We start from the raw sequence: 43701 nt of genomic DNA, 5'->3' as shown, positions 1-43701 counted from the left end.
CCGGCCAAAAAAACGGGCTATCAGCCCGGCCCATTTATTGGGAACGTCGCGTGCGAATCTCATCACGGCCTGGCTGCAACAGCAGCCCACTTGCGAGAGGCCGAATACATTTGTGCGAGCTGATTCCGCCTGAAACTTGAGCCTTGCAACCGCGGGGCGGACCATACATTTTTGCGTTGATCTCTTTCAGGATCGCGTTGTCCAGCGTGGCCTCGGCCAGCAACTTCTTGAGCCGGCTGTTCTCCAGCTCCAGGGCTTTGAGCCGCTTGACGTCAGCGACCTCCAACTGGCCAAAGTGCTTGCGCCAGGCATAGATCGTGGGCTCGCTCACCTTGTGCTTCTTGGCGGCCTCTGCGACGGATGTTCGATCTGCCTCGCGCAGGATCGACACCATCTGCTCTTCCGTGAATCGACTCTTCCTCATGGGCTCCTCGTGAATTGGAGCCATCTTCTCTTGGAATCAGTGTCTCGGAGAAACCGGGCAGGTCAGTCCCAAGGATGGCGGTCAGGGGGGGGCGGGGCACAATCCGGACCGGTCGCCCGCGTGATGACAGCGCGTTCATTCCTCTCTGATTGAGGCGGCCTTTCAGTACTGCCATTGCGGCCGGTGCTTTCTTCTATGCAGGCCTCTGACCACGATTGGCCTGCCGCAGATCTGCGGACCAAAGCACAAGGCGATGAGGGCGCCTGCGCCTTCTGGCAATCCGAAGACTTGACACCCTCATAGAGGCCCCGCCACGCCAAGCTCTTTACGGAGCCATCGATGGCTTGCCTACGTGACTAGCGCGGCGCGGCGTGGCAGTTAAAGCGTGCTGGTGCCCGCGTCGGGATGCGCGCTCTAAACTTGCTTGTAAATAGCAATTTGTTGCATATGCAACTCCCCCCATTGGTGGTGGGCTATCGATGCAAATGCCTAATGACAATCAACATGCAAGGAATAGAAATGGAAGCCATGTATTCATGTCCAAAATGCGGTCAGGGAAAATTCCCGCTGTTTAAAGTAATTTCTGTGCGGCAGCCTGAAAAACTGAAATGCGAAGCCTGCGGGGCTGATCTGACGGTGTCTCAGCCGAGCGTAATGTGGGTTGCAATTCCTTTTTTTCTATTCGCCCTTGCATTCATTACTTCTCACTTGGGGTTTTGGGTGGATCTTGTGTTGCTTCTGATATTCATCATTTCTTCAGTGGTGATATTGGGGGTGAAAACTAAGATATCGGAAAAATAAATATGAACAAATTATTTATAAATATTGCGATGGCGCTTATAGGGGGCTTTGCTCTTCAGGCTTCTGAGGCCGCGGAGCGAGCGCCACGCGATGAGGACTTTAGCCCCCCCGCCATCGCTCAGATCTTTCGCAACTGTGGGGCCTTTAAGCAGCAGCCCGATGCGAAGGCGAAGGCAACCATTCGGCTCGATAGCCAAGGACGCGCGGCGGCGATTGTTTCCGAGAATGGATTCGAATACGTCATTCAATACTCGATGGAAAAAGGAAAACTGCCATCCGGCATTGTTGGGCCAGGTGTGAATGTGCAATTCAGCGACTCGCCTCCACCTTTGGCAGACATTGAGAAACATCTAGCGAATCGTCTGAAGTTCTATCGGATGGCAAAGGCAATTTGCACCGGTGGGGCCATAGGCTCAGGTGAGCTCACTCAGTCGTTGATCATCGGCTCACCATCAGGCGGCAGCTCTGAAGATGGGTACCCCGCGGAATACACGGAATCCTCCTTCTGGGAAGCGAGTTGGAGCCCTATGATTAATAACTATGGTATCCAGGCAGCGTCGAACTGGGCTGCCGATGCAGCTGCGCATCGCGCAAGTTGCATGAGCACGTGCAACGACGGCTGTGACTTTGGCGCGGATGCCGCCGCTACGGGGTGCACCTGGCTTGCGGTGGGTTTGGCGAGTACAGGAGTAGGCGCAGGTCCGTCACTGACGATCCTTGCGGCTTGCGGTACTGGCGTGTTCGCGGGGAAGTACTGGTGCAAATGGAAAACTTGCCCGGGCAACTGCGGTGGTGGCTGAGGGTAGCTTTAGAGAAGGGCAAGAGGTCCAGCTTGCCCGTGAGTCACGATCACTTTGAAGAGCAGGGGCAGGTCAAGACATCAAGCGCTTGCCCGGCGGCCCCAGACGAGCAGAGCTGCCCCTCCAATTTGTCCTTACCACATACCCAGACCAGGTATCGCGAGGGTGCCGAAATGCCATCGGACAGTCGGTCATAGCCGGCACAGGTGGTTAACGTTGCCGCTCCCGCAGGGCGCTCGCCGGCGCTTCTTGTCCTGTGCTGTCCCGCTGCCGCAGATCAACGGTGCAGGTCGACGGCGCGCAGCTGGGTGTATCGCATCAGCTGCTTCGGATCGCGATGCCCCGTCACCAGCATCATCTCGGGAATGCTGTACTTGCCCGATTCGGCCAGGCGGGAAATGGCTTCGTGCCGCAGGTCGTAGAGCTGCAGATCCTCGATTTCGAGCTTCTGGCATGCCCGGGGAAACACGCTGCTCCAGCTCTTCCCGTTCAAGGGGAAGATGAACTCGCCGTCCTGGGGCTGCCTGTCGATGATCTCCATGCACCTGCCCAACAGTGGTACTCGCTGGTGGTTGCCGATCTTCTTCTTCGGGTCCTTCCGGTCGCGGATGAGGATCGTGCGGTCCTCGCGGTTGAGGTCGGCCCAGCGCAGCCGGCAGATCTCGCTGGGAGGCCAGAAGCAGCTGTCCAGGATGAAGTCAAAGGCGTCCATGGTTAGGCTGCGCGAGTGGAGGCGGAACCATGCGCGCAAGGCGTCCAGCTCGGCTTGGGTGGGCCGTCGATTGCGCTCATTGCTTCGAGCCAGCATGCCCATATGCATGAGAGCATCGCGGGCATCATCGACCACGCCGCGAGGCGAGTGAATGCGCCAAACCGATCGTGCCACCTTCAGCACCGATCCAAGGTAGGTCAGGTCAATTGAGGCTGTCACGCCTTTCACGCGGCGGTCATCCACGATGTACTGGATGATTCGCTCCGCAGTGAGTGCGTTGACCGCCACGGCACCGAGGCCGGCTTTGCGCTCGGCCATCCGATTCAGGACCCACGCCTTGTTTTTGCCGAATGGCTTCGCCTTCGAGACCTCCTCGGTATAGCGCTTGATCAGGTCTCCCACCGTTGTCTTGGAGCTGGGCGACACGAGGCCGGCCAAGCCGGCCTCGACGTCGGTCTCAACCTGGCGGGCCCATGCCTCGGTCAGAGCCTTGGTTGCGAAGGTCTTGGTCTGTGTCGGGACGCCCTTGCGGCGCACCTGAGCGCGCCATTTGCCGTTCAGCGGGATAATTGACGCCATCGCCTGCAAGGCCTCCCTGAATGAATTTGCTACGAATCGCCGCTGGTGTTGCGGCCGTAGCACCAACGAAGCGCCGAGAAAGTGCATCCCAAGGGAAGTGCGTGCATTTCTGTGCTGCGGCGAAGCCAAGAAAATGACTGAAATCACAGATAGATCAACAGCTTGGAGTCCGTGGCGGCTGTCCGTTGCCCCCATGCTGGACTGGACCGACCGCCACTGTCGCTACTTCCACCGCCTCCTGACCCGCCAGACCCTTCTGTACACGGAGATGGTCACCACGGGCGCCTTGTTGCACGGTGACCAGCCGCGGCACCTGGATTTCAATGACGAAGAGCATCCGGTCGCCCTGCAGCTGGGCGGCAGCGAGCCGGCAGATCTGGCGGCCTGTGCCAGGCTGGCCGAGCGCTGGGGCTATGACGAGGTCAACCTCAACTGCGGCTGCCCCAGCGAGCGGGTGCAGCGCGGCGCCTTCGGGGCCTGCCTGATGGCCGAGCCCGAGCTGGTGGCCGACGGCGTCAAGGCCATGCGGGACGCCGTCAGCATCCCGGTGACGGTCAAGCACCGCATCGGCATCGACAAGATCGAGAGCTACGACTTCGTGCGAGATTTCGTGGGCCGCATCGCCGAGGCGGGCTGCGAGGTCTTCATCGTCCATGCGCGCAATGCCTGGCTGAAGGGCCTGTCGCCCAAAGAGAACCGCGAGGTGCCGCCGCTGCGCTATGCCCTGGTGCACCAGCTCAAGCGCGAGTTTCCCCACCTCACCATCGTGATCAACGGCGGCCTGAAGACGGACGACGAAATCGCCGAGCAGCTGCAGCACGTCGACGGCGTGATGGTGGGACGCCAGGCCTACCACGAGCCCTGGCAGATGGCCGGCTGGGACCAGCGCTTCTTCGGCACGCCGGGCCCGGCACAGAGCCGCGAGCAAGTCGAGCAGGCCTGGGTGCAGTACCTGGAGCGTGTGGTCGAGGCAGGCCGCCCCTGGCCGCAGGCCATGCGCCATGCCCTGGGCCTCTACAACGGCCTGGGCGGCGCGCGCCGCTGGCGCCAGATCTGGTCTGATCACAAGCTCAAGGGCCTGCGCCCCGGTGAGGTCGCGCTGCAGGCCAGCGAGGTGCGCTCGCAGCAGGCCGGCCTGCGACCGACGAACCTGCTGGTGGCCTGAGAACGGGCATGGGCTCCAGCATCGAAGGCGGGGAGGGCGCCGAAGCAGGCGGCCTGTCGCCCTTGCTCCAGTACCTCTGCTTCGACACGGCCATCGGCCTGTGCGGGCTGGCGTGGTCGGGGCAGGGCATCGTCGGCTCGCAGTTGCCGGAGGCCAGCCGGGGCGAGACGCGCGACCGCATGCGCCAGCGCTTTCCCACCGCCCGCAAGGCGCGCGAGGGCGACGCCGTCCCGGCCTTCGTGCAGGACGCCATGGCCTGCGTGAAGGCCCTGGCCAGCGCGCGGCCGGCGGTGGTGAGCCATGTGGTGCTGGACGAGCGCGAGCTGACGCCCTTCCAGCGCGCCCTGTTCACCTTGGCCCGCCAGATCCCCCAGGGCCAGACGCGCAGCTACGGCGAGCTGGCCGCCCAGCTGAAGATGCCGGGCGGGGCCCGTGCCGTCGGCCAGGCCATGGGGCTGAACCCCTTCGCGCCCATCGTGCCCTGTCACCGCGTGCTGCCGGCCGCTGGATCCCGGGCCGGCCTGGGCGGCTTTTCCGCGCATGGCGGAGCCGTGACCAAGGCCCGACTGCTGGCGCTGGAGGCGCGTGCCACCGGGCAGTGGGTGGGGCAGCAGGGCAGCCTGGACCTCGATCATTTCTGAGGGCCTGCGGACCGGCTGCTGTGGTCAGGGCCCCCAGCTAGGCGAGGGGGCGATAAGTGGCCGGGAAGTGGCCGGGAAGTGGGCGGCGCTCCCTTGGACGCGGAGTGGGAATGCATCGCCACGCGCACGCCCTTGATCTGGGTAAAGGTTTCGCAATTGCGAATTGTTATCATTGCGCTTGCTAATCCAAGTGCCAACCATGCCCCGCTACGCTCTGATGCGCCTTCAGCCTTCGTCGCTTCGCGCTGAAAACGCCCCGTCCCCGCAGAAGAACTCCTTGCTCACGATGGCTTCGGCGCTCCTGCTGAGCCTTGCCCTCGGTGCCTGCGGAGGCGGCAGTGGCGCGAGCGACGCTGGCGCACCGTCCGCGCCCATCGAGAGCAGCCTGAGCAGCCGCGCGCAGCTGGGCGAGAAGATCTTCAAGGACGTCAGTCTTTCGGGCTCCGGCCAGCAGGCCTGCATCAGCTGCCACACGCCGGACACGGGCCACGCCGGTGCCCTCAATGGCAAGGCCACCGAACCCGGCGGCGTGATGATGGAGCTGGAGGGGGGGCGCACTGCTCCGGGCCTGCGCTACCTGGCGTCCAACAAGCCGTTCAACTTCGACAAGGAAGGCACGCCCAACGGCGGCTTTTTCTGGGACGGCCGGGCCACCAGCCTGATGGACCAGGCCGGCAAGCCCTTCTTCAATCCCAAGGAGATGGCCAACGCCAGCGTCGAGGACCTGATCGCCCGCCTGGGCCGCGCCAGCTACGCCGCCGAGTTCAGGAAGGAATTCGGTGCCGACATTCTCAAGAACCCGGCGGAGGCCCTTCAGCGCATGCAGCTGGCCCTGCAGGCCTACCAGCTTGAAGACGGGGAGTTCCGCTCCTACAGCAGCAAGTACGACGAATTCCTGCGCGGCCGCACGGCCCTCAGTGAGCAGGAGCTGCGCGGCCTGGCCCTCTTCAATGCCAAGGACAAGGGCAACTGCGCCGCCTGCCACCCCTCCGCCAAGGGCGCGGACGGCAGCTTCCCGCTGTTCACGGACTTCAGCTACGACGCCCTGGGCGTGCCGCGCAACACCGCCCTGGCCCAGAACGCCGACCCGGCCTTCTTCGACCTGGGCCTGTGTGCCCGCGAGGGCGGTGACCTGCAGGCGCGCCAGGACCTCTGCGGCGCCTTCAAGGTGCCCTCGCTGCGCAATGTGGCCCAGCGCAAGGCCTACTTCCACAACGGCCGCTTCGGCAGCCTGCGGGAGGTCGTGAGCTTCTATGTGCAGCGCGACATCTTCCCCGAGAAGTGGTATCCGCGCCTGGCCGACGGCAGCCTCGACAAATTCAACGACCTGCCCCCGGCGCTGCGCGGCAACGTCAACACCAGCGAAGGCCCCTACAACCGCAAGCCCGGCAATGCGCCGGCGCTCAGCGAGTCCGAGATCGACGACGTGGTCGCCTTCCTGCGCACGCTCAGCGACGGCTACGCCCACTGAGCCCCTCATTCAAGACCTTTCGAAGTGCCCCACATGAACAAGAAGACCTTGCCCCTGCTCAGCACCCTGAGCCTTGCCCTGATGCTGGCCCTGCAACCCGCCCAGGCCCAGACCGCCACGGAGCAGGAGCTGCTGCGCCGCGTGGACCAGCTGGCAGCCGAGCTGAACAAGCTGCGCGCCGAGCTGGCCCAGGTCCAGCAGCAGCGTGCCGCCGAGGCGGCCAAGCCGGTGGCGCCGCCTTCGCTCCCGCCCGCCTTTGCCGAGGCCGAGCGCCCCGCCGCCGCGCCGGCCACCGTGCTCAGCGGCTATGCCGAGCTGAACTACAACCGCCCGACGAAGAACAGCAAGGACGCCCAGGCCGATCTGCGCCGCCTGGTGCTGGGCTATCAGCACCGCTTCGACGAGAAGACCAAGGTGGTGACGGAGATCGAGGTCGAGCATGCCGTGGCCTCGGCTGATGACGCCGGCGAGGTGGCCATCGAGCAGGCCTATGTCGAGCACCAGTTCCACCCGAACTGGGCCGTGCGCGGCGGCCTTTTCCTCGTGCCCATGGGCCTGATCAACGAGAACCACGAGCCCACCGCCTACTACGGCGTGGAGCGCAACTTCGTCGAGACCGCCATCATCCCCAGCACCTGGCGCGAGGGCGGCATCCAGCTGGTGGGCCAGCTGGACAGCGGCTGGACGCTGCAGGGCGGCATCTCCACCGGCTTTGACCTGAACAAATGGGATGCCGGCAGCAGCGAGGGCCGCGAATCGCCGCTGGGGGCCATCCACCAGGAAATGGCCCTGGCGCGCTCGCGCGACCTGTCCTTCTTCGGCGCGGCCAACTACCGCGGCATTCCGGGCCTGCTGCTGGGCGGCTCGATCTTCACCGGCCAGGCCACGCACAAGCAGCAGGCCAACGAGTCCCGCATCACCCTGTGGGACCTGCATGCGCGCTGGACCCCCGGCGCCTGGGACCTCTCGGCCCTCTACAGCCGCGGCACCATCTCCAACACCGCCGCCTTGAACCTGCCCCTGGTGGGCGGCGACAGCCTGATCCCCTCTCGCTTCGACGGGGCCTACGTGCAGGCTGCCTACAAGCTCTGGGAGCAGGGCAGCTATGTGCTCAAGCCCTTCGTGCGCTGGGAGCGCTTCAACACGGCCGCCGCCTATGCCGACCTGGGCGCCGGCCTGACGCCCGAGGTGCTGGCGGCCGAGCAGGTCTACACCCTGGGCGCCAACTTCGAGTTCGCGCCGGGCGTGGTGCTCAAGGCCGACGTGCAGCGCTTCAAGCAGAACAAGGACCAGAACCGCCTCAACCTCGGCCTGGGCTGGAGCTTCTGATGCGCCTGAGCCTGGCCGCCACCGCAGCATTGGCCCTGGTCCCTTCAGGCGCCTTTGCCGTGGACTACATGACGGCCGAGGCCGCGGCCAAGCTGATGTTCGCCGAGGCGGATCGTTTCGAGATCCGCGACTGGCAGCTGGACGCCGCACAGGCCCAGGCCATCGCCGCCCTGGGCGTCAAGCCGCGCAGCGCGCAGTGGAAGCTGCGCCTGGCCTACAAGGGCAGGGAGCTGCTGGGCGTGGTGGTGGCCGACGAGGTGCTGGGCAAGTTCGAGCTGATCAGCTATGCCGTGGGCATCGGCGCTGACGGCAGGGTGCGTGGGGTGGAGATCCTCTCCTACCGCGAGAGCCACGGCCATGAGGTGCGCACGCCCGCCTGGCGCAAGCAGTTCCTGGGCAAGGCCCAGGGCGCGCCGCTGAAGCTGGGCGAGGACATCGCCAACATCTCGGGCGCCACGCTGTCCTGCGGCCATGTGACGGAGGGCGTGAAGCGCATCGTCGCGGTGGTCGAACAGGCAAGGCGTAGCGGTGTGCTCGGCTGACTTCACCACGGCAGGCCTGCAGCGGCGCGCTCAGCCGGCGTTGGGGACCCTGGTCGAACTGGGTCTGCGTCATCCGGACCCGGCAAGGGGTGCGCAAGCCCTGGAGGAGGGCTTCGCCCTGCTGGCGCGCCTGGAAGGGCAGCTGAGCCGCTTCCAGCCCGCCAGCGACATCGCCCGCTTCAATGCCCTGCCCGGCGGCGCCCAGCTGGCCCTGTGGCCCGCTACGCAGCGTGTGATGGCAGCGGCAGACTGGCTGCGTCAGCGCAGCGCCGGCCGATTCGACCCCACGCTGGGCAGCGGCCCGCAAGGCTGGCAGCTGCGCGGGGGCGTCCTGCACAAGACGCAGGCGGGCGTGCAGCTGGACCTGGGCGGCATCGCCAAGGGCTTTGTCGTCGACCGCCTGGTGGCGCAGATGCGCCGCAGCGGCGCTGTCTGGGGCAGCGTCAATGCCGGGGGGGACCTGCGCGTGTTCGGCCCGGACCCGGTGCCCCTGCTGCTGCGGGACGATGAACGCGGCGGCCTGCGCGAGTTCGGCCAGTTGGCCGACGGCGCCTTTGCCAGCAGCCACTACGCGCCGGGCAGCCGCAGCCAGCTCCATGGCCTGGAACCGGACGACGCGGTGCAGGTGGCCGTCGCCGCGCCCTCCGCCCTGTGGGCCGACGCGCTGTGCAAGCTGGCCGGCCTGGGCGCACTGGCGGCTTCCGGTGCTGAGCGAGAATCCGCGCTGCTCACGCGACTGCAGGCCCGGGTCTGGATCTGGCGGCGCTGAGCGGCCCGATCCCTCCCGAGTCCCCATGCGCGCTCCTCTGCTCAAACTGCCCGGCTGGCACAAGCGCTGGCTCTACACCAGCTTCACCGTCCTGGCCGCCACCGGCCTGGCCTGGCTGCTGCTGCACTACGGGCGCGAGGCGGACACCCTGCCTCCACCGGCCGAGGCCTGGCTGCTGCGCCTGCACGGCCTGGCCAGCATGTTCGTGCTGATGGGCCTGGGCATGGTCGCCGGCAGCCATGTGCCCGCCGGCTGGCGGCTCAGCGGCCAGGCCGGCCGCCTGGGGCAGCGCCGCAGCGGGCTGTGGCTGAGCGCCGTGTTGACGGCCGTGGTGCTGACGGCCTATGGCCTGCTGTACCTCGTCCCCGAGGCCTGGCACGAGGCCACGGGCTGGGCGCACGCCGGGCTGGCGCTGAGCCTGGCCCTGCTGTGGGCCTGGCACCGCCCACGGCGCCATCGCCCGGGCGCCTGATCAGTCCCAGGGGGCGGGTTCTTCGGAGCCGGCCGCCGTGGTGGCCGTGGCGGGCAGGGCCGGCTCCTTCTTCAGCTGGAGGCTCACGCCCTGCAGCGCGGCCGCCGCGAAGTCGTGCTCGCCGCCCAGGCCGTAGATCAGGTCCGGCAGCAACTGCGAGAGCTCACCGGTGGCCAGGGCTGCGTCGGCGTCGAAGGCCTCGTCCTTGCTGGGCTTGTCACGGCCTTCGAAGACGATATCCAGGAAGGCGATCTTCTTGATGGACAGGGTGTCCGTCAGCAGGAAGGAGACGCGGTCGCGCCAGGTCAATGCCAGCTTGGTGGGGCGCTTGCCGGCGGCCAGGTGCTGGCGCACCTCCTCGATGTCCAGCGGGTGGCGGGCGTAGCGCACGACGGACTTCATTTCGTCCTCGCTCTTGAGCTCGCACTCGCGGTCCACGGTGAAGCCGGCCGGCGGCACGCCGTCCGAGAGCCAGGCGGCCATGCAGGCGGCAGGCGTCTCGGCGGTCTGCAGCAGCTGCACGACCAGGCTGGGCAGGCACTTGACGAGCAGGGTGATGAGCTCGTCCGCCTTGCTGACCGAGCCGGCATCCACCATCAGCAGGCGCTGCTTCACATCGATCCAGACGCGCGTGGCGCCCTGCTTGGTGAAGGCCTGGGGCAGCAGCTCCTGCGTGACCTGCTCCTTGAGCTCGTTCTTGACCTTCTTGCCGGGCTTGCGACCGGTTTCCTGCTCGATGCGCTCGCACAGCTCGTCGACCCGGCGCCGCACCACCGAGCCCGGCAGCACGCGCTGCTCGACCTGCAGTTTGAGCAGCCAGTGGCCACCGACGTCCTCGATCAGCGGCGCATGCGCGATGCCACGCGGCGAGACCCAGCCCGCCGAGAGCGGCTGCGTGGCGCCACAGGGCACGAAACGCTCGGGCTCCAGGGCCTCTTCGATCTCCTCGATCGTGGCCTGCCATTCAGGCGCGATGCGGTACAGCAGGAGATTCTTGAACACGGACGACCTCTCTCAAGCAAAAACGCCCCGGCGGGGCGTTCAACGATTCATTCCCAGGGCCGCGTGCCGCGGCCGACCGGAGGGCATTGTCGCTCAGCCGGACGGCGGCTCCGCCTGGGGGCGGCCCCCTTTACAAGCCGTGGCAAATGCAGGCGAGGCTCCGAGGGCGCGGCTGAGGGCCCAGCACCTGCAGGAGCTCAGGCGCCCGCGGCCTTGGCTTCCTCGGCAGCGATCTGGCGCAGGGCCTGGGCAAAGACCTCCGGCGGCTGGCCGCCCTGCAGCAGGTAGCGTTCGTTGATGACCAGGGCCGGCACCGAGCTGATGCCCTGCGCCTGCCAGAAGGACTCCTGCTCGCGCACGGCCTCGGCATGGGCATCGCTGTCCAGCACGGCCTCGGCGGCGGCGCGGTCCAGGCCGGCACTTTCGGCGGCGGCCAGCAGCACGTCGCGGGCACCCGGGTTGCGCCCCTCCGTGAAGTAGGCGGTGAACAAGGCCAGCTTGAGCGCCTTCTGCTTCGCCAGGTCGGTCTCGCCGGCCCAGTGCAGCAGGCGGTGGGCGTCAAAGGTGTTGTAGATGCGGTCCCGCGCGCCCTTGGTGAAGCTGAATCCCAGTGCGGCACCGCGCTGGCGGATCTGCTCGCGGGTCTGCTCCAGCTGGGCGGGGCTGGCGCCGTACTTGCGGGTCAGGTGGGCGTTGATCTCCTCGCCCTCGGCCGGCATCTGCGGGTTCAGCTCGAAGGGCTGAAAGCGGATCTCGGCCTGCACTTCGGGGACCTGGCTCAGGGCCTGATCCAGGGACTTGAGCCCGATGGCGCACCAGGGGCAGGAGACGTCGGAGACGAAATCGATCTTGAGCATGGCGCGATGGTAGTGCGCAGCGGCCTCGCCTACCGGCATGGGGTCTTGCCGGCCGCGACGGCGTCAGGACGCGTAGCCCAGGCTGCCCAGCCATTGCAGGGCGTCGGGCAGGTCGACGCAGTCTTTGCGGGCGACGCGCCTGGAGGTCTCGCGCCGCAGGCCCTCTGCCATGCTGGCGTGCAGGGTCGTGGGCATGGCCACCGCGTAGGCGCCCAGGCCATGGGCCACGGCGTCCAGGAAGAAGTCCAGCCAGGCCTTGAGCGCCTCGGGCGTCGCGCCTTCCCAGGCCTCGAACAGGCCCACCATGGCCCAGGGCGCCGGATGCCGCGCCCACAGCGCACTCGCGTCGCGGTGCAGGTGGCGCGCCGCGACCTCGTTCCAGACACCCTCGTAGCGGATCACGAGCACATCACCCCGCCACTGGAGGTGGAAGCTGCCGTGTTGATTCCAGTCCATGGCCTGTTCAGCGAGCTGTTCCTGCGGCGAGTGTAGAGGGCTGTGAAAGCGATGCCATGCCCTGGATCACACCGGACGCTCGCTGGCCCGGGCCCAGAACACCCATTCGGTGCCGACGGCGGCCTTCTCGTCCGGGAAGACCAGGCGGCCGTCGCCCGGCGCCCGCACGGCCTGCCCGTCGTGGCGCCAGCCGATGCATTCGCCGGCGCTGACCGCCTCGAAATTGCGCCAGGCGCGGGCGAAGCGGTCCTGGGGATGCTGTCGATCGAAGACCTCCAGCATCTCCAGCAGCTCGGGGGCCGGGGAGGGCGGAGCTTCAGCCTCGCCCGGATCGATCATGTCCAGCAGGGCCAGCGCCCGCCGCACGGCGCGAAAGGCGACGCCCACGGCCGCCGGGTCCGCATGCTGGCCGCACTCCAGCGTGACGCCGTAGCCACCCGCCCGGCGCATGGCCTCGGTCGTGCCGATGGCCTGGGCGATGCCGGCCGGGTCCGCGCCCCGCTGCGCCAGCCCGCGGGCATAGCAGCGCATCCATCCTTCGACGATGCGGGGGGCGCCCAGGGCCCGCGCCAGCCGGGCCTCGGCCGCGGCATGGGCGAAGGGCTCCAGGGGGCCGCTGTTGTCTGGCGGGCCCAGCATCACGAAGGGTTCGCCTTCACCCTGGAAGGAGTGCAGGTCCAGCAGCACCTCGTGCGCCGCCAGCAGCGGGCACAGCGCTGTGGCGATGCGGTCCTCATGGTTTGCCGGCTGCGGCGAGGGCATCAGCTGGCGGTTGAGGTTGCGTTCGCCCTGGCGCTGACGGCGCTGGTAGGCCAGGGGATTGGTGACGGGCAGCAGCGTCAGCTGGCCGCGGCGCAGTGGCAGCGCGCCGGTGTCGAGATCGTCCATCAGGCGAGACAGGGCCTGGGCACCGCAGGTCTCGTTGCCATGCACGGCAGCGGTGACCAGCAGGCGAGGGCCGGGCTCCAGCGCGAGGTACTGGTGCAGGCGTAGATGGCCCAGAGGCACGGACTCGGGTGGCGGGAGCCCCATGCGAGTGGCGCTCAGGCCAGGCTGAGGCGCTCGGCGGCACCGGCCATGCGGGGCGGCAGGTCGTCCTGCTCGCGGCCGGCCAGCCAGCGGGTGAGGCGGTACAGGGTGGCGAAGCCGAAGGCTGGCGGTGCGGTGCCCGCGCCGGCGATCATCTCGCCGCCGCGGCGCACGTTGTCGGCCATCCAGGCCGGCAGGCGCAGGTGGTAGGGGTTGCGGGCGACCTCGCCCACATGGCGGGACAGGGCCTGCACCAGGCGTGCCAGGTCTTGCCTGGAGCTCTCCACCATCAGGTTGGCGCCGGACTGCGGTGCCCAGTATTCGGTCTGGGCCACCAGGCCGTTGTAGCCCGCGGCCTGCAGGGCATCCAGGGCCAGGCGGTGCACGCCCATGTGGGTGGCGATGCCGTCGCCCTCGTGCGGCAGCAGTACCAGGGCCGGCTGCTCGCGGCGCAGCAGCGCGGCAGCCTTGTCGACATGGGACTGCCACAGCAGGGGCTGGGCGATGGGGGTGTCGGGGCGGACCTGCTCCAGGCCGCCGTCCGCCAGTTGCAGGGTTTCGAAGTCCAGCAGTTCGCAGGCTTGGCGCAGCTCCTGCCAGCGCGGCTGGCGCCGGGCCTGGTTGCTGCCCAGCGTCACGGCCACATTGCAGACGCGCCAGTGCGACTCGCGCCGCAGCCGCAGGGGCAGGGCGCCGACGATGCATTCGTCATCCGGATGGGGCGAGAAGATCAGCGCCAGCGGCGTGTGGCCGCGGCGCTTGCGGGCCGGCGAGGCTTCGTCGCACGGGGGGAGCTGCATCAGGCGGGCCCAGTCGTTGACCCAGTCCAGCCAGGCGGCGAGTTCGCGGGCTCGGGCAGTCTCAGTGGCGGGCAGACGGCCCTGCTGGGCGTCTTCGGCTTCGAGGGCTGGGGGGCGTGGAGAGGGCATCGAGAGTACAGCGGCGACGGTCCAGTCAATGGTAGGGCATGGAGCGGGCACCGTGCGCCCGCATGCCGCGCAAATGCCCCCAAACTCAGGGATTGCCCTGCCCTGGCGCGACCAGGGCGGTGGGTCGCTCGCCACGCTCGGGCCAGGTCGCCAGCAGCACGCCGCTGAGCGCCAGCCCATAGGCCAGGCCCTGCGTCAGTTGCAGCTGCTCCTGCAGGAAGGCCCAGCCCACCAGGGCCGTCGCCACCGGCAGGAAGACCATGAACACCCCGGCCTGCGAGGCCGGCACCGCGCGCAGGCCGCGCATCCACAGCACCACGGTGACCATGCTGGCCGCCGCGGCATAGAAGAGCAGCAGCGCCCAGTGCGGCAGGGGCACCGCGCTGAAGTCGAAGCTCAGCGCCTGCCACAGACCCAGCGGCGTGACCAGCGCCAGGCCCCAGAGGTTGATCAGCGCGCTGATGCGGCGCGGGGCCAGGTCTTGCGTCAGGCGCTTGCCGATGACGACGTAGCAGCCTTCACAGACCACCGCCGCCAGCACCAGGCCCAGGCCCAGGGGTGTGGATCGCGCCGCGCCACCCTGGCGCTCCAGGGCCACCAGCGCGATGCCCGCCACGCCAAGCACCAGTCCGGCCAGCACCTGCGGTCGCAGCCGCTCCTTGAGGAAGAGCGCGCTGAGCAGGGCCACCGCAGCCGGGATGCCCGCCATGATCACCCCGGCCGCCATGGCCGAGCATTGCTGCAGGCCGAAGAGCAGGCAGATCGAGAACAGGAAGTTCCCGATGAAGCTTTCCAGGAAGAGCAAGCCCCGCGTGCGCGGGCTCAGGGGGGGCGCCCCGGCCGGTGCCTTCACCCAGCCCGCCATCATTGCAGCGGCAAAGCCGAAGCGCAGCCAGGCCAGCAGGAAGACCGGAAAGCTCAGCAGCAGGATCTTGGACAGGCCCACGTAGCTGCCGACCAGGCTGGTGCTGGCGGCGAGGCTGAGGTAGGCGGCGAGGGGGATGCGGGCTGTCGTGTGCAGGGACTTCATGCCGGCATTGTGGGCCGCGTGAGAGAGTCAGGCCCTTCTCGATGTGCGCAGGGCAGCCTGCCCCGCCACACCCGTTCAGGCTCCGTTGATGCGCAGCCAGGTCGTCTTCAGCTCCGTGTACTTGTCGAAGGCGTGCAGGCTCTTGTCGCGGCCGTTGCCGGATTGCTTGTAGCCGCCGAAGGGCACGGTCATGTCGTCTTCGTCGTACTGGTTGACGTGGACGGTGCCGGCGCGCAGGGCGCGGGCCACGCGGTGCGCGCGGTCGAGGTCGGAGCTCCAGACGCTGGCCTGCAGGCCGTAGCTGGAGTCGTTGGCCAGGCGCAGGGCCTCGGCCTCGTCGTTGAAGCGCAGCACGCTCATCACCGGGCCGAAGATCTCCTCGCGGGCGATCTTCATGCCATTGCTCACGCCGCTGAAGATGGTGGGTGCGACGTAGAAACCGCCGCTCTCGGCTCGGGCCTGCGTGGCGCCGCACAGGGCGCGCGCGCCCTCGGCCAGGCCGGACTCGATGTAGCCCATCACCGTGCGCAGCTGGCCCTCGTCGACCAGTGCGCCCATCACGGTGGCGGGATCCAGCGGGTCGCCCGGCTGGTAGCGCGGCGCCTGCTGGGCCAGCAATGCCTCGAACTCGTCGGCGATGCTGGCGTGCACCATCACCCGCGAGGGCGCATTGCAGCTCTCGCCCTGGTTGAAGAACATGCTGCCGGCCACGGTGCGGGCGGCGCGGGCCAGGTCCTTGAAGTCGGGGAAGACGAGGAAGGCGCTCTTGCCGCCCAGCTCGTTGAAGACGCGCTTGAGGTTGGAGCGGCCGGCGTACTCCAGCATCTTGCGGCCCACGCGCGTGGAGCCGGTGAAGCCGATGGCGTCGACGTCCATGTGCAGGGCCAGTGCTTCGCCGGCCTCGTGGCCGTAGCCGGGCACCACGTTGAACACGCCCTCCGGCAGGCCGGCCTCGACGGCCAGCTCGGCCAGGCGCAGGGCCGTCAGCGGGGACTTCTCGCTGGGCTTGAGCACGACCGAGTTGCCCGCCGCCAGTGCCGGGCCCAGCTTCCACGAGGCCATGATCATGGGGTAGTTCCAGGGCACGATGGCGCCGATGACGCCCATGGGCTCGCGGGTGATCAGGGCCAGGGCGCTGGGGCCGGTGGGGGCGATCTCGTCGTAGATCTTGTCCACCGCCTCGGCGTACCACTGGATGCAGCGGGCCGCGGCCGGCACGTCCACACTCAGGGCGTACTGGATGGGCTTGCCCATGTCCACCGTCTCGAGCAGGGCGAGCTCGTCCCGGGCCGCGAGGATCCGGTCGGCGAACTTCAGCAGGATCTTCTTGCGCACGGCCGGCGGCTTGGCGGACCAGCGGCCATCCTCGAAGGCCTGGCGCGCAGCCTGCACGGCGGCGTCGATGTCCTGGGCGCCGCAGCGGGCGACCTGGCCGATCACACGGCCGTCGATGGGCGAGATGCAGTCGAAGTGCTCGCCCGCCACGCTGTCCACGCGCCGGCCCTTGATGAAGGGGCGGCCGTCGATCTGCAGGGCCTGGGCACGCTGGTGCCAGTCAATGGTGCTCATGGGTCATCCGTGATCGTTGGCGGGCCCGGCCGGGCCTTGCAGGCCGGCCGGACCGCGGGCTCAGAAGCTCAGCACCATGGAGGTGCCCAGCAGCTGGTTGGTCTTGGTGAAGCTGCCGTCCTTGGTGTTCAGGAACACCGGCAGGCTGGCGCCATCGTAGCGGTACTCGAGCTTCCAGATCGTGTTCTGGTTGAGCAGGTAGCTGAGACCCAGGCTGAGGGCGTAGCGGTTCGCGCCCTTGCCGGCGGTGTCGGGGTCGGGGTTGGCGTCGTCCCAGAAGAAGCCGTTGCCGCGGCCGATGCCGTTGTGGCTGTCGTCGTAGCTGTAGCCGAAGAGGCCGCCACCGTTCTTGCTGTTGCGCAGGTAGTCCAGGCGGCCCGTGACTTCCCAGCGCGGGATGAACTTGTAGGCCATCAGGGTGGACAGGCCGCTCCAGCTGGCGTCGCGCAGCTGGCCGTCCTCGTTGAAGATGGCGGCGTGGCGCTGGCGACCCCAGGACAGCTGGCCCTGCCAGGTGAAGTCGCCGCGGATGAAGTAGGCGTCGAGCTCCAGCATGTCCACGCGCGTGTCCTTGCCCGCCTGGTCTGCGAAGCGCGGGGCGCCGCTGCCGTCGAGGGCGTCGGTCGCGTAGTTGTAGGCCTTGCCGTGCAGGCCGGTGAAGCCGAAGCCCTGGAACTCGCCCTTGGCGTAGTCCACGCGGTAGACCAGGGCCGGTGTCTTGTTGCCGGCGCTCTTGCGCGAATTGTTCACATTGGCCAGGCCGGCCTTGATCATCCACTTGCCGCGGGTGATGTCGGCCACGGCGCCGGTGTAGGCGGTGGGCGCGGTGTAGTCGAAGAGCAGGTTGTGGGTGATGAGCTTGTTGAGGGGCGGGGCGGTCATCTCGTAGCCCGTCCAGTCGGGGATCTGGCCCACCCAGAGGCGGGTCTGCAGGTCGCCCAGGGGGATGTTGACGCTGGCCTCATGCACGATGGAGCCACCATTGAAGACCGAGCCCGTGCCGCGGTCCGGCGCCAGGGTCAGCTTGTAGCGGGTGCCGCCGTCCATCTCCTTCTGGAAGTCCAGCAGGGCCATGCCGAAGTAGCCTGAGTCATAGGCGTAGGGGTCCTTGTTCAGGAGCTGGAAGCCGGCGGTGTTCTGGGCCTTGTTGGCGATGAAGGTGGGATCGATGAAGCCGGTGATCTTGAGGTTCTTGAGGCCCAGCGCTTCCTGGGAGTCCTCCAGCGCCTCGGTCTTGACGGCGATGCGGTTGAACTCGCGCACCTGTTCGGGCGTCATGCCCCACTGGGCCTCGGCGGGCTTGGCCGCCTTGCCTTCGGCAGCCTTGAGCTTGTCTTCCAGCTGGGTGACGCGCTCCTTCAGCGCGCGCAGCTCCTTGAGCAGCTCCTCATTGCTTTGAGCCTGAACGGGCCCGCCATAGGCCAGGGCCAGGGCGGCGGCGAGGAGGGCCAGGGTGTGCTGCTTCATGGGGAGCTCCTGAGGTTGTTGTGAGTCGTGAGTCGGATGCGTTGACAGGGAAGGAAAGGGGAGGCGGTGACCGTGGGCTCAGCCACTGTCGCGCTGCGCCGCGGCGAGTTCGCGGGCCAGGCGCCGCTCGCGCCGCGCGATGGCCAGGCTGGCCGCGACGATGCCCAGGGACACCACCACGATGACCACCGTGGCCACCGCATTGATGCTGGGCGACACGCCCAGGCGCGCCCGCGAGAAGATCACCAGGGGCAGGGTGGTGGAGCCCGGGCCCGACAGGAAGGCCGAGAGCACGACATCGTCCAGCGACAGCGTGAAGGTCAGCAGCCAGGCCGAAAGCAGGGACTGCGAGATCATGGGCAGGGTGACCAGGAAGAAGACCTGCAGCGGCCGCGCACCGAGGTCCATGGCGGCCTCCTCCAGCGAGGGGGGCAGGTCTTGCAGCCGCGCCTGGATCACGACCGTGGCATAGGCCAGGCCCAGCAGCAGGTGGCCCATCCAGATGGTGAGGCTGCCACGCTCCGGAAAGCCCAGGGCCCGCTGCACGGACACCAGCATCAGCAGCAGGGACAGGCCCACGATCACCTCGGGCATCACCAGCGGCGCATTGACCATGCCCGCGAAGAGCGTGCGGCCCTTGAAGCGGCGGTACTTCACCAGCGCGAAGGCCGCGAAGCAGCCCAGCAGCACCGAGGCCGAGGCCGTGAAGAAGGCGATCTTGAGCGAGAGCCACAGACCGGCGAGCAACTCGCGGTCCTCGCCCAGCTGGCTGTACCAGTTCAGCGTGAAGCCACCCCAGACTGAGGGCACGGGCGAGGCATTGAAGCTGTAGATCACCAGGGCCAGCAGGGGCAGGTAGAGGAAGGCGAAGCCCAGCAGCAGCCAGGTGCGGGCCACCGCGCGGCTGCTGCGCGGGCCGAAGATCGCGCGGCTCATGACCTGGCCTCCTGGCTCTCCGCCTGGTATTTGTTGAAGAGCGCCAGCGGCACGATGATCAGCAGGATCACGACCACCGCCACGGCCGAGGCCATGGGCCAGTCGTTGTTGCTGAAGAACTCGTCCCACAGCACGCGGCCGATCATCAGCGTCTGCGGGCCACCCAGCAGCTCGGGGATCACGAACTCCCCCACGCAGGGAATGAAGACCAGCATGGAGCCCGCGATGATGCCGGCCTTGGACAGCGGCACCGTGATCTTCCAGAAGGCCGCCCAGGGCGTGGCGCCCAGGTCCGCCGCGGCCTCCAGCAGGCGCAGGTCCATCTTGGAGAGGTTGGCGTACAGCGGCAGCACCATGAAGGGCAGGTAGGTGTAGATCATGCCCAGAGCCAGCGAGAAGGGCGTGTTCAGCAGCATGCCCGGCGCGGGGATCCAGCCGGCGGCGGCCATGAGCCTGTCCAGGCCGAGCCCTTCGATGGCCTGCGCCACCCAGCCCTTGTCGGCCAGCAGGCCCTTCCAGGCATAGACGCGCAGCAGGAAGCTGGTCCAGAAGGGCAGCATCACCAGCATCAGCAGGGCCGGCTGCAGCGTGGCCCGGGCCCGCGCCATGAAGTAGGCGAAGGGGTAGCCGATGAAGAGGCAGCCCAGCGTGGTGATGCCCGCGTACTTGAGGCTGTTGAGGTAGGCCTTGAAGTAGAGCTCGTCCTCGGTGATGAAGAGGTAGTTGCTGAGCTTGACCGTCAGTGTGGCCACGCCGTCGGCGTAGCGCAGCAGGTCCTTCACGTGCACGGTCTCCATCTCGGAGACGCTGATCTTCAGCACGATCAGGAAGGGCAGGGCGAAGAAGACCAGCAGCCAGGCATAGGGCAGGGCGATGACGGCACTGCGACCGCGCCACCAGCGGGGACGCCAGGCAAGAAGCTTGGAGGACGTGCTCATGAGGGCCTCATTGCGTCAGCACGACCTGCGCGCTGTCGGTCCAGTGGGCCCAGGCCTCGTCGTCCCAGGACAGCACCTCGTCCGGATGCCGCGCCGTGTTGGCCTGCGAGACCTTCAGCACCGCCCCGCTGGGCAGCGCCAGGTGGTAGACGGTGTAGCTGCCGAAGTAGGACATGTCGCGGATGCGGCCCCGCACCGCATTGACGTCGGTCCGCACCGGCGGCGTGCGCCCCAGCTGGATCTTCTCGGGCCGCAGCGCCACGGCCAGCTCCATGCCCTTGGTGCCCGTGATCCCGTGACCGACGTAATGGCGGCAGTCCGCGCACTGGATCTCCACGTGGTCCGCCTCGTCCACGTCCAGCGTGCCCTCCATGAGGTTGACGTTGCCGATGAAGTCGGCCACGAAGCGGGTGGCCGGGGTCTCGTAGATCTCGCCGGGCGGGCCCACCTGCAGGATGCGGCCCTCGCTCATCACGCCGATGCGCGAGGCCATGGTCATGGCCTCCTCCTGGTCGTGGGTCACCATCACGCAGGTCACGCCGACCTCCTCGATGATGTTGACCAGCTCGATCTGCGTCTCCTCGCGCAGCTTCTTGTCCAGCGCCCCCAGGGGCTCGTCCAGCAGCAGCAGCTGGGGCTTCTTGGCCAGGCTGCGGGCCAGGGCCACGCGCTGCTGCTGGCCGCCAGAGAGCTGGTGCGGCTTGCGCTTGGCGTACTTGCCCAGCTGGACCAGCTTCAGCATGGCCTCGACCCGGGCCTCGATCTCGGCCTTGGGACAGCCGTCACGGCGCAGGCCGAAGGCGATGTTGTCCCAGACGCTGAGATGCGGAAAGAGCGCATAGCTCTGGAACATCATGTTGATCGGACGCTCGTAGGGCGCGAGCCCGGCGAGGTCCTGGCCGTTGAGCACGATGCGGCCGCTGGTGGGCGTCTCGAAGCCCGCCAGCATGCGCAGCAGCGTGGTCTTGCCGCAGCCGGAGGAGCCGAGCAGGGCGAAGATCTCGCCCTGCGCGATGTCCAGGGACACGCGGTTGACGGCGACGGCGCCGCCTCCGAAGTCCTTGAGTACCTGGTCGATCTGCAGGTAGGGCGTCGAGGCGGCGCTGGGGCTCATCATGATGCGGGCGTGCTCCGGAGGGGGATCAGATGCCGGTCTTGAACGAGGTGTACATGCGGGTCATCTGGCGCCGCACGTCGTTGTTGATGGCATCGGGCGCGGCCATGCGCTTCATGTCGGTGTCGCTCAGGAAGACCGTCGGGTTGCTGGCCACCTCGGGCTTCACGAACTTGCGCGCCTCCTTGTTCGGGTTGGCGTAGAAGACCTTGTTGGTCAGGCCGGCGTGGATCTCGGGGCGCAGGATGAAGTTGATGAACTTGTGCGCATTGCCGGGGTGCGGCGCATCCATGGGGATCACCATGGTGTCCATGAAGATGATGCCGCCGGTCTTGGGAATCAGGGCCTCGATCTTCTGGCCGGTCTTGCCGTCGATGGCGCGCTGGCGGGCGATGTTGATGTCACCGGACCATCCCAGGGCCAGGCAGATGGAGCCGTTGGCCATGTCATTGATGTAGCCCGAGGAGCTGAACAGCGTCACATAGGGGCGGATGGCCTTGAGCAGGGCCGGCACGCCGGCATAGTCGGACACGCTCTTGCTGTAGGCCGGCTTGCCCAGGTAGTGCAGGGCGGCGGGCACGACCTCGGTGGCGGAGTCCAGGAAGCTCACGCCGCAGCTCTTGAGCTTGGAGATGTATTCGGGCTTGAAGACCAGGTCCCAGGCGTTCTCGGGCATGGGCGTGCTGCCCAGGGCCGCCTTGACCTTGTCCACATTGATGCCCACGGTGGTGAAGCCCCACAGCCAGTTCACCATGTACTCGTTGCCCGGGTCCAGCTTGGCCAGCTGGGTCTGCACCTCGGGGTCCAGGTTCTTGTAGTTGGGGATCAGGCTCTTGTCGATCTTGCGCAGCAGGCCGCCGTCCGCCTGCAGCTTGGCCCAGTAGGAGGAGGGCACGACGACGTCATAACCCGTCTTGCCCGCGACCAGCTTGGCATGGACGATCTCGTTGTTGTCGAAATTGTCGTAACGCACCTTGATGCCGGTCTCCTTCTCGAAGAGCTTCAGCGTGTCCTCGGCGATGTAGTCGGACCAGTTGTAGACGTTCAGCACCTTCTCCTCCTCCTGCGCCTGGGCGGCCGGGGTGAAGAGGGCGCCACAGGCCGCCGCCAGGGGCAGCAGAAAGCCGGGCAGGGCGCGAAGCAGGGACTGTGGAAGGGACCGGGTGGGCTGCGACATGGAAGAACCTCCTGGAAAACGAACAGAACCAGTGGACGCTGCAAGAGCGCGTGTCATGAAGCGCTGGGGTCAGGTCTGAACCCCTGGGCAGGAAATGGTGCGAGCCAGTCTAGGCGGCGGGCCAGCCGCCAGGCATTCGCCAAAACCCGTGCTGTGGCGCGGGCCCGCCGTCACAGCCAGCCCTTTGTCTTGAGTTCGCTCAAGCTGAGGTCCAGGCAGTGGCGGATCAGGGCCATCATTTCGTCGACCTGATCCCGGCTCATCACGAGCGGTGGTGCGACGATCATGCGGTCGCCCACTGCGCGCATGATCAGCCCATTGCCGAAGCAGTGCGCACGGCACAGCATGCCCACCTCCAGCGCCGGGTCGAAGGGCTGGCCGCTGGCCTTGTCCTTGACGAGCTGGAGCGCGCCCATCATTCCGCAGGTCTGGGTTTCGCCCACCAGGGGATGGTCCTCGAGGCTGGCGAAGCCTGCAGCCAGCTGCGGGCCGATGTTCTGGCGTACATGGTTGACCAGGTTGAGCTGCTGGATCAGCCGGATGTTGGCCACCGCCACCGCGCAGGCCGTCGGGTGGCCGGAGTAGGTGAAGCCGTGGTTGAACTCGCCGCCCTGCTCGATCAGCACCTTCGCCACCTTGTCCGACACCATCACGCCGCCCAGGGGGATGTAGCCCGAGGTGACGCCCTTGGCGAAGGTCATCAGGTCGGGCTTCGTGCCCATGGTCTCGCAGCCGAACCACTGGCCGGTGCGGCCGAAGCCGCAGATCACTTCGTCGCTGACCAGCAGGATGCCGTAACGGTCGCAGATGCGCTGGATCTCCGGCCAGTAGGTGCTGGGCGGCACGATGACGCCGCCCGCGCCCTGCACGGGCTCGCCGATGAAGGCGGCCACCTTCTCGGGGCCGATCTCCAGGATCTTGGCCTCCAGCCAGCGCGCGGCAGTGAGGCCGAAGTCCTCGCGCGACTGCCCGCGCCCCAGCTCGAACCAGTGCGGCTGCTCGATGTGCACGATGCCGGGAATGGGCAGGCCACCCTGCGCATGCATGCCGCTCATGCCGCCCAGCGAGGCGCCGGCCATGGTGGAGCCGTGGTAGCCGTTCTTGCGGCCGATGATCACCTGGCGCTCCGGCTGCCCCAGGCTGGCCCAGTAGTGCCGCACCATGCGCACCACGGTGTCATTGCCCTCGGAACCCGAGCTGGTGAAGAAGACCTTGCTGAACTGCGGCGGCGTGACCTCGGCCAGCAGCTCGGCCAGCTGGATGGCAGGCGGCGTGGAGGTCTGGAAGAAGGCGTTGTAGAAGGGCAGCTCCTTCATCTGCCGGGCCGCGGCGTCGATCAGGGCCTGCTGGCCGTAGCCGACGTTAACGCACCACAGGCCGCTCATGGCGTCGAGGATCTTGTGGCCTTCGCTGTCCCAGAGGTAGATGTTCTCGGCGCGGGTGATGATGCGGGCGCCCTTGCGTGCCAGACCGGCGTGGTCGGTGAAGGGGTGCATGAAATGCGCGCTGTCGGCCTCCTGCCATTGGCGGGTGCTGCGCGCAGCGGCGCTGATGGGGGCTTGCACGGTGCTCATGGGGTGTCCTTCCTCACGCCGTGGCGTGGAATGGGGTCACTGGAATCTTGTCGGTGTAGGCTGCGGCAGAGGGTCAGGTCTTGCCTGCCCGGCCGGAGCCGGGTCAGGCGGGACAGACTCAGACGTGCAGCAGCAGGTGCTCTCGTTCCCAAGGCGAGATGACCTTCATGAACTCGGCGTACTCGATCTCCTTGATCTCCGAGTAGACCGTCACGAAGGACTCGCCCAGGACCGAGGCGAGGTCCGTCTCGGCGCGCAGCAGGGCCAGGGCCTCGCCCAGGCTGCGCGGGAGCTGGTAGTCGCCCAGGTAGGCGTCGCCCTTGCACTCGGGCGTGGGCTCGATGCGGTTCTTGATGCCCAGGTAGCCGCAGGCCAGCGTGGCGGCCAGGGCGACGTAGGGGTTGGCATCGGCGCCGATCACGCGGTTCTCGACGCGCCGCGCGGTGGGCGGCGCCACGGGAGAGCGGATGCCCACCGTCCGGTTGTCGATGCCCCACTGGATGTTGATGGGGGCGGCCGTGAAACGGGCCAGGCGCCGGTAGCTGTTCACATAGGGCGCGAACAGGGCCATGGCCGCGGGGATGTAGCGCTGCAGGCCGCCGATGTACCAGTAGAACTCCTGGCTGGGGCTGCCGTCCTCGTTGCTGAAGAGGTTGCGGCCCGTGGCCTTGTTGATCACGCTCTGGTGCACATGCATGGCGCTGCCCGGTTCGCCGGCGATGGGCTTGGCCATGAACGTGGCGAACATGTCGTGACGCAGGGCGGCCTCGCGCACCGTGCGCTTGAAGAAGAAGACCTCGTCCGCCAGCCCGAGCGGGTGGGCGTGGAAGAAGTTGATTTCCATCTGCCCGGCGCCGATCTCGTGGATCAGGGTGTCCACGTTGAGCTCCATCTTTTCGCAGTAGTCGTAGACGTCCTCGAAGAGCGGATCGAACTCGTTCACCGCGTCGATGGAGTAGGCCTGGCGCGAGGTCTCGGCGCGGCCGCTGCGGCCCACGGGCGGCTTCAGGGGCACGTCGGGGTCGGTGTTGCGGGCCACGAGGTAGAACTCCAGCTCGGGCGCCACCACCGGATCCCAGCCCTCGGCCGCGAAGAGGTCGCAGACCCGGCGCAGCACCGAGCGCGGTGCGAAGGGCACGAGCTTGCCGTCGCGGTCGAAGCAGTCGTGGATGATCTGCGCGGTCGGGTCCACGGCCCAGGGGACCAGGCGCACCGTGCTGGGGTCGGCCCGCAGGTGCATGTCCATGTCATTGGGGCTGATGACGTCGTAGTAGGGCCCCTCTTCAGGAAACTCGCCGGTGACGCCCATCGCCACCACCGCTTCGGGCAGGCGCATGCCGCGGTCCTCGGTGAACTTCTCGCGCGGGAGGATCTTGCCGCGTGCCACGCCGGTCAGGTCGGGCACGAGGCATTCCACCTCGGTGACGCGATGCTCACGGAACCATTGTTCGAGCTCGCTGAACGTGATTTCTTTTCTGACCACCATCGTTGCCTCATCTTCTGGTCTTGGCCCCGGGTCATACCCACCGGGGCTTCGGATTGCTAGAACTCGGTCGGGGGTCAGCGGCGCTAGGTCTCGGGGTCGCTCTTGAAATCGTGGCGGGGCTGGCGGATCTCGTTGCGGTAGTCGCGGAAGGCCGCACAGGCTTCGCCGAAGGCCTTGAGCATCTTCATCGAGACCGGATTGCTGGCCGCCTGCCATTCGGGGTGCCATTGCAGGCACAGCGAGAAGCCCCGGCTGGCCTCGACGCTGAAGGCCTCGACCAGGCCGTCCGGCGCCACGGCCTCGACGCGCAGGCCCGGGGCCAGCGTCTTCACGCCCTGGCCATGCAGGGAGTTCACGCGGAAGTGCTCATGACCCAGCAGGCCCTCGAGCACACCGCCGGGCATCACATGCACCTCATGCTGCTCGGCATAGGCAATCTCGGGCGGCTGGCCCTCCGGCGCGCGGTGATCGTTCAGGCCCGACTGCTCCTGCACGGCCTGGTGCAGCGAACCGCCGAGCGCCACATTGGCCTCCTGGAAGCCGCGGCAGATGGCGAACAGCGGCATGCCCATGCGCAGGGCCCTGGGGATCAGGGGCAGGGTCCAGGCGTCGCGGTCCGGGTCCAGGGGCAGGGCGGGGTTGTGGACGTCCTCGTCGAAATGGCTGGGATGCACATTCGAGGGCGAGCCCGTCAGCAGCACGCCGTGGGCGATGGCCAGCAGCTCGTCGATCTCCTCCGGGCTGGCCGAAGGCACCACCAAGGGCAGGCAGCCCGCCAGGCGCACGGCGTCCACATACTTCTTGCCGGCGATGTGGAAGGGGTGCTCCCCCACCTGGCGATTGCAGGCGGGGACCAGCACGATGGGCTTGCCGGCCGGGCCGGCAGCGGAAGGCGCGTCGCGGTGCATCACAGCAGGTCCCTCAGTCGGTAGTACGCCATGCCCAGCACCAGGGCCGGCGTACGCATCAGTGTGCCACCGGGAAAGGACCGGTGGCGCAACTTCCCAAAGCAGTCGAAGCGGCTGGCATCGCCATGCATGGCCTCGGCCACCACCTTGCCCGCCAGCCCGGTCAGCGCCAGACCGTGGCCGGAGAAGCCTTGGAGGTAATAAACGTTCCGATGATCGCCCAGGCGGCCGAAGTCCGGCGCGCGGTTCATGCTGATGTCCACGAAGCCACCCCATGCATGGCTCATGCCAACATCGGCCAACTGCGGGAAGGTGCGGACGAGGCGCTCGCGCATGCTCTGCATCAGGTCCCGCGGCGTGACCAGGCTGTAGCTGACGCGGCCGCCGTAGAGCAGGCGGTGGTCGGCCGTGGGGCGGAAGTAGTCCAGCACGAAATTGGTGTCGCAGACCGCGCTGCGGCTGGGGATCAGGGCCTGCAGGCGCGCCGGGTCCAGGGGCTCGGTGCAGACGATGTAGGTGCCGACCGGCATGATGCGGTCCGCGAGGGTGGGCGCGAGCCCGGGAGCCAGCGCCTGCAGGTAGACATTGCCTGCCAGCAGCACCTGTCTGGCGCGCACGCTGCCGCTGCTGGTGCAAAGCAGCTGACTGCCGTCGGCCTTCGCCTCCATGCGGTGCACGGCGCTGTGCTCGTGCAGGGTGGCCCCCGCGGCCCGTGCGGCGCGGGCCAGGCCCAGGCAGTACTTCAGCGGATGCAAGTGGCCGGAGCGGGCGTCGTGGATGCCGGCATCGAAGCGCGGGCTGGCGATCCAGTTCTGCAGCTGCCCCGGCGGAATCCAGGTCAGCGGGTAGCCGTAATCCCGCTCGACCCGGTCGGCCCAGGCGCGCAGCTCCACGGTCTTGGAGGGCTTGGTGCTGAGACCCAGGAAACCGGACTGCCACTCCGCCTCGATGCCATGGCGCTGGCAGCGCTGCTGGATCAGGTCCAGGGCCTCGAGGCTCATGTCCCAGAGGCGGCGGGCGTCGGCCAGGCCCAGCTGGCTCTCGATCGTCGTGTTGTCACAGGCCAGGCCGTGGATGGCCTGTCCGCCGTTGCGGCCCGAGGCCCCGCCGCCGACCAGCCCCGCCTCCAGCAGGCGCACGTCCATGCCACGCTCAGCGAGCTCCAGCGTGGCGGACAAGCCCGCCAGGCCACCGCCCACGACGGCCACGTCCGCCTCCACGGCCTCGTGCAGCGGCGCGTAGCCCTCGGGGCGCGGCGCTGTGGCGGCGTAGTAGGAATCCCGGGCGAGGTCCTGGTCAATCCGGAGCAGGCGCATGCAGCAGCGATCAGGCGAGGCCGCGGCCTCAGGCCACCCGACGCAGGGCGGTGCGGATGGTGTCGACCAGGCGGTCGATCTGCGCGGGCTCGATGATCAGGGGCGGCGACAGCGCGATGGTGTCCCCCGTGGTGCGGATCAGCACGCCCTGTTCCCAGCAGTCCAGGAAGACGTTGAAAGCCCGCTTGGCCGGCTCGCCGGGCAGGGGCGCCAGCTCGATGCCGCCGACCAGGCCCATGTTGCGGATGTCGATCACATGGGGCTCGCCCTTCAGCGAGTGCAGGGCCTCGGCGAACTGGCCCTGCAGGGCGCTGGCACGGGTCAGCAGGCCTTCCTCGGCATAGGTCTTGAGTGTGCCCAGGGCGGCAGCGCAGGCCAGCGGGTGGGCCGAGTAGGTGTAGCCGTGGAAGAACTCGATCAGGTGCTCGGGCCCGCTCATGAAGGTGTCGTAGATCTTCTGCTGGGCGAAGACGGCGCCCATGGGCACGCAGCCGTTGGTGAGACCCTTGGCCACGGTCATCAGGTCGGGCGTGACGCCGAAGGTCTGGGCGCCAAACGGGTTGCCGGTGCGGCCAAAGCCGGTGATGACTTCGTCGAAGATCAGCAGAATGCCGTGCTTGTCGCAGATGTCGCGCAGGCGCTGCAGATAGCCTTGCGGCGGGATCAGCACCCCTGTGGAGCCGGCGATGGGCTCGACGATCACCGCGGCGATGGTCGAGGCATCATGCAGGGCGACGAGGCGTTCGAGATCGTCTGCCAGTTCGGCGCCGTGGGCCGGCTGGCCCACCGAGTAGGCATTGCGCGCGGGGTCGTGGGTGTGGCGGATGTGGTCCACGCCACCCAGCATGGTGCCGAACATCTTGCGGTTGGCCACCATGCCGCCCACGGAGATGCCACCGAAGTTGACGCCGTGGTAGCCGCGCTCCCGCCCGATCAGCCGGGTGCGCGAGCCCTCGCCGCGCACGCGGTGGTAGGCAATGGCGATCTTCAGCGCGGTGTCCACGGACTCGGAGCCGGAGTTGGTGAAGAAGACCTTGTTGAGTCCTGCGGGCGTCAGCTGCACCAGTTGCTCGGCCAGCTCGAAGGCCTTGGGGTGGGCCATCTGGAAGGGCGGGGCGAAGTCCAGCTCGGCGGCCTGCGCCTGGATGGCCTGCACGATGTGCGGGCGGTTGTGGCCGGCATTGACGCACCAGAGGCCGGCGATGCCGTCCAGCACCTGGCGGTCGCGGTCGTCTCGGAAGTACATGCCGTCGGCACCGGTCAGCAGGCGGGGCGCCTTTTTGAACTGCCGGTTGGCGGTGAAGGGCATCCAGTAGGCATCCAGCGCGGCGGGATTGAGGGTCATGAAAGGGCTCCGGGTGATCGAATCGGCTGCGTTTCAGTGCGTTCAGACGCAGCAGGCAATTCACCCAGTCTAGGCATTCCGTCACGCAATAGGCTTGCAGATGCGCACCGTGCAAACCCTTGGATTTGCAATTCCATGCGGTAGCATGGCCTGCAATTCGCATTGGATTCGAATGATGAGCTCTGAAGTGCAATTGGATTCGATTGACCGCGCCATCCTGAATGAGCTGCAGGCGGATGGCCGCCTCTCCAACCAGGACCTGGCCGCGCGGGTCCACCTGTCCCCCTCGGCCTGCCTGCGCCGGGTCAAGCGGCTGGAGGACAGCGGCGTGATCTCGCAGTACGTCGCCCTGGTCAACCCCAAGGCGGTGGGCAAACAGGGCACCAGCTACACCATCATCAACCTGGAGCGCATGACCACCGCCGCCCTGGCCGCTTTCGAGCAGGCCGTGCTGGACAGCCCGGACATCCTGGACTGCTTCTATGTGGCGGGCACCAATGACTACGTCATCCGCTTCGCCTACAAGGACGCCGAGGACCTGGAGCGCTTCCACACCCATGTGCTGATGCAGCTGCCCGAGGTGGCGCGCTCCAACAGCATGCTGGTGCTGCGAACCATCAAGAAGACGACGGCATTTGGGCTGTAGGTTCACCCCCTACCGGCTTCGCCCGCCCCCTCACGGGGGCACAGCCGACGGCCCGGCAGAGCCGGGTCCGCGGCAGTCGCGCGGAGCGAATCCCATCGGACTGCGCCGATGGGATTCTTTGCGGATGTCGATGGGGGTGTCTGAAAAAGCAAAACGGACCGCGAGGGTCCGTTCAGGCAGGGCAGGTGGGCAAGAGCGCCCACCTTGAGAGCCATGCAGCGATCAGGCTGCCAGCAGGGCGATGACAGAGCTGAGGCCGAAGAAGGCCAGCATCGCGACGATCATCGCTTCCTCGACCTTGCCGGCCGAGACGGGTTCGAAGGAAGGGGCGCCACCGGCGCTCACGGCGGCGGGGCTGGCGGCCACGAAGGAGGTGGTCACCGGGGGCAGGAACTTCTTGAATGCAAACATGGAGCTTCTCATCGTGTCTGTTGGACGGTGGGGTGAGAAGACCTCGTGAGTGACCCTACAGCTGTCACTCTCACCAGCCGGATGGGCACGTCCACATGCGACATCCGCCTGGCGTGTCGGCACCGGGATCTGTCCAGCGCCTTAGGCCTTGTGATGCCCTCCAGGGCGTCACAGGAAGGAGTATCGCAGAGATCCGTGAAAACCCTATGACAAGTTTTCGGGTTAACCCGAACATTTCTGCATGGATTGATGTCGCGGCGTCAGAAACGTGACTATTTGAAACGGAAAAGTACGTTAATCGAACTTTGAAGTGTCAGACGCGATCTCGCCTCAGGGTCGCCAGCATGGGCAGCATCTGCACGCCCAGCATGCTGACCAGGATCAGCCCGCAGCCCGCCAAGCCGGCCGCACTGAGGCGGTCGCCCATCAGCAGGTAGCCGAAGGCGGCCGAGAACACGGTCTCGGAGGACAGGATGATGGCGGCGTCCGCCGCATGCGAATAGCGCTGCGCCACCACCTGGGCGGTGAAGGCCACGCCCACCGACATCACGCCGGTGTAGAGAATGGCGCCGGTGGCCTCGCGCAGGCCAGTCCAGCTCCAGGGTTCGAAGGCCAGGGCATAGGCCAGCGCGGCCAGGCCCACCAGGAAGAACTGGCCGCAGGCCACCGAGAAGGGCGCGTTCATGCGGTCGGCCACCCGGCCCACCATCAGCACGTGCACGGCCCAGGGCAGGGAGGACGCGATCACCCAGGCGTCACCCAGGCCGATCTTCAGCTCATGGGCACCCGACAGCAGGAAGGCGCCCACCAGGCAGGCCAGGCCACCGGGCCATACGGACCAATGCGGCACGTGACGCAGCAGCAGCCAGCCCAGCACCGGCACCAGGGGCACGTACAGCGCCGTCAGGAAGCCGGCATTGGTGACCGTGGTGCTGACGATGCCGATCTGCTGCATGGCCGCCCCCATCAGCAGCAGCGAGGCCAGCGCGGCGATCTTGTGCCAGTCCCGCGGCTGCAGTGCGGCGCCCTGGGCGGCCAGCTGGCGCTGCTCACGCCAGGCCAGGGGCAGCACGACCAGCGAACCCACCAGGAAGCGCACGCCGGTGAACATCATGGGCCCGATATGGGCCATGCCCTGGCTCTGCGCCACGAAGGCCGAGCCCCAGATCAGGGCGATGACGGTCAGCAGCAGATTGGCTTGGATGCGGGTCACGGGCGGGAGCCTCTGAGGCGGCCAGGGGAACCGCGCATCATAGCGAGCGGTACCGGTGGACTTCCGGGCTCAGCTTCGCAGGTAGTCCAGCTCGGCTTCGCTGAAGCCGGCGGCGCTGCGGGCCTCGAAGTTGAAGGGCGGGCGCAGCCGGGGGGCCTGGTAGCGATCGACCAGGGCCGGGTAGCTGGCGACGGGGTCCATGCCGCGCTCCAGGCAAAGGTGGCGGTACCAGCGGTTGCCGATCTCCACGTGGCCGATCTCGTCGCGCAGGATGATGTCCAGGATGGCCACGGCACGCTCGTCCCCCGCCTTGCGGAACTTGGCCTGCAGGGGCGGCGTGGCGTCCAGGCCGCGGGCTTCCAGGGTGCGGGGCACCAGGGCCATGCGGGCCAGCACGTCGTCGCGGGTGCGCTCGGCCATGGTCCAGAGGCCGTCGTGGGCGTCGAAGTCGCCATAGCGGTGGCCCAGGGTCTGCAGGTGCTCGTGCAGCAGGCTGAAGTGCAGGGCTTCCTCGGCGGCCACCTGCAGCCAGTCGGCGTAGAAGTCGCGCGGCATGCCGGGGAAGCGCCAGACGGCGTCCAGCCCCAGGTTGATGGCATTGAACTCGATATGGCAGATCGCATGGATCAGCGCAGCCCGGCCCTCAACCGTGAAGGGCGAGCGGCTGGGCACCTGCAGCGCTTGCTTGAGCGCGGGGCGGGCCGGGCGGCCGGGCAGGGGCGGGGTGGGCGTCAGGCGGGCCACGGTGTCCAGCGGCGCGCCGGCCAGAAAATCGGCCCGCAGTTGCGTGGCCGCGGCAGCCTTGCGGGCCGGATCGGGCTCGACCAGCACGGCGAGCGCCCTCATGCGTGTTTCCATCCTTAAAATTATCGCTTTGCCGTCAGGCCCTTCGGTCTGACGTCCCACAAGAGAACGGACGGCGCCCGCGGAGGGTGGCTGGACAAGGAGTGCCTCGATGGCGATCTATCAGCTGGGCGAGCATGTGCCCGAGGTGGCCGACACGGCCTGGGTGGCCGACAGCGCTGAGGTCATCGGGCGGGTCAGCCTGGCCGAGGACGTGAGCATCTGGTTCCAGGCCGTGCTGCGCGGAGACAGCGACACCCTCAGCATCGGCCGTGGCAGCAACATCCAGGACGGCTCGGTCCTGCATGCCGACACCGGCTTTCCTCTTGTGCTGGGCGAGAACGTCACCGTCGGCCACCAGGTCATGCTGCATGGCTGCACGGTGGGGGACAACTCGCTGATCGGCATCGGCGCGGTGGTGCTCAACGGCGCGCGCATCGGGAAGAACTGCCTCGTGGGCGCCGGCTCCCTGGTGACCGAAGGCAAGGAATTCCCGGACGGCAGCCTGATCATGGGCCGCCCTGCCACGGTGGTGAAGGAGCTCCGCCCGGAGCAGATCGCCGGGCTGGCCGCCAGTGCGCGGCATTACGTGGGCAACGGCCAGCGGTATGCCAAGGAGCTGAAGCGCCTGCGCTGAGCGTTCTGCCGGGGCGCTTGCTTTGAGCGTGAAGGGCCCCATATGCATCGTTGCCGCGGGGTGCAAGCGCCGCGGCCGTCCCGTCGCCCAGGCGTCGGGATTTTGTTTTTCTGCAACCTGCAAGGACGCCCCCGGCCCTCCATGAAGGGGCTGGAGGGGCGCAAGACCATGAGTGAACTGCACAAATTCCTGTTCGAAGGCCTGCCCGTGCGCGGCATGCTGGTGCGACTGACCCACAGCTGGAAGGAGCTGCTGGCCCGCCGCCCGGGCGACAAGGCCTTCCCGCCGGCGGTGCGCAGCCTGCTGGGCCAGATGTCGGCGGCAGGCGTGCTGATGCAGTCCAACATCAAGTTCAACGGCGCCTTGGTGCTGCAGGTGATGGGCGACGGCCCGGTCAAGCTGGCTGTGGTGGAGGTGCAGCATGACCTGAGCTACCGCTCCACGGCCAAGGTGATCGGCGAGGTGGCAGATGACGCGCCGCTGGAGATGATGGTCAATGTGCTGGGCCAGGGCCGCTGTGCCATCACCCTGGACCCCAAGGACAAGATGCCCGGCATGCAGCCCTACCAGGGCGTGGTGCCCCTGCATGGCGACCAGCGCGAGCCGCTGCACAAGATCTCCGAGGCCCTGGAGCACTACATGCTGCAGTCCGAGCAGCTGGACACCCGCCTCATCCTCGCCGCAAATGACGAGATGGCCGCCGGCCTGCTGATCCAGCGCATGCCCGTGGAGGGCGAGGCCAATCTGGAGGGCCAGCCCGGGCGTGGCGAGAGCATCGGCGAGCACGAGGACTTCAACCGCATCGCCATGCTGGCCGCCACGCTGACCAGCGAGGAGCTGCTGAGCCTGGATGCCGAGACCATCCTGCGCCGCCTGTTCTGGGAAGAGGACATGCGCCGCTTCGAACCCTTGCGCCCGCGCTTCGCCTGCACCTGCTCGCGCGAGCGCGTGGGCCAGATGCTGGCCGGCCTGGGCCGCGAGGAGGTCGAGGGGGTGGTCGCGGAGCGTGGTGAGGTGGAGGTCGACTGCGAATTCTGCGGCGCCCAGTACCGCTTCGATGCCGTGGACGTGGGCGGCCTGTTCGCGGCGCCCAGCGCCGGCGGGAGCCAGACGCTGCAGTAAGCGCCCTGACGCTCATGTGAAAAGGCCCGTCGATGACGGGCCTTTGCCATTTGCGCACGCCAGTTCAGCGCGCCTGCACACGATCCCGCGCTGCGGGCTTGATGCCCGGATGGGCCTGCAGATAGCTCACCAGCGCCTCGTGGTCCACGACGCTGCGCTGCAGGATCTTGCCTTCTGCAAAGGCCGGGAAGCCATCACCGCCGGTGGCCAGGAACATGTTCATCCCGACCTTGTAGCTGGCCTCCATGCGCAGGGGCCGGCCGCGCAGCTGCAGGCTGCCCGGCAGCACACGTTCGCCGATGGGCCGGGTGGCGTCGTAGGCGTAGCTCAGGCCTTCCGAGAGTTGCAGCGGGCGGAACTTGGGCTGACCTATCCATTGCTGCTCCAGGGCCGCCTTCAGCTGTGCGCCGGTCAGCTGGATCACGACGAGGTTGTTGTTGAAGGGCTGCGTGGTGTAGACCTGCCCGAAGCTCACCGAGCCATCGCCGCTGAACAGCAGACTGGAGCGCACGCCACCGATATTGGTGATGGCGAAGTCGGCGCCCCCGTCCTCGGGCGCGCGGGTGGCTGCCCAGTGGGCGTCTGCCACCAGCTGGCCCATGGTGGTGGCCCCGGCGGCGTCTTCCTCGCGGGTGAAGCTGGCGCCGATGCGCCCCACGGGGCGGTCGATGATGGCGGTGGCCTTGGACTCATAGGCCGCGATCAGTGCGGTCTGCGAGGCATCGCGGCCGTACTGGTCATGTCGCACGATGCGGTTCTCGGCCGCGGTGCTGACGATATCGCGGGTCCTGCGGTCCAGCTGCACGTCGATGGCGGTGACGATGGTGCCGTACTTGTCACCGCTGGTCACCAGGCGGCCACCGATGCGGCAGTTGTAGGCCCGGTGCGTATGACCGCTGACCACCAGGTCCACGGCCGGGTCCAGCTGCTTGACGATGTCCACGATGGGGCCGGAGATGCCCGGGCATTCGTTGTAGTCGCCCGCGGGGAAGCCGCCTTCGTGGATCAGCACCACGATGGCCTTCACGCCCTGGGCGCGCAGCTGGGGCACCAGGCGGTTGACGGTCTGGGCTTCGTCGTCGAAGCGCAGTCCCTTGACGCTGCTGGGCACCACGATGCCCGGCGTGCCCTTGAGCGCCAGCCCGATGAAGGCCACGGGGATGCCGTCGAAATGGCGGATGGCATAGGCCGGGAAGATGGGCTGGCCGGTGGCCGTCGCGATGGTGCTGGCCGCCAGATACTGGAAGGCCGCGCCCTTGAACGGCGCGGGCCCCTGGCAGCCCTTCTCGGGGTGGCAGCCGCCGTGCTGGCGGCGCTGGAGCTCCTCGAGCCCGGCATCGAACTCGTGGTTGCCCACGCTGCTCAGGGCCAGGCCCATGGCGGACAGGGACTCGATCGCCGGCTCGTCGTTGAACAGCGCCGACAGCAGCGGCGAGCCACCGACCAGGTCACCCGCCGCCACGAAGACGTTGTTGGCGTGGCCGGCGCGGGCCTGAGCCACGGCGGTCGAGAGGTACTCTGCACCCCCGGCTTCGACGTCGACAAACGCTTGCGGGCGCTGCGGATCCTTGATGCGGATGCCGCCGGCGGGCGGCTTCAGGTTGCCGTGGAAATCGTTGATGGCCAGGATGCGCAGCGGCACGAGGTCCGTGGGCGCAGTGGCCGCAGGAGGGGGAGTGGGTGTCGGCGGCAGGGGCGCGGTACTGCAGGCTGCCAGCCCCAGGCCTGCCAGCGCGGCGGCCAGGGCGGGGCGCCAGGACGGGCGCTGAGGGGCGGAACGGGAACCGTGCAGGGCAGCTGGGACAGTCATGGAACTTCGTGAATGCTCAGGACAGGGGGAGCGGGCCTGCGCCAGGCACCTCTCGGAATGCCAAACGTTTGCCGCATGCGGCGGCCAGTGTGCAGGGCGAGCGCCCAGGCGTCAAGACGCTGGCCGGTTGCCACCTGGGGCCGGTGGCGCGGTCTTCAGGGCATGCTCGCAGCCCGGGTCGTCGCAGAGCTCGCAGGTCCAGCGCGTGCTGCCCGGGAGCCGTGACTGGCGATCCATCAGTCGGCTGAAGAGACCGTCCGAGGCGCGCGCCGGCCCCTGCGCGTGCTGGATGCCGGCCAGCAGGGGGGTGATGGCGTCCAGGGCCTGCTGCAGGCGGCTGTCGCCCTGCCCCTGGACCACCACGAAGGCGTGGCCCGCCTCGCGCAGCCAGCGCCGCAGCAGGCGGTCCACCGGCGCCTGGGCATGCGGGCCATCGCGCATGCCGTCGGCCACCCAGGGCAGGTCCGTGCCCATCAGCAGGCTGAGGTGGTAGCGCCGGTGCGCCTGGTGGGCCCAGGCCGCCAGGCTGCTGTCGGCAAAGAGGTATTCGCTGTAGATGGCCGGCATCAGCGCGGTGGTGTCGGCGATCAGCAGTTCATGGCTGGCGGCCAGCGCGTCGGCGCGGCGCTCCTGCTCCTCGATGATGGCCCGCTGCTCGTCGGCGCGCGGCGTACGGCCTTCGCGCTCACACCATTCGCGCAGGTACTCGTCCACGCGGGCCACGCGCAGGCCGGTGAGCGACGGCAGCGTCTCATGCAGGGCGCGGGCGAGCGCGCTCTTGCCCGTGCTCTCGGCGCCCAGCAGAGCGATCCTCAAGGCAGACATCGCAGCGTCTCAGCCCGCCGGCTGGGTGCGCAGCTCGCGGGACCAGGCCCGCCAGCCCGCGACGGACATCGGGATGAAGCCCGCATAGAGCAGCACCGTCAGCCAGTAGCCCTTGAAGGCGAACAGCGCCACCGACACCACATTGACCACCACCCACACGCCCCAGTTCTCCTGGTATTTGCGGCCCAGCAGGTACTGGCCCAGCAGGCTGGCCACGGTGGGGAAGGCGTCCCAGTAGGGCAGAGGGGAATCGGTGTACCGGGCCAGGTAGAGCCCCAGCAGGGGCCAGGCCAGCAGGGTCAGCCCCAGGGCCTGCAGCAGGTGGCGCTGCTCCAGTCGGCGCACGAAGAGGGCTTCACCGTCTTTCGTCCTTCCGCGCAGCCATTGCAGCCAGCCCCACAGGGCCAGCACGGCGAAGACCAGCTGCAGCGAGGCCTCGCCGTAGAGCTTGCCGGACCAGAACAGCAGGAAGTACAGCAGGGAGCTGACGAGGGCCAGAGGCCAGCCCAGCACCTGCACCCGCATATTGCAGATCACCATCCACACGGCCAGCACGAAGGCCACCAGCTCCAGCCAGGTGATGGGGCTGCCGAAGGCCTCGAAGGCAGGCAGCAGCAGGGGGCTCAGCCAGGCGAGCAGGGCATCCATGGGCAGTCGGGGATCAGCGGTGGACCTGGACGTAGATCTCGTCGGGGCGGACCATGCTCAGCTCGAGCCGGGCCTTTTCCTCGACCATCTCCAGGCCTTCCCGCAGATCGCGCAGCTCGGCCTGGATCAGCGCATTGCGCGCCTGGGCCTGCTCATTGGCCTGCTGCTGCTGGCGCAGCTCGGCGCGCAGCTGCACGCCACGGGCCAGGCCACCTTTGCCGAACCAGAGCTGGCCCTGGATGGCGATGAGGAAGGCGGCGAGGATGAGCGCAAGGACTTTCACGAGGGGCGAGTGTAAGGCAGTCCGCGGGCCCCGGCCTTGCGGGATGTCCATGAAAAAGGCCCCGGCACCAGGGGGTGCGGGGCCATATGTGGCATCAGGTGGCATCAGGTGGCCTCGGGCACGAAGCCCGACGTCCGCACGATGCTGGGCAATCAGCGCAGGTTGTAGAAGGCGGCGCGGCCCGGGTAGACGGCGATGTCGCCCAGGTCTTCCTCGATGCGCAGCAGCTGGTTGTACTTGGCCATGCGGTCCGAGCGCGACAGCGAACCCGTCTTGATCTGACCGGCGTTGAGGCCCACGGCGATGTCGGAGATGGTGGAGTCCTCGGTCTCGCCCGAGCGGTGCGAGATCACGGCGGTGTAGCCGGCGCGCTTGGCCATCTCGATGGCGGCGAAGGTCTCGGTCAGGGTGCCGATCTGGTTGATCTTGATGAGGATCGAGTTGGCGATGCCCTTGTCGATGCCTTCCTTCAGGATCTTGGTGTTGGTCACGAAGAGGTCGTCACCCACCAGCTGCACCTTGGCGCCCAGGCGCTCGGTGATGTGCTTCCAGCCGTCCCAGTCGCCTTCGGCCATGCCGTCCTCGATGGAGATGATGGGGTACTTGTCGACCCAGGTGGCCAGCATGTCGGTCCACTGCTCGGCCGTCAGCTGGATGCCGCCTTCGCCTTCCAGCACGTACTTGCCGTCCTTGTAGAACTCGCTCGCGGCGCAGTCCAGGCCCAGGGCGATCTGCTCGCCGGCGGTGTAGCCGGCCTTGTCGATGGCTTCCAGGATCAGCTGGATCGCAGCCTCGTGGCTCTCGACGCTGGGCGCGAAGCCGCCCTCGTCACCCACGGCGGTGCTGATGCCCTTGTCGTGCAGGATCTTCTTGAGGGCGTGGAACACTTCGGCGCCCCAGCGCAGGGCCTCGCGGAAGCTCGGGGCGCCCACGGGGATGATCATCAGCTCTTGCAGGTCCAGCGAGTTGTTCGCGTGGGCGCCGCCGTTGATGACGTTCATCATCGGGACCGGCAGCTGGTTGCCGCCCATGCCGCCGAAGTAGCGGTACAGGGGCAGGCCGCTCTCTTCAGCGGCGGCGCGGGCCACGGCCATCGAGACGGCCAGCATGGCGTTGGCGCCCAGGCGGCTCTTGTTCTCGGTGCCGTCGAGGTCGATCAGGGTCTTGTCCAGGAAGGCCTGCTCGGAGGCGTCCAGGCCCAGCACGGCTTCGCTGATCTCGGTGTTGATGTGCTCGACGGCCTTCAGCACGCCCTTGCCCAGGTAGCGGCTCTTGTCGCCGTCACGCAGTTCGATGGCTTCGCGCGAGCCGGTGGAGGCGCCGCTCGGCACAGCCGCGCGGCCCATCACGCCCGATTCCAGCAGGACGTCGCACTCCACGGTGGGGTTGCCGCGGCTGTCAAGGATTTCGCGTCCGACGATGTCAACAATGGCGCTCATTGAGAAGGTCTCCGGTAGGAAGTTGGTAACTTAGTTACGTTCGGCGCGCATGGTGCCAGCAAAAGGTTACGCGCGCTGAACAATCGTGGTCATCGGGCCGGCAGGGGGGCTCAGACCCCGTCCACGATCAGCATGCGCATGACGCCCGCGTTCTCGCGCAGGGTCCGGGCATGCCGGTAGGTCTCGGAATCGTAGAAGGCGCGGGCGGTGGCGTGGTCGGCGAACTTCAGCAGCACCAGGCGGGTGGGCTGCCAGTCGCCTTCCAGCACCTCTACGGCGCCACCTCGCGCGAGGATCTCGGCCCCATGCTCCTCCATGGCCTTGCTGCTCCATTCCCGGTACTTGGCCATCTGTTCGGCATCGGTCACGGTCACGTCGGCAATCACGAAGGCGGCGGGCATGGGCATCCTTGAAGAAAAAGCGGCGCGGTCTGTGCAGGCCGCGCCGGGGGGTGTTCAGGCTCAGGCGGAGAAGTCGTTCTCCAGCAGGGGCTGGCTCTTGACCACGCGGTCCAGGGCCACGAGCTGCTCCAGCAGCGCCCGCATGCGGTTCAGCGGGACGGCATTGGGGCCGTCGGAGAAGGCCTCGGCCGGACGCGGGTGGGTCTCCATGAAGAGCCCCGCCACGCCCACGCCCACGCCGGCGCGGGCCAGCACCGGCACCATCTCGCGGGCACCGCCGCTGGTGGTGCCCTGGCCGCCGGGCTTCTGCACCGAGTGGGTCACGTCAAACACCACGGGGGCGCCGGACTTGCGCATCTCGGCCAGGCTGCACATGTCCGCCACGAGGTTGTTGTAGCCGAAGCTCACGCCGCGCTCGCAGGCCAGGAAGCTGTCTTCGGGCAGGCCGGCTTCGCGGGCAGCTTCGCGGGCCTTGTCGATGACGTTCTTCATGTCCCAGGGCGCGAGGAACTGGCCCTTCTTGATGTTCACCGGCTTGCCCGACTTGGCCACCGCGCGGATGAAGTCCGTCTGGCGGCAGAGGAAGGCCGGGGTCTGCAGCACGTCGACTACGGCGGCCACGGGGGCCACCTGGGATTCGTCGTGCACATCGGTCAGGATGGGCAGCCCGAGCTGGCGTCGCACCTCGTCCAGGATCTTCAGGCCGGCGTCCATGCCGACACCGCGCTTGCTGGTGCCGGAGGAGCGGTTGGCCTTGTCGAAGGAGCCCTTGTAGATGAGGGGGATGCCCAGGGCCGAACAGGCCTCCTTGAGCTGGCCGGCCACCTCGATGGAGAGCTCCAGGCTCTCGATCGAGCAGGTGCCGGCGATCAGGAAGAAAGGCTTGTCGATCCCGACATCAAAGCCGCACAGCTTCATGGACAGCGCTCCTTCAGGCCTTCTTGTGGCTCAGGGCCGCCTTGATGAAGGCGGTGAACAGCGGATGGCCGTCCCAGGGGGTGGACTTGAACTCGGGGTGGAACTGCACGCCCACGAACCAGGGGTGCACCTCGCGTGGCAGCTCGACGATCTCGGTGAGCTTCTCGCGCTGGGTGATGGCCGAGATCACCAGGCCGGCCGCCTGGAGCTTGTCGAGGTAGTGCTCGTTGGCTTCATAGCGGTGGCGGTGGCGCTCGGTCACGACCGGGCCGTAGATCTCGTGGGCCAGGGTGCCCGGCTTGACGTCCGAGCTCTGGGCGCCCAGGCGCATGGTGCCGCCGAGGTCGCTCTTCTCGTCGCGCTTCTGGATGGTGCCGTCGGCGTCCTGCCATTCGTCGATCAGGGCGATGACCGGGTGCTGGGTCTCGGGGTCGAACTCGGTGGAGTTCGCGCCTTCCAGGCCGGCCATGTGGCGGGCGTACTCGATGGTCGCGACCTGCATGCCCAGGCAGATGCCCAGGTAGGGCACCTTGTGCTCGCGGGCGTACTGGGCCGCCAGGATCTTGCCCTCGACACCGCGCTTGCCGAAGCCGCCCGGCACCAGGATGGCGTCGTACTGCGCCAGCTGGGCGATGTTGTCCCTGCTCAGCTGCTCGGAATCGACGTACTCGATCCTGACGCCGGCATGGTTGTGGATGCCGGCGTGGCGCAGGGCCTCGTTCAGCGACTTGTACGAGTCCGACAGGTCGGTGTACTTGCCGCACATGGCGATGGTGACCTGCTGGGCCGGGTTCTCCACCTCATGCACCAGGGTGTCCCAGCGCTTCAGGTCGGCCGACTTGGTGTTGAGCTGCAACTTGGTGCAGATCAGCTGGTCCAGGCCCTGCTCATGCAGCACGCGCGGCACCTTGTAGATGGTGTTCACGTCCCACATGGAGATCACGCCGTACTCGGGCACGTTGGTGAACAGCGAGATCTTCTCGCGCTCGTCATCCGGGATGCGGCGGTCGGCGCGGCACAGCAGGGCGTCGGGCTGGATGCCGATCTCGCGCAGCTTCTGCACCGTGTGCTGCGTGGGCTTGGTCTTGAGCTCGCCGGCAGCGGCGATCCAGGGCACATAGGTCAGGTGGACGAAGGCAACGTTCGTCGGACCCATCTTCAGGCTCATCTGGCGGGCGGCTTCCAGGAAGGGCAGGGACTCGATGTCGCCCACCGTGCCGCCGATCTCGACAATGGCCACGTCGACCGCATCCGGCGTGCCGTGACCGGCGCCGCGACGGATGAACTCCTGCATTTCATTGGTGATGTGCGGAATCACCTGCACCGTCTTGCCGAGGTAGTCGCCACGGCGTTCCTTCTCCAGCACCGACATGTAGATCTGCCCGGTGGTGAAGTTGTTGGCCTTCTTCATCCGCGTGGTGATGAAGCGCTCGTAGTGGCCCAGGTCGAGGTCCGTCTCGGCACCGTCATCGGTGACGAAGACTTCGCCGTGCTGGAAGGGGGACATCGTGCCCGGATCCACGTTGATGTAGGGATCCAGCTTGATGAGGGTGACGGAGAGGCCGCGCGATTCGAGGATGGCAGCCAGAGAGGCCGATGCGATGCCCTTGCCGAGGGAGGACACCACACCGCCGGTGACGAAGACGTACTTGGTCATGTCTTGCAGCGTCCGATGCAAGAACGCTGTGGTGGTAAAGCGCGATTATAGCGAGGTCGCGCCGGGGGCCGCAGCCTCCGCTTCCAGCCGGTCCAGCAATTGCAGCACGAGGGCGGCCGTGTCATCGGGCCGCTCGAAAGGATAGAGGTGGCCGCCATCCATCCAATGGAAGTTGTGGCCGGCCAGGCGCTTGCTGGCCTCGGCCCCGGCCTGGCGCAGTTCCTCGGACTGCGTGCCCGCGACGAAGGCCACCGGGCAGCGCGGCGGGTGCCGGCGCATGATGCGGTCGAAGGTGTGCGGCAGCGTGTTGTAGATGCGTGTCTCGACCTCGCGGCGGAAGCCCAGGTGGACCTCGCCCTCGATCTCATCGAAGCCGCTGGCGATGTAGTCGCGCAGCACGCGCTCGTCCCAGCGGGCAAACTTGTGCTTGCTGGCAAAGTGCTCGAACACCGCCTCGCGCGAGGGCCAGCGATGGCGGCGCTGGCTGGAGATCTTGCCGGGCGACACCCGCTCGATCAGCCCCGTCAGCTTGGCCACATGGATGCTGTGCGCCTTCCAGCCCGAGACCACGGGCGAGTCCAGCATCAGCAGGCCGCGCACCAGGTCCGGCCGCCGGCAGGCCGCGAGCAGGCTCACGCCGCCACCCAGCGAATGGCCAGCCAGCATCACCGGCCCAGGCGTCTTCATGCGCGGGCGCACCTGGCGCTCGATGAAATGGATCAGCTGGTCCCGCAGGTGCGGCCAGTTGCTGGTGACCGGGTACTGCGGGTCGTGGCCCAGGCGCGGGATGGCATGCACCGTCCAGCCGGCCCGCTCCCAGGTCTCGAACAGCACGCGGTAGCAGCCCGCGGGAAAGCCGTTGGCGTGGGAGAAGACGAGGTGGCGCTCGGCCGGAGGAGTCTGGGGCATGAGGTGTCGGTTGGCGGCTTCAGGCGCGGGCCAGCTGCTTCAGCTTGTAGAGCTGCTCCAGGGCCTCGCGCGGGCTCAGGGCGTCGGGGTCGAGATCATGCAGGGCGTCCAGCAGCGGATGGGTCGCCTCGGCGACAGCGGCCACCGGCTCGGGCGGCGCCGCGAACAGGTCGATCTGCGATTCGGCCTCGCCCGCCTTGGCTTCCAGGGCCTCCAGCGTGGCGCGCGCCTGTCGCACCAGACTGCCGGGCATGCCGGCCAGGCGGGCCACCTGCACGCCGTAGCTGCGGCTGGCGGGGCCGGGCTGGATCTCGTGCAGGAAGACGATGTCCTCGCCGCTCTCCGCCGCCGAGACGTGCATGTTCACCGCCTGCGCATGTTTGGCCGGGAACTCGGTCAGCTCGAAGTAGTGGGTGGCGAAGAGCGTGAAGGCCCGGCACTTGTCGTGCAGGTGGCTGGCGATGGCGCCGGCCAGGGCCAGGCCGTCGAAGGTGGACGTCCCCCGCCCGATTTCGTCCATCAGCACCAGGGACTGGTCCGTCGCGCCGTGCAGGATGGCGGCGGCCTCGGTCATCTCCAGCATGAAGGTGGACTGGGCATTGGCCAGGTCGTCCGCCGCGCCGATGCGGGTGTGGATGGCGTCCATGGGTCCCAGGCGGCAGCTGCGCGCCGGCACATAGGAACCCATGGCCGCCAGCAGGCAGATCAAGGCCACCTGGCGCATGAAGGTGCTCTTGCCGCCCATGTTCGGCCCGGTGATGACCTGCATGCGGGTGCGGGCGTCGAGCCGGCAGTCATTGGCCATGAACTCGCCGGCGCCGGTCTCGCGCAGGCGCATCTCGACGACGGGATGGCGGCCGCCTTGAATGTCGATGCAGGGCTGTGGCACGAAGTCCGGCCGGGCCCAGTTGAGGGTGGCGGCACGCTCGGCCAGGGCCGCGAGAGCGTCCAGGCTGGCCAGGGCGCGGCCCAGGCGGGTGAGGGCGGGCAGCTCGCTGGTGAGCTCGTCGATCACCAGCTCGTACAGCGCCTTCTCGCGGGACAGGGCACGCTCCTGGGCCGACAGCGCCTTGTCCTCGAAGCTCTTGAGTTCGGGCGTGA

43 protein-coding genes and 1 pseudogene (1 of these 44 running past the window's edge) are annotated in these 43701 nt (G+C 67.8%); 12 read left to right on the top strand and 32 right to left on the bottom strand.

Features of this window, described 5'->3' with window-relative positions; all coding sequences use genetic code 11:
- Window positions 1-169 precede the first annotated feature (169 nt).
- Window positions 170-424: pseudogene (locus ABDJ40_RS15075) on the bottom strand (transposase); the annotation flags it as partial.
- A gap of 504 nt (window positions 425-928) precedes the next feature.
- Between ABDJ40_RS15075 and ABDJ40_RS15070 the strand changes: the two are divergent.
- Both ABDJ40_RS15070 and ABDJ40_RS15065 read left to right on the top strand, forming a co-directional pair.
- Window positions 929-1225, top strand: a complete 297-nt coding sequence (locus ABDJ40_RS15070) for a hypothetical protein (protein ID WP_347611069.1) — start codon at window positions 929-931, stop codon at window positions 1223-1225.
- A 2-nt stretch (window positions 1226-1227) separates the two neighbouring features.
- Window positions 1228-2025: a hypothetical protein gene (locus ABDJ40_RS15065; protein WP_347611067.1), complete on the top strand. Its 798-nt coding sequence runs from the start codon at window positions 1228-1230 to the stop codon at window positions 2023-2025.
- Window positions 2026-2302: 277 nt separating this feature from the next.
- Here ABDJ40_RS15065 and ABDJ40_RS15060 read toward each other — a convergent pair whose 3' ends face one another.
- Window positions 2303-3316 (bottom strand): site-specific integrase, encoded by a 1014-nt coding sequence (locus ABDJ40_RS15060; RefSeq protein ID WP_347611091.1) that lies wholly within the window; start codon window positions 3314-3316, stop codon window positions 2303-2305.
- A gap of 193 nt (window positions 3317-3509) precedes the next feature.
- Here ABDJ40_RS15060 and dusA point away from each other — a divergent pair, with 193 nt between their 5' ends.
- From dusA to ABDJ40_RS15025, 7 genes are all read left to right on the top strand, one after another.
- Window positions 3510-4481 (top strand): tRNA dihydrouridine(20/20a) synthase DusA, encoded by a 972-nt coding sequence (gene dusA, locus ABDJ40_RS15055; RefSeq protein ID WP_430765644.1) that lies wholly within the window; start codon window positions 3510-3512, stop codon window positions 4479-4481.
- 8 nt (window positions 4482-4489) lie between these two features.
- Window positions 4490-5122, top strand: a complete 633-nt coding sequence (locus tag ABDJ40_RS15050; RefSeq protein ID WP_347611063.1) for a methylated-DNA--[protein]-cysteine S-methyltransferase — start codon at window positions 4490-4492, stop codon at window positions 5120-5122.
- Window positions 5123-5408: 286 nt separating this feature from the next.
- Window positions 5409-6593, top strand: coding sequence for a cytochrome-c peroxidase (locus ABDJ40_RS15045; protein ID WP_347611061.1), 1185 nt, complete (start codon window positions 5409-5411; stop codon window positions 6591-6593).
- 33 nt (window positions 6594-6626) lie between these two features.
- Window positions 6627-7922, top strand: coding sequence for a porin (locus tag ABDJ40_RS15040; RefSeq protein WP_347611059.1), 1296 nt, complete (start codon window positions 6627-6629; stop codon window positions 7920-7922).
- A complete protein-coding gene (locus ABDJ40_RS15035; RefSeq protein ID WP_347611057.1) occupies window positions 7922-8464 on the top strand; it encodes an FMN-binding protein in 543 nt (180 codons plus the stop codon). The genes ABDJ40_RS15040 and ABDJ40_RS15035 overlap by 1 nt, the downstream gene beginning before the upstream one ends.
- The gene (locus ABDJ40_RS15030; RefSeq protein WP_347611055.1) at window positions 8451-9233 is read left to right on the top strand and encodes an FAD:protein FMN transferase; all 783 of its coding nucleotides are present in this window, start codon (window positions 8451-8453) and stop codon (window positions 9231-9233) included. The genes ABDJ40_RS15035 and ABDJ40_RS15030 overlap by 14 nt, the downstream gene beginning before the upstream one ends.
- A gap of 25 nt (window positions 9234-9258) precedes the next feature.
- Complete coding sequence (locus ABDJ40_RS15025; protein WP_347611053.1) at window positions 9259-9705, top strand: hypothetical protein; 447 nt, start codon at window positions 9259-9261, stop codon at window positions 9703-9705.
- Here ABDJ40_RS15025 and ABDJ40_RS15020 read toward each other — a convergent pair whose 3' ends face one another.
- The 17 genes from ABDJ40_RS15020 to aptA form a co-directional block, all read right to left on the bottom strand.
- Window positions 9706-10707 (bottom strand): recombination-associated protein RdgC, encoded by a 1002-nt coding sequence (locus ABDJ40_RS15020; protein WP_347611051.1) that lies wholly within the window; start codon window positions 10705-10707, stop codon window positions 9706-9708.
- A gap of 197 nt (window positions 10708-10904) precedes the next feature.
- The gene (locus ABDJ40_RS15015) at window positions 10905-11564 is read right to left on the bottom strand and encodes a DsbA family oxidoreductase (protein ID WP_347611049.1); all 660 of its coding nucleotides are present in this window, start codon (window positions 11562-11564) and stop codon (window positions 10905-10907) included.
- Window positions 11565-11627: 63 nt separating this feature from the next.
- Window positions 11628-12020, bottom strand: a complete 393-nt coding sequence (locus tag ABDJ40_RS15010; RefSeq protein ID WP_347611046.1) for a hypothetical protein — start codon at window positions 12018-12020, stop codon at window positions 11628-11630.
- Between the two features lie 66 nt (window positions 12021-12086).
- Complete coding sequence (locus ABDJ40_RS15005) at window positions 12087-13052, bottom strand: M14 family metallopeptidase (protein WP_347611044.1); 966 nt, start codon at window positions 13050-13052, stop codon at window positions 12087-12089.
- 11 nt (window positions 13053-13063) lie between these two features.
- On the bottom strand, window positions 13064-13978 hold the full coding sequence (locus tag ABDJ40_RS15000; protein WP_269633120.1) for a PIG-L deacetylase family protein: 915 nt from the start codon (window positions 13976-13978) through the stop codon (window positions 13064-13066).
- A gap of 85 nt (window positions 13979-14063) precedes the next feature.
- The gene (locus ABDJ40_RS14995; RefSeq protein WP_347611041.1) at window positions 14064-15008 is read right to left on the bottom strand and encodes a DMT family transporter; all 945 of its coding nucleotides are present in this window, start codon (window positions 15006-15008) and stop codon (window positions 14064-14066) included.
- A gap of 75 nt (window positions 15009-15083) precedes the next feature.
- Entirely contained in the window at window positions 15084-16577 is a 1494-nt protein-coding gene (locus ABDJ40_RS14990) for an aldehyde dehydrogenase (protein ID WP_347611039.1), read from the bottom strand.
- Between the two features lie 60 nt (window positions 16578-16637).
- Entirely contained in the window at window positions 16638-18044 is a 1407-nt protein-coding gene (locus ABDJ40_RS14985) for a DUF3138 family protein (RefSeq protein WP_347611037.1), read from the bottom strand.
- Window positions 18045-18122: 78 nt separating this feature from the next.
- Window positions 18123-18980: an ABC transporter permease subunit gene (locus ABDJ40_RS14980; protein ID WP_269633116.1), complete on the bottom strand. Its 858-nt coding sequence runs from the start codon at window positions 18978-18980 to the stop codon at window positions 18123-18125.
- Window positions 18977-19918, bottom strand: coding sequence for an ABC transporter permease subunit (locus ABDJ40_RS14975; RefSeq protein ID WP_347611034.1), 942 nt, complete (start codon window positions 19916-19918; stop codon window positions 18977-18979). Before ABDJ40_RS14975 ends, ABDJ40_RS14980 begins: the two co-directional genes overlap by 4 nt.
- A 7-nt stretch (window positions 19919-19925) precedes the next feature.
- Window positions 19926-21035, bottom strand: a complete 1110-nt coding sequence (locus ABDJ40_RS14970; protein ID WP_347611032.1) for an ABC transporter ATP-binding protein — start codon at window positions 21033-21035, stop codon at window positions 19926-19928.
- Window positions 21036-21060: 25 nt separating this feature from the next.
- Entirely contained in the window at window positions 21061-22209 is a 1149-nt protein-coding gene (locus tag ABDJ40_RS14965) for a polyamine ABC transporter substrate-binding protein (protein WP_347611030.1), read from the bottom strand.
- Window positions 22210-22379: 170 nt separating this feature from the next.
- Window positions 22380-23783, bottom strand: coding sequence for an aspartate aminotransferase family protein (locus tag ABDJ40_RS14960; protein WP_347611028.1), 1404 nt, complete (start codon window positions 23781-23783; stop codon window positions 22380-22382).
- A gap of 118 nt (window positions 23784-23901) precedes the next feature.
- Window positions 23902-25269, bottom strand: coding sequence for a glutamine synthetase family protein (locus tag ABDJ40_RS14955; RefSeq protein WP_347611026.1), 1368 nt, complete (start codon window positions 25267-25269; stop codon window positions 23902-23904).
- Window positions 25270-25352: 83 nt separating this feature from the next.
- A complete protein-coding gene (locus tag ABDJ40_RS14950; protein WP_347611024.1) occupies window positions 25353-26177 on the bottom strand; it encodes a gamma-glutamyl-gamma-aminobutyrate hydrolase family protein in 825 nt (274 codons plus the stop codon).
- On the bottom strand, window positions 26177-27493 hold the full coding sequence (locus tag ABDJ40_RS14945) for an NAD(P)/FAD-dependent oxidoreductase (protein ID WP_347611022.1): 1317 nt from the start codon (window positions 27491-27493) through the stop codon (window positions 26177-26179). Before ABDJ40_RS14945 ends, ABDJ40_RS14950 begins: the two co-directional genes overlap by 1 nt.
- A gap of 28 nt (window positions 27494-27521) precedes the next feature.
- Window positions 27522-28838, bottom strand: a complete 1317-nt coding sequence (gene aptA, locus ABDJ40_RS14940; protein ID WP_347611020.1) for an omega-aminotransferase AptA — start codon at window positions 28836-28838, stop codon at window positions 27522-27524.
- Window positions 28839-29025: 187 nt separating this feature from the next.
- On the opposite strand from aptA, the gene ABDJ40_RS14935 reads away from it, so the two are divergent.
- Window positions 29026-29484 carry an Lrp/AsnC family transcriptional regulator gene (locus ABDJ40_RS14935; RefSeq protein WP_347611089.1) on the top strand — a complete coding sequence of 153 codons (459 nt, stop codon included), beginning with the start codon at window positions 29026-29028 and terminating at the stop codon, window positions 29482-29484.
- Window positions 29485-29706: 222 nt separating this feature from the next.
- Here ABDJ40_RS14935 and ABDJ40_RS14930 read toward each other — a convergent pair whose 3' ends face one another.
- The 3 genes from ABDJ40_RS14930 to ABDJ40_RS14920 form a co-directional block, all read right to left on the bottom strand.
- Window positions 29707-29895: a hypothetical protein gene (locus tag ABDJ40_RS14930; RefSeq protein ID WP_347611018.1), complete on the bottom strand. Its 189-nt coding sequence runs from the start codon at window positions 29893-29895 to the stop codon at window positions 29707-29709.
- 313 nt (window positions 29896-30208) lie between these two features.
- Complete coding sequence (locus ABDJ40_RS14925; RefSeq protein WP_347611016.1) at window positions 30209-31108, bottom strand: DMT family transporter; 900 nt, start codon at window positions 31106-31108, stop codon at window positions 30209-30211.
- 69 nt (window positions 31109-31177) lie between these two features.
- Entirely contained in the window at window positions 31178-31966 is a 789-nt protein-coding gene (locus ABDJ40_RS14920) for a ferritin-like domain-containing protein (RefSeq protein WP_347611014.1), read from the bottom strand.
- A gap of 97 nt (window positions 31967-32063) precedes the next feature.
- Between ABDJ40_RS14920 and ABDJ40_RS14915 the strand changes: the two genes are divergently transcribed.
- Window positions 32064-32588, top strand: coding sequence for a gamma carbonic anhydrase family protein (locus ABDJ40_RS14915; protein WP_347611012.1), 525 nt, complete (start codon window positions 32064-32066; stop codon window positions 32586-32588).
- Between the two features lie 168 nt (window positions 32589-32756).
- Complete coding sequence (gene hslO / locus ABDJ40_RS14910) at window positions 32757-33710, top strand: Hsp33 family molecular chaperone HslO (protein ID WP_269633102.1); 954 nt, start codon at window positions 32757-32759, stop codon at window positions 33708-33710.
- A gap of 64 nt (window positions 33711-33774) precedes the next feature.
- Here hslO and ABDJ40_RS14905 read toward each other — a convergent pair whose 3' ends face one another.
- The 10 genes from ABDJ40_RS14905 to mutS form a co-directional block, all read right to left on the bottom strand.
- The gene (locus tag ABDJ40_RS14905; RefSeq protein ID WP_347611010.1) at window positions 33775-35520 is read right to left on the bottom strand and encodes a bifunctional metallophosphatase/5'-nucleotidase; all 1746 of its coding nucleotides are present in this window, start codon (window positions 35518-35520) and stop codon (window positions 33775-33777) included.
- A 111-nt stretch (window positions 35521-35631) separates the two neighbouring features.
- Window positions 35632-36345, bottom strand: coding sequence for an AAA family ATPase (locus tag ABDJ40_RS14900; protein WP_347611008.1), 714 nt, complete (start codon window positions 36343-36345; stop codon window positions 35632-35634).
- A 9-nt stretch (window positions 36346-36354) separates the two neighbouring features.
- Window positions 36355-36993, bottom strand: a complete 639-nt coding sequence (pnuC, locus tag ABDJ40_RS14895) for a nicotinamide riboside transporter PnuC (protein WP_269633099.1) — start codon at window positions 36991-36993, stop codon at window positions 36355-36357.
- A 13-nt stretch (window positions 36994-37006) separates the two neighbouring features.
- Window positions 37007-37276: a septum formation initiator family protein gene (locus ABDJ40_RS14890; protein WP_269633098.1), complete on the bottom strand. Its 270-nt coding sequence runs from the start codon at window positions 37274-37276 to the stop codon at window positions 37007-37009.
- Window positions 37277-37428: 152 nt separating this feature from the next.
- Entirely contained in the window at window positions 37429-38715 is a 1287-nt protein-coding gene (gene eno, locus ABDJ40_RS14885; RefSeq protein WP_347611005.1) for a phosphopyruvate hydratase, read from the bottom strand.
- Between the two features lie 110 nt (window positions 38716-38825).
- Window positions 38826-39116, bottom strand: coding sequence for a DUF1330 domain-containing protein (locus ABDJ40_RS14880; RefSeq protein WP_347611003.1), 291 nt, complete (start codon window positions 39114-39116; stop codon window positions 38826-38828).
- Between the two features lie 60 nt (window positions 39117-39176).
- Window positions 39177-40034, bottom strand: a complete 858-nt coding sequence (gene kdsA / locus ABDJ40_RS14875; RefSeq protein WP_269633095.1) for a 3-deoxy-8-phosphooctulonate synthase — start codon at window positions 40032-40034, stop codon at window positions 39177-39179.
- 13 nt (window positions 40035-40047) lie between these two features.
- On the bottom strand, window positions 40048-41691 hold the full coding sequence (gene pyrG, locus ABDJ40_RS14870; protein ID WP_347611001.1) for a CTP synthase: 1644 nt from the start codon (window positions 41689-41691) through the stop codon (window positions 40048-40050).
- 45 nt (window positions 41692-41736) lie between these two features.
- A complete protein-coding gene (locus tag ABDJ40_RS14865; protein ID WP_347610999.1) occupies window positions 41737-42600 on the bottom strand; it encodes an alpha/beta fold hydrolase in 864 nt (287 codons plus the stop codon).
- A gap of 19 nt (window positions 42601-42619) precedes the next feature.
- Window positions 42620-43701: the 3' portion of a DNA mismatch repair protein MutS gene (gene mutS / locus ABDJ40_RS14860; RefSeq protein WP_347610997.1), read on the bottom strand. 1480 nt of this gene lie beyond the right edge of the window; only the last 1082 of its 2562 coding nucleotides appear in the window; its start codon lies beyond the right edge, outside the window — the gene reads right to left on this strand; it ends in the stop codon at window positions 42620-42622.

Source organism: Roseateles flavus (genome assembly GCF_039872765.1).
Classification (GTDB): Bacteria; Pseudomonadota; Gammaproteobacteria; order Burkholderiales; family Burkholderiaceae_C; genus Roseateles_B; species Roseateles_B flavus.
The sequence above is the reverse complement of the archived record's forward strand: the minus strand, read 5'-3'. Positions and strand labels throughout refer to the sequence as shown.

Coding starts and splice junctions, on each gene's coding strand:
- ABDJ40_RS14900 (WP_347611008.1), bottom strand. CDS start 36,345: ATGTCTGCCTTGAGGATCGCTCTGCTGGGCGCCGAGAGCACGGGCAAG.
- ABDJ40_RS14920 (WP_347611014.1), bottom strand. CDS start 31,966: ATGGAAACACGCATGAGGGCGCTCGCCGTGCTGGTCGAGCCCGATCCG.
- ABDJ40_RS15050 (WP_347611063.1), top strand. CDS start 4,490: ATGGGCTCCAGCATCGAAGGCGGGGAGGGCGCCGAAGCAGGCGGCCTG.
- pnuC (WP_269633099.1), bottom strand. CDS start 36,993: ATGGATGCCCTGCTCGCCTGGCTGAGCCCCCTGCTGCTGCCTGCCTTC.
- kdsA (WP_269633095.1), bottom strand. CDS start 40,034: ATGAAGCTGTGCGGCTTTGATGTCGGGATCGACAAGCCTTTCTTCCTG.
- ABDJ40_RS14980 (WP_269633116.1), bottom strand. CDS start 18,980: ATGAGCCGCGCGATCTTCGGCCCGCGCAGCAGCCGCGCGGTGGCCCGC.
- ABDJ40_RS14915 (WP_347611012.1), top strand. CDS start 32,064: ATGGCGATCTATCAGCTGGGCGAGCATGTGCCCGAGGTGGCCGACACG.
- ABDJ40_RS15035 (WP_347611057.1), top strand. CDS start 7,922: ATGCGCCTGAGCCTGGCCGCCACCGCAGCATTGGCCCTGGTCCCTTCA.
- ABDJ40_RS15000 (WP_269633120.1), bottom strand. CDS start 13,978: ATGCCCTCTCCACGCCCCCCAGCCCTCGAAGCCGAAGACGCCCAGCAG.
- pyrG (WP_347611001.1), bottom strand. CDS start 41,691: ATGACCAAGTACGTCTTCGTCACCGGCGGTGTGGTGTCCTCCCTCGGC.
- ABDJ40_RS14960 (WP_347611028.1), bottom strand. CDS start 23,783: ATGAGCACCGTGCAAGCCCCCATCAGCGCCGCTGCGCGCAGCACCCGC.
- ABDJ40_RS14985 (WP_347611037.1), bottom strand. CDS start 18,044: ATGAAGCAGCACACCCTGGCCCTCCTCGCCGCCGCCCTGGCCCTGGCC.
- ABDJ40_RS15025 (WP_347611053.1), top strand. CDS start 9,259: ATGCGCGCTCCTCTGCTCAAACTGCCCGGCTGGCACAAGCGCTGGCTC.
- eno (WP_347611005.1), bottom strand. CDS start 38,715: ATGAGCGCCATTGTTGACATCGTCGGACGCGAAATCCTTGACAGCCGC.
- dusA (WP_430765644.1), top strand. CDS start 3,510: ATGCTGGACTGGACCGACCGCCACTGTCGCTACTTCCACCGCCTCCTG.
- ABDJ40_RS14970 (WP_347611032.1), bottom strand. CDS start 21,035: ATGATGAGCCCCAGCGCCGCCTCGACGCCCTACCTGCAGATCGACCAG.
- ABDJ40_RS14965 (WP_347611030.1), bottom strand. CDS start 22,209: ATGTCGCAGCCCACCCGGTCCCTTCCACAGTCCCTGCTTCGCGCCCTG.
- aptA (WP_347611020.1), bottom strand. CDS start 28,838: ATGACCCTCAATCCCGCCGCGCTGGATGCCTACTGGATGCCCTTCACC.
- ABDJ40_RS14990 (WP_347611039.1), bottom strand. CDS start 16,577: ATGAGCACCATTGACTGGCACCAGCGTGCCCAGGCCCTGCAGATCGAC.
- ABDJ40_RS15065 (WP_347611067.1), top strand. CDS start 1,228: ATGAACAAATTATTTATAAATATTGCGATGGCGCTTATAGGGGGCTTT.
- ABDJ40_RS14995 (WP_347611041.1), bottom strand. CDS start 15,008: ATGAAGTCCCTGCACACGACAGCCCGCATCCCCCTCGCCGCCTACCTC.
- ABDJ40_RS15015 (WP_347611049.1), bottom strand. CDS start 11,564: ATGCTCAAGATCGATTTCGTCTCCGACGTCTCCTGCCCCTGGTGCGCC.
- ABDJ40_RS15005 (WP_347611044.1), bottom strand. CDS start 13,052: ATGGGGCTCCCGCCACCCGAGTCCGTGCCTCTGGGCCATCTACGCCTG.
- ABDJ40_RS15070 (WP_347611069.1), top strand. CDS start 929: ATGCAAGGAATAGAAATGGAAGCCATGTATTCATGTCCAAAATGCGGT.
- ABDJ40_RS14950 (WP_347611024.1), bottom strand. CDS start 26,177: ATGCACCGCGACGCGCCTTCCGCTGCCGGCCCGGCCGGCAAGCCCATC.
- ABDJ40_RS14930 (WP_347611018.1), bottom strand. CDS start 29,895: ATGTTTGCATTCAAGAAGTTCCTGCCCCCGGTGACCACCTCCTTCGTG.
- ABDJ40_RS14865 (WP_347610999.1), bottom strand. CDS start 42,600: ATGCCCCAGACTCCTCCGGCCGAGCGCCACCTCGTCTTCTCCCACGCC.
- hslO (WP_269633102.1), top strand. CDS start 32,757: ATGAGTGAACTGCACAAATTCCTGTTCGAAGGCCTGCCCGTGCGCGGC.
- ABDJ40_RS15060 (WP_347611091.1), bottom strand. CDS start 3,316: ATGGCGTCAATTATCCCGCTGAACGGCAAATGGCGCGCTCAGGTGCGC.
- ABDJ40_RS15045 (WP_347611061.1), top strand. CDS start 5,409: ATGGCTTCGGCGCTCCTGCTGAGCCTTGCCCTCGGTGCCTGCGGAGGC.
- ABDJ40_RS14880 (WP_347611003.1), bottom strand. CDS start 39,116: ATGCCCGCCGCCTTCGTGATTGCCGACGTGACCGTGACCGATGCCGAA.
- ABDJ40_RS14905 (WP_347611010.1), bottom strand. CDS start 35,520: ATGACTGTCCCAGCTGCCCTGCACGGTTCCCGTTCCGCCCCTCAGCGC.
- ABDJ40_RS14945 (WP_347611022.1), bottom strand. CDS start 27,493: ATGCGCCTGCTCCGGATTGACCAGGACCTCGCCCGGGATTCCTACTAC.
- ABDJ40_RS15010 (WP_347611046.1), bottom strand. CDS start 12,020: ATGGACTGGAATCAACACGGCAGCTTCCACCTCCAGTGGCGGGGTGAT.
- ABDJ40_RS14955 (WP_347611026.1), bottom strand. CDS start 25,269: ATGGTGGTCAGAAAAGAAATCACGTTCAGCGAGCTCGAACAATGGTTC.
- ABDJ40_RS15040 (WP_347611059.1), top strand. CDS start 6,627: ATGAACAAGAAGACCTTGCCCCTGCTCAGCACCCTGAGCCTTGCCCTG.
- ABDJ40_RS14975 (WP_347611034.1), bottom strand. CDS start 19,918: ATGAGCACGTCCTCCAAGCTTCTTGCCTGGCGTCCCCGCTGGTGGCGC.